Annotated in this window: 56 protein-coding genes, 2 tRNA genes and 2 pseudogenes (1 of these 60 cut by a window edge); 34 read left to right on the top strand and 26 right to left on the bottom strand. The window is 67.8% G+C overall.

Annotated elements, in window-relative coordinates:
* A protein-coding gene (locus tag ACK5M9_RS07025; RefSeq protein WP_416892485.1) for a MogA/MoaB family molybdenum cofactor biosynthesis protein crosses the window boundary here: on the top strand, positions 1 to 424 show its 3' portion. Its footprint begins 116 nt before the window's first position; the window shows 424 of its 540 coding nt (coding positions 117-540); the start codon falls outside the window, past its left edge; its stop codon occupies positions 422 to 424.
* A gap of 230 nt (positions 425 to 654) precedes the next feature.
* On the opposite strand, the gene mscL is transcribed toward ACK5M9_RS07025, so the two are convergent.
* The 4 genes from mscL to ACK5M9_RS07005 all read right to left on the bottom strand — a co-directional run bounded on the left by mscL (position 655) and on the right by ACK5M9_RS07005 (position 3025).
* A complete protein-coding gene (gene mscL, locus ACK5M9_RS07020) occupies positions 655 to 1044 on the bottom strand; it encodes a large-conductance mechanosensitive channel protein MscL (protein ID WP_416892452.1) in 390 nt (129 codons plus the stop codon).
* 150 nt (positions 1045 to 1194) lie between these two features.
* Positions 1195 to 1866 carry an SAF domain-containing protein gene (locus ACK5M9_RS07015; protein WP_416892451.1) on the bottom strand — a complete coding sequence of 224 codons (672 nt, stop codon included), beginning with the start codon at positions 1864 to 1866 and terminating at the stop codon, positions 1195 to 1197.
* Positions 1867 to 1990: 124 nt separating this feature from the next.
* On the bottom strand, positions 1991 to 2344 hold the full coding sequence (locus tag ACK5M9_RS07010; RefSeq protein WP_416892484.1) for an FmdB family zinc ribbon protein: 354 nt from the start codon (positions 2342 to 2344) through the stop codon (positions 1991 to 1993).
* A gap of 75 nt (positions 2345 to 2419) precedes the next feature.
* A complete protein-coding gene (locus ACK5M9_RS07005; RefSeq protein ID WP_416892450.1) occupies positions 2420 to 3025 on the bottom strand; it encodes a 5-formyltetrahydrofolate cyclo-ligase in 606 nt (201 codons plus the stop codon).
* Between the two features lie 113 nt (positions 3026 to 3138).
* Here ACK5M9_RS07005 and ACK5M9_RS07000 point away from each other — a divergent pair, with 113 nt between their 5' ends.
* The 5 genes from ACK5M9_RS07000 (at position 3139) to ACK5M9_RS06980 (ending at position 7478) form a co-directional block, all read left to right on the top strand.
* On the top strand, positions 3139 to 4050 hold the full coding sequence (locus tag ACK5M9_RS07000) for a UTP--glucose-1-phosphate uridylyltransferase (RefSeq protein WP_416892449.1): 912 nt from the start codon (positions 3139 to 3141) through the stop codon (positions 4048 to 4050).
* Between the two features lie 77 nt (positions 4051 to 4127).
* Complete coding sequence (gene glp, locus ACK5M9_RS06995) at positions 4128 to 5411, top strand: gephyrin-like molybdotransferase Glp (protein WP_416892448.1); 1284 nt, start codon at positions 4128 to 4130, stop codon at positions 5409 to 5411.
* Positions 5412 to 5423: 12 nt separating this feature from the next.
* The gene (locus ACK5M9_RS06990; protein ID WP_416892447.1) at positions 5424 to 6077 is read left to right on the top strand and encodes a GNAT family N-acetyltransferase; all 654 of its coding nucleotides are present in this window, start codon (positions 5424 to 5426) and stop codon (positions 6075 to 6077) included.
* Positions 6078 to 6271: 194 nt separating this feature from the next.
* Positions 6272 to 7351 (top strand): gephyrin-like molybdotransferase receptor GlpR, encoded by a 1080-nt coding sequence (gene glpR / locus ACK5M9_RS06985; protein WP_416892446.1) that lies wholly within the window; start codon positions 6272 to 6274, stop codon positions 7349 to 7351.
* 51 nt (positions 7352 to 7402) lie between these two features.
* A tRNA-Ala gene (locus tag ACK5M9_RS06980) sits at positions 7403 to 7478 on the top strand.
* Positions 7479 to 7620: 142 nt separating this feature from the next.
* On the opposite strand, the gene ACK5M9_RS06975 is transcribed toward ACK5M9_RS06980, so the two are convergent.
* The 3 genes from ACK5M9_RS06975 to ACK5M9_RS06965 all read right to left on the bottom strand — a co-directional run bounded on the left by ACK5M9_RS06975 (position 7621) and on the right by ACK5M9_RS06965 (position 9740).
* Positions 7621 to 8448 carry a PE family protein gene (locus tag ACK5M9_RS06975; protein WP_416892445.1) on the bottom strand — a complete coding sequence of 276 codons (828 nt, stop codon included), beginning with the start codon at positions 8446 to 8448 and terminating at the stop codon, positions 7621 to 7623.
* Positions 8449 to 8534: 86 nt separating this feature from the next.
* A complete protein-coding gene (locus ACK5M9_RS06970) occupies positions 8535 to 8894 on the bottom strand; it encodes a hypothetical protein (RefSeq protein ID WP_416892444.1) in 360 nt (119 codons plus the stop codon).
* Positions 8895 to 8981: 87 nt separating this feature from the next.
* Positions 8982 to 9740, bottom strand: a complete 759-nt coding sequence (locus ACK5M9_RS06965; protein ID WP_416892443.1) for a class I SAM-dependent methyltransferase — start codon at positions 9738 to 9740, stop codon at positions 8982 to 8984.
* A gap of 194 nt (positions 9741 to 9934) precedes the next feature.
* Between ACK5M9_RS06965 and ACK5M9_RS06960 the strand changes: the two genes are divergently transcribed.
* From ACK5M9_RS06960 to ACK5M9_RS06950, 3 genes are all read left to right on the top strand, one after another.
* On the top strand, positions 9935 to 10879 hold the full coding sequence (locus ACK5M9_RS06960; protein WP_416892483.1) for a GNAT family N-acetyltransferase: 945 nt from the start codon (positions 9935 to 9937) through the stop codon (positions 10877 to 10879).
* Between the two features lie 87 nt (positions 10880 to 10966).
* Positions 10967 to 11674: a DUF5642 family protein gene (locus ACK5M9_RS06955; protein ID WP_416892482.1), complete on the top strand. Its 708-nt coding sequence runs from the start codon at positions 10967 to 10969 to the stop codon at positions 11672 to 11674.
* Between the two features lie 21 nt (positions 11675 to 11695).
* Entirely contained in the window at positions 11696 to 12346 is a 651-nt protein-coding gene (locus tag ACK5M9_RS06950; RefSeq protein ID WP_416892442.1) for a DUF5642 family protein, read from the top strand.
* A 15-nt stretch (positions 12347 to 12361) separates the two neighbouring features.
* Here ACK5M9_RS06950 and ACK5M9_RS06945 read toward each other — a convergent pair whose 3' ends face one another.
* Together ACK5M9_RS06945 and ACK5M9_RS06940 are read right to left on the bottom strand one after the other, a co-directional pair.
* Positions 12362 to 12970: an alpha-ketoglutarate-dependent dioxygenase AlkB gene (locus ACK5M9_RS06945; protein WP_416892441.1), complete on the bottom strand. Its 609-nt coding sequence runs from the start codon at positions 12968 to 12970 to the stop codon at positions 12362 to 12364.
* Between the two features lie 61 nt (positions 12971 to 13031).
* Complete coding sequence (locus ACK5M9_RS06940; protein WP_416892440.1) at positions 13032 to 14609, bottom strand: dolichyl-phosphate-mannose--protein mannosyltransferase; 1578 nt, start codon at positions 14607 to 14609, stop codon at positions 13032 to 13034.
* A 25-nt stretch (positions 14610 to 14634) separates the two neighbouring features.
* On the opposite strand from ACK5M9_RS06940, the gene rsmI reads away from it, so the two are divergent.
* On the top strand, positions 14635 to 15501 hold the full coding sequence (gene rsmI, locus ACK5M9_RS06935; protein ID WP_416892439.1) for a 16S rRNA (cytidine(1402)-2'-O)-methyltransferase: 867 nt from the start codon (positions 14635 to 14637) through the stop codon (positions 15499 to 15501).
* A gap of 148 nt (positions 15502 to 15649) precedes the next feature.
* Here rsmI and ACK5M9_RS06930 read toward each other — a convergent pair whose 3' ends face one another.
* Together ACK5M9_RS06930 and ACK5M9_RS06925 are read right to left on the bottom strand one after the other, a co-directional pair.
* A complete protein-coding gene (locus tag ACK5M9_RS06930) occupies positions 15650 to 17293 on the bottom strand; it encodes a hypothetical protein (RefSeq protein ID WP_416892438.1) in 1644 nt (547 codons plus the stop codon).
* A 214-nt stretch (positions 17294 to 17507) separates the two neighbouring features.
* The gene (locus tag ACK5M9_RS06925; protein WP_416892437.1) at positions 17508 to 18800 is read right to left on the bottom strand and encodes an aminodeoxychorismate synthase component I; all 1293 of its coding nucleotides are present in this window, start codon (positions 18798 to 18800) and stop codon (positions 17508 to 17510) included.
* 655 nt (positions 18801 to 19455) lie between these two features.
* Here ACK5M9_RS06925 and ACK5M9_RS06920 point away from each other — a divergent pair.
* Together ACK5M9_RS06920 and ACK5M9_RS06915 are read left to right on the top strand one after the other, a co-directional pair.
* On the top strand, positions 19456 to 20136 hold the full coding sequence (locus tag ACK5M9_RS06920; protein WP_416892436.1) for a TetR family transcriptional regulator: 681 nt from the start codon (positions 19456 to 19458) through the stop codon (positions 20134 to 20136).
* A 55-nt stretch (positions 20137 to 20191) separates the two neighbouring features.
* The gene (locus ACK5M9_RS06915; protein WP_416892435.1) at positions 20192 to 20938 is read left to right on the top strand and encodes a TetR family transcriptional regulator; all 747 of its coding nucleotides are present in this window, start codon (positions 20192 to 20194) and stop codon (positions 20936 to 20938) included.
* Between the two features lie 24 nt (positions 20939 to 20962).
* Here ACK5M9_RS06915 and ACK5M9_RS06910 read toward each other — a convergent pair whose 3' ends face one another.
* Together ACK5M9_RS06910 and metG are read right to left on the bottom strand one after the other, a co-directional pair.
* On the bottom strand, positions 20963 to 21367 hold the full coding sequence (locus ACK5M9_RS06910) for a PAS domain-containing protein (RefSeq protein WP_416892434.1): 405 nt from the start codon (positions 21365 to 21367) through the stop codon (positions 20963 to 20965).
* Positions 21368 to 21485: 118 nt separating this feature from the next.
* Positions 21486 to 23051, bottom strand: coding sequence for a methionine--tRNA ligase (gene metG, locus ACK5M9_RS06905; RefSeq protein ID WP_416892433.1), 1566 nt, complete (start codon positions 23049 to 23051; stop codon positions 21486 to 21488).
* 59 nt (positions 23052 to 23110) lie between these two features.
* On the opposite strand from metG, the gene ACK5M9_RS06900 reads away from it, so the two are divergent.
* From ACK5M9_RS06900 to ACK5M9_RS06880, 5 genes are all read left to right on the top strand, one after another.
* Entirely contained in the window at positions 23111 to 23977 is an 867-nt protein-coding gene (locus ACK5M9_RS06900; RefSeq protein WP_416892432.1) for a TatD family hydrolase, read from the top strand.
* Positions 23978 to 24172: 195 nt separating this feature from the next.
* Positions 24173 to 25300, top strand: a complete 1128-nt coding sequence (locus ACK5M9_RS06895) for a transglycosylase family protein (RefSeq protein ID WP_416892431.1) — start codon at positions 24173 to 24175, stop codon at positions 25298 to 25300.
* Positions 25264 to 26226: a 16S rRNA (adenine(1518)-N(6)/adenine(1519)-N(6))-dimethyltransferase RsmA gene (gene rsmA, locus ACK5M9_RS06890; RefSeq protein WP_416892481.1), complete on the top strand. Its 963-nt coding sequence runs from the start codon at positions 25264 to 25266 to the stop codon at positions 26224 to 26226. The genes ACK5M9_RS06895 and rsmA overlap by 37 nt, the downstream gene beginning before the upstream one ends.
* Positions 26227 to 26260: 34 nt before the next feature.
* Positions 26261 to 27220: a 4-(cytidine 5'-diphospho)-2-C-methyl-D-erythritol kinase gene (locus ACK5M9_RS06885; protein WP_416892480.1), complete on the top strand. Its 960-nt coding sequence runs from the start codon at positions 26261 to 26263 to the stop codon at positions 27218 to 27220.
* Positions 27221 to 27531: 311 nt separating this feature from the next.
* Positions 27532 to 29166 carry a fatty acyl-AMP ligase gene (locus tag ACK5M9_RS06880; RefSeq protein ID WP_416892430.1) on the top strand — a complete coding sequence of 545 codons (1635 nt, stop codon included), beginning with the start codon at positions 27532 to 27534 and terminating at the stop codon, positions 29164 to 29166.
* 10 nt (positions 29167 to 29176) lie between these two features.
* Here the strand turns inward: ACK5M9_RS06880 and pth are convergent, their stop codons facing one another.
* The 7 genes from pth to ACK5M9_RS06845 form a co-directional block, all read right to left on the bottom strand.
* Complete coding sequence (gene pth, locus ACK5M9_RS06875; RefSeq protein ID WP_416892429.1) at positions 29177 to 29752, bottom strand: aminoacyl-tRNA hydrolase; 576 nt, start codon at positions 29750 to 29752, stop codon at positions 29177 to 29179.
* Positions 29753 to 29764: 12 nt separating this feature from the next.
* Positions 29765 to 30433 carry a 50S ribosomal protein L25/general stress protein Ctc gene (locus tag ACK5M9_RS06870; protein WP_416892428.1) on the bottom strand — a complete coding sequence of 223 codons (669 nt, stop codon included), beginning with the start codon at positions 30431 to 30433 and terminating at the stop codon, positions 29765 to 29767.
* A gap of 239 nt (positions 30434 to 30672) precedes the next feature.
* A complete protein-coding gene (locus ACK5M9_RS06865; RefSeq protein WP_416892427.1) occupies positions 30673 to 31335 on the bottom strand; it encodes an LpqN/LpqT family lipoprotein in 663 nt (220 codons plus the stop codon).
* Positions 31332 to 31682: an arsenate reductase (glutaredoxin) gene (gene arsC, locus ACK5M9_RS06860; protein WP_416892426.1), complete on the bottom strand. Its 351-nt coding sequence runs from the start codon at positions 31680 to 31682 to the stop codon at positions 31332 to 31334. The genes ACK5M9_RS06865 and arsC overlap by 4 nt, the downstream gene beginning before the upstream one ends.
* On the bottom strand, positions 31683 to 32663 hold the full coding sequence (locus ACK5M9_RS06855; RefSeq protein WP_416892425.1) for a ribose-phosphate diphosphokinase: 981 nt from the start codon (positions 32661 to 32663) through the stop codon (positions 31683 to 31685). It abuts the gene before it with no gap.
* 76 nt (positions 32664 to 32739) lie between these two features.
* Positions 32740 to 34230, bottom strand: coding sequence for a bifunctional UDP-N-acetylglucosamine diphosphorylase/glucosamine-1-phosphate N-acetyltransferase GlmU (glmU, locus tag ACK5M9_RS06850; protein WP_416892424.1), 1491 nt, complete (start codon positions 34228 to 34230; stop codon positions 32740 to 32742).
* 41 nt (positions 34231 to 34271) lie between these two features.
* Positions 34272 to 34343 (bottom strand) — tRNA-Gln (locus ACK5M9_RS06845).
* 157 nt (positions 34344 to 34500) lie between these two features.
* On the opposite strand from ACK5M9_RS06845, the gene ACK5M9_RS06840 reads away from it, so the two are divergent.
* The 8 genes from ACK5M9_RS06840 (at position 34501) to ACK5M9_RS06805 (ending at position 44102) form a co-directional block, all read left to right on the top strand.
* A complete protein-coding gene (locus ACK5M9_RS06840) occupies positions 34501 to 35094 on the top strand; it encodes a TetR/AcrR family transcriptional regulator (RefSeq protein WP_416892479.1) in 594 nt (197 codons plus the stop codon).
* Between the two features lie 78 nt (positions 35095 to 35172).
* Positions 35173 to 38673: a transcription-repair coupling factor gene (gene mfd, locus ACK5M9_RS06835; protein ID WP_416892423.1), complete on the top strand. Its 3501-nt coding sequence runs from the start codon at positions 35173 to 35175 to the stop codon at positions 38671 to 38673.
* Positions 38673 to 39656, top strand: a complete 984-nt coding sequence (locus ACK5M9_RS06830) for a nucleoside triphosphate pyrophosphohydrolase (RefSeq protein WP_416892422.1) — start codon at positions 38673 to 38675, stop codon at positions 39654 to 39656. The genes mfd and ACK5M9_RS06830 overlap by 1 nt, the downstream gene beginning before the upstream one ends.
* 218 nt (positions 39657 to 39874) lie before the next feature.
* Positions 39875 to 40606, top strand: coding sequence for a lytic transglycosylase domain-containing protein (locus ACK5M9_RS06825; RefSeq protein ID WP_416892421.1), 732 nt, complete (start codon positions 39875 to 39877; stop codon positions 40604 to 40606).
* 83 nt (positions 40607 to 40689) lie between these two features.
* Positions 40690 to 41979, top strand: a complete 1290-nt coding sequence (eno, locus tag ACK5M9_RS06820) for a phosphopyruvate hydratase (protein WP_416892420.1) — start codon at positions 40690 to 40692, stop codon at positions 41977 to 41979.
* A 2-nt stretch (positions 41980 to 41981) separates the two neighbouring features.
* Positions 41982 to 42674 carry an FtsB family cell division protein gene (locus tag ACK5M9_RS06815; RefSeq protein WP_416892419.1) on the top strand — a complete coding sequence of 231 codons (693 nt, stop codon included), beginning with the start codon at positions 41982 to 41984 and terminating at the stop codon, positions 42672 to 42674.
* On the top strand, positions 42667 to 43158 hold the full coding sequence (locus ACK5M9_RS06810; protein ID WP_416892418.1) for a DUF501 domain-containing protein: 492 nt from the start codon (positions 42667 to 42669) through the stop codon (positions 43156 to 43158). The genes ACK5M9_RS06815 and ACK5M9_RS06810 overlap by 8 nt, the downstream gene beginning before the upstream one ends.
* Positions 43149 to 44102, top strand: a complete 954-nt coding sequence (locus ACK5M9_RS06805; RefSeq protein ID WP_416892417.1) for an exopolyphosphatase — start codon at positions 43149 to 43151, stop codon at positions 44100 to 44102. Before ACK5M9_RS06810 ends, ACK5M9_RS06805 begins: the two co-directional genes overlap by 10 nt.
* A gap of 107 nt (positions 44103 to 44209) precedes the next feature.
* Here ACK5M9_RS06805 and ACK5M9_RS06800 read toward each other — a convergent pair whose 3' ends face one another.
* The 6 genes and pseudogenes from ACK5M9_RS06800 to ACK5M9_RS06775 all read right to left on the bottom strand — a co-directional run bounded on the left by ACK5M9_RS06800 (position 44210) and on the right by ACK5M9_RS06775 (position 51063).
* On the bottom strand, positions 44210 to 45772 hold the full coding sequence (locus ACK5M9_RS06800) for a sensor histidine kinase (protein WP_416892416.1): 1563 nt from the start codon (positions 45770 to 45772) through the stop codon (positions 44210 to 44212).
* A 7-nt stretch (positions 45773 to 45779) separates the two neighbouring features.
* Positions 45780 to 46550 (bottom strand): response regulator transcription factor, encoded by a 771-nt coding sequence (locus ACK5M9_RS06795; RefSeq protein ID WP_416892415.1) that lies wholly within the window; start codon positions 46548 to 46550, stop codon positions 45780 to 45782.
* A gap of 353 nt (positions 46551 to 46903) precedes the next feature.
* Positions 46904 to 48082, bottom strand: coding sequence for a PPE family protein (locus tag ACK5M9_RS06790; protein ID WP_416892414.1), 1179 nt, complete (start codon positions 48080 to 48082; stop codon positions 46904 to 46906).
* Positions 48083 to 48150: 68 nt separating this feature from the next.
* Positions 48151 to 49002 (bottom strand): PPE family protein, SVP subgroup, encoded by an 852-nt coding sequence (locus tag ACK5M9_RS06785; protein WP_416892413.1) that lies wholly within the window; start codon positions 49000 to 49002, stop codon positions 48151 to 48153.
* Between the two features lie 498 nt (positions 49003 to 49500).
* A complete protein-coding gene (locus tag ACK5M9_RS06780) occupies positions 49501 to 50751 on the bottom strand; it encodes a cytochrome P450 (RefSeq protein WP_416892412.1) in 1251 nt (416 codons plus the stop codon).
* 110 nt (positions 50752 to 50861) lie between these two features.
* Positions 50862 to 51063: pseudogene (locus ACK5M9_RS06775) on the bottom strand (hypothetical protein).
* A 151-nt stretch (positions 51064 to 51214) separates the two neighbouring features.
* Here ACK5M9_RS06775 and rpsJ point away from each other — a divergent pair.
* From rpsJ to ACK5M9_RS06730, 9 genes and pseudogenes are all read left to right on the top strand, one after another.
* Positions 51215 to 51520 carry a 30S ribosomal protein S10 gene (gene rpsJ / locus ACK5M9_RS06770; RefSeq protein ID WP_003403578.1) on the top strand — a complete coding sequence of 102 codons (306 nt, stop codon included), beginning with the start codon at positions 51215 to 51217 and terminating at the stop codon, positions 51518 to 51520.
* Between the two features lie 14 nt (positions 51521 to 51534).
* Positions 51535 to 52188 carry a 50S ribosomal protein L3 gene (rplC, locus tag ACK5M9_RS06765; RefSeq protein ID WP_416892411.1) on the top strand — a complete coding sequence of 218 codons (654 nt, stop codon included), beginning with the start codon at positions 51535 to 51537 and terminating at the stop codon, positions 52186 to 52188.
* Positions 52188 to 52880 carry a 50S ribosomal protein L4 gene (gene rplD / locus ACK5M9_RS06760; protein WP_416892410.1) on the top strand — a complete coding sequence of 231 codons (693 nt, stop codon included), beginning with the start codon at positions 52188 to 52190 and terminating at the stop codon, positions 52878 to 52880. The genes rplC and rplD overlap by 1 nt, the downstream gene beginning before the upstream one ends.
* The gene (rplW, locus tag ACK5M9_RS06755; protein WP_416892409.1) at positions 52880 to 53182 is read left to right on the top strand and encodes a 50S ribosomal protein L23; all 303 of its coding nucleotides are present in this window, start codon (positions 52880 to 52882) and stop codon (positions 53180 to 53182) included. The genes rplD and rplW overlap by 1 nt, the downstream gene beginning before the upstream one ends.
* A 29-nt stretch (positions 53183 to 53211) precedes the next feature.
* A complete protein-coding gene (gene rplB, locus ACK5M9_RS06750) occupies positions 53212 to 54054 on the top strand; it encodes a 50S ribosomal protein L2 (protein ID WP_416892408.1) in 843 nt (280 codons plus the stop codon).
* A gap of 69 nt (positions 54055 to 54123) precedes the next feature.
* Entirely contained in the window at positions 54124 to 54405 is a 282-nt protein-coding gene (gene rpsS / locus ACK5M9_RS06745) for a 30S ribosomal protein S19 (protein WP_011739061.1), read from the top strand.
* On the top strand, positions 54402 to 55040 hold the full coding sequence (gene rplV, locus ACK5M9_RS06740; RefSeq protein ID WP_416892407.1) for a 50S ribosomal protein L22: 639 nt from the start codon (positions 54402 to 54404) through the stop codon (positions 55038 to 55040). Before rpsS ends, rplV begins: the two co-directional genes overlap by 4 nt.
* Positions 55040 to 55834 (top strand): 30S ribosomal protein S3, encoded by a 795-nt coding sequence (gene rpsC, locus ACK5M9_RS06735; RefSeq protein ID WP_416892406.1) that lies wholly within the window; start codon positions 55040 to 55042, stop codon positions 55832 to 55834. The genes rplV and rpsC overlap by 1 nt, the downstream gene beginning before the upstream one ends.
* 3 nt (positions 55835 to 55837) lie before the next feature.
* Positions 55838 to 55942: pseudogene (locus ACK5M9_RS06730) on the top strand (50S ribosomal protein L16); the annotation flags it as partial.

Raw genomic sequence — 55942 nt, 5'->3', positions numbered from 1 at the left:
CGAGGACCACAGCGGACCGCTGGTCACCGAATTGCTCACCGAGGGAGGCTTCGTCGTCGACGCCGTCGTTGCCGTCGAGGCCGACGAGGTGGATATCCGAAATGCCTTGAACACCGCGGTGATCGGCGGGGTGGATCTGGTGGTTTCGGTCGGCGGGACCGGTGTCACGCCCCGCGATGTCGCACCCGAAGCTACCCGCGAGATCCTCGACCGGGAGATCCTGGGCATCGCCGAGGCGATCCGCGCGTCTGGTCTGGCAGCAGGGATTACCGACGCCGGCTTGTCGCGCGGTCTGGCCGGTGTCTCGGGCAGCACCCTGGTGGTGAATCTGGCCGGTTCCCGCTACGCCGTGCGTGACGGGATGGCGACGCTCAATCCGTTGGCGTCGGCCATCATCGGGCAGTTGTCCAGCTTGGAGATCTGAACACCCGAGTCGACAACACGGCTGGCGGGGTGCTCGGTTGATTGTCGGGTTTTCACGGAGAAGGAGCGCTCCTTGCCGGCAAGCCTTGCCCGTTGAGCCTGCGCTCACGGCGACGACACGCCGACGATCTGCGCCCTGGGCGCAGGATGAACTCAGCGGCTCCGCTGCTCCCCCGCGCCCCTCGCCCCTCGCCCCTCGCCCCTCGCCCAAAGCGTTACTGACCCACGCGTCTACGGTGTCCCGCTGGTCTTCGCGAGCAGGTCGCGGATCTCTTCGAGAACCGCAACCTGTGTCTCCGCGGCGTCGGCCGCGGCCTCTTCGGCATGGCGGAATTTGCTGTAGGGCAGTACCACCAGGAAGTAGACCACCGAGGCGATCAGGATGAAGTTGATTCCCGCCGACAGCAGGACGTTCAGGTCGATGGTCTCACCGCCGCCGATCCCGATCTTGAGGATGCCCATGTCGGACTGCTCGTTCACTCCGACCCGGTTGATCAGCGGCGTGATGATGCTGTCGGTGAACTTGGTGACCAGCGCCGTGAACGCGGTGCCGATGACGACCGCCACCGACAGGTCGACGATATTGCCTCGCGCGAGAAACTCCTTGAATCCCTTGAGCACGGGTACATCCTTTCTGCAGTGGGTCGGGTATGGCGTGCGGAACTTCGATCCTCATGTCGAATTTAGCCCAGTCGGTGCCGAATGCCACTACTGGTGACGCGCGAGCCCGGCGTGCAGTCGGTTCGGTGCCGTGTGGTGCCGCAGCGGAACTCAGTGCAACACCAGGGAGACGGTTTGCCCCAGCGCCGCACCGGCGAGTGCTGTCGCCAGCCCCGCCGGCACGGCCACCAGCACGACCTGACTGTCAGTACCGGCCGGTGTGCGGGGTCGGTTCGAGATCAGCACCACGGTGGCGCCGGTGGCGATCATCTTGCCGGTGGGCCGGGAACCCGGCGGCGAGTCCGAGGCCGGTCGCGCCAGCACGTCGACGACGTCGCCGACCCGGAGGAGTTCGGCCAGTGCGTTGTCGGCCAAGTGCAGCGGGACGAGCCGGGCCCCGGGACCGGCTGTCGATTCGGCGAGCCGGCTGCCGAGGAGTCGAACGTCGGTGAGGATCTCGCCGCGGCGCGCGGGACCTGCCAGCACGGAGCCGACGACGGCGTCGAGTTGCCGGTGCGCGCCGTTGGGAACCGTTGTGGCCAAACGTTTCTCGTATGCGACATCGGCGTCGGTCAATTCCGTTCCGGTACTCAGGTCGCGGATGGCCACCACGACGTCGACCTGGTCGCTCCGGGAGTTCGACCGCAAACCCGCGATGATGGCAAGGGCGACAAGCCCGCCCGCGGCGACCCTTCTGGCCAGTACGGTCCGAGCCCAGTCCGGCCGCAATGCGGTTGACACCCGGTCGAACAGTGTGGGATCGAGGGACGAGGATTCGCGCACCCGGCAAGGTTAGGGGCGGTTGGGATCTACCGCAGCCCACCCGCGCGACGGCTGTGGACAACTGCCGCCGGGAGTGTGCGATATCGGGTTGCGGTCGCCGCGGAGATCCGTTGCCCGCGATGTGTCAGCTGGTTGCCGTCGCCGGCGCGGGGGAACTGGCCGCCTTGTCGCCGGAGGCGGCGGGTTTGCTGTCCCCGGAAGTCGAGGGCTTGCTTTCGCTGGAACCCGAAGTGGATACCGCATCGGTGGAGGAGCCCGCCGAGGTGGAGCCGTTGGTGGAGCCTGCCTCTTTCCTGCCCGATTCGCGGCTGTCGGTGCGGTAGAAACCGCTGCCCTTGAAGACCACCCCCACCGAGTTGAAGAGTTTGCGCAGCCGGCCCGAGCACTGCTCACAGGTGGTCAACGTGTCGTCGGTGAAGGCCTGCACCTGGTCGAAGCGGTGGCCGCATTCGGTGCAGGCGTAGCTGTACGTGGGCACAAACACCTCCGGATGATCCTGAACCTGGCTTGGCACTCTACCGTTCCAAGTGCTAGAACCGCCATATGATGCCGATCATTCCCGGATCGGCAGGGAAGCCAGCCCCAAGGCCGGGGTGAGCACATGGGTCATCGGCACATCGTGGGGCTCCGACGGCAACTCGTCGACCAATTCCGCGTCGCGCACCACCGCGACCAAGCGGGTTCGGGTAGCGCGCAACGGCAGTGACCGGTCGTAGAAGCCGCGGCCGCGCCCCAGTCGCACGCCGTGCCGGTCGACCGCCAGCGCCGGCAGCAGCACAACGTCGGCTTCTGCCAGGGCAGTGGCGGGCAGCCAGGGAGCCGGTGGTTCCAGCAGGCCCCATCGCGCCGGCACCAGGCTGCCGGGACGGTATTCGCCCCACTGCAGGGCCACGGCGGTGTTCTCGGTGGACAACCGTGCCACCGGCAGCAGGACCCGGTGAGCGTGCCGCAACAACGCGTCGAGCATGCCCACCGATCCGGGCTCCGAGCCCACCGGGGCGTAGGCGCACACGGTCGCGGACCCGATCCCGATCCGCTCCAGGTGCCGTGTCAGCGCGGTGGCCTCGGCGGCGCGGACGTCGTCGGCCACGCGGGTTCTGTCAGCGGCCAGCCGGGCGCGCAACGCGGCCTTGCCCGCCCTGCCGGCACCGTTGGTCATGGCTTCAACCATGACAGACGAACCATGACAGATGCGCGGTGCTGCGCCGGCAGCCGTGGTCTTCCCGCCGCTATCCGGCGTTGATGCGGCAGATGGGGGATAGGGTGTGGACGATGCTGCGACCAGGAATTCCGATCCCCTACACGGCGATCGTCCCCGCGGCCGGCCTGGGAACGCGGTTCCTGCCGGCGACCAAGACGGTGCCCAAGGAGTTGCTGCCCGTCGTGGACACACCCGGTATCGAACTCGTCGCCGCCGAGGCCGCGGGAGCGGGGGCCGAACGCCTGGTGATCGTGACATCGGAAGGCAAGGACGGGGTCGTCGCGCACTTCGTGGAGGACCTGGTGCTGGAGGGCACCCTCGAGGCGCGGGGCAAGCAGGCCATGCTCGCCAAGGTTCGCCGGGCACCCGCACTGATCAAGGTGGAATCGGTGGTACAGGCCGAGCCGCTGGGCCTGGGACATGCGATCGGCTGCGTGGAGCCCACGTTGTCGCCGGACGAGGATGCCGTCATGGTGCTGCTGCCCGACGACCTGGTGCTGCCGTCGGGAGTCTTGGAAACGATGTCGCAGGTACGTGCGCGATACGGCGGCACGGTGTTGTGCGCCATCGAAGTGTCCCCCGCGGAGATCAGCGCCTACGGTGTTTTCGATGTCGCACCGGCCGCCGACGCGCAGCATCCCGACGTGCTGAAGGTCAACGGCATGGTCGAGAAGCCCAAAGCCAAGGATGCTCCGTCGCTGTATGCCGCAGCTGGCCGCTATGTGCTGGACCGTGCGATTTTCGACGCACTGCGCCGTATCGAGCGCGGCGCCGGCGGCGAAGTGCAATTGACCGATGCGGTCGCACTGTTGATCTCCGAGGGCCACCCGGTGCACGTGGTGGTGCACCGCGGATCCCGACACGACTTGGGAAATCCCGGCGGCTACCTCAAAGCTGCGGTTGACTTTGCATTGGATCGTGACGACTACGGCCCGGAATTGCGGCGGTGGTTGGTGGCGCGGCTGGGTTTGACCGAACGGTAGCCGACCAGCCGGCTACCGCCGGCCCAGTTCGCCGGAACGGCGCCCGGCCAGGACCGGAAGCGGCAGAGAGGCGCACTGTGCGTTCTGTGGAAGAGCAACAGGCACGGATTTCGGCGGCCGCGGTGGCCCCGAGGCCGATCCGGGTGGCCATCGCAGAGGCGCAGGGGTTGCTCTGCGCCGAAGAGGTGATCACCGAGCGCCCGCTGCCCGGCTTCGACCAGGCCGCCATCGACGGCTATGCGGTGCGCAGTGTCGACGTCAACGGCGTGGGTGAATCCGGTGGCGTCGCACGGCTGCGCGGGACGGGCGGTGGTGCGGATGACCGTAGAGCGGTGACGTTGCCGGTGATGGGCACCGTCGAGGCCGGTGCCCGGACACCCAGCCGGCTACAGCCCGGCCAGGCTCTCCGAGTGCAGACCGGCGCCCCGCTGCCGACAGTTGCCGACGCCGTCCTGCCGGTGCGGTGGACCGACGGCGGACTGGACCGGGTCCGGGTTCTGCGGGGTGCGCCGCCCGGCGCCTACGTGCGTCGCACCGGTGACGATGTCCAGCCGGGGGACGTGGCGGTGCGCGCCGGGGCCATCATCGGCGCCGCCCAGGTGGGCCTGCTGGCGGCGGTCGGCCGGGAACGGGTGCTGGTGCACCCGCGCCCGCGGGTGTCGGTGATGGCGGTGGGCGGTGAACTGGTCGACATTTCGCGCACGCCGGGCAATGGGCAGGTGTATGACGTCAACTCCTACGCACTGGCGGCGGCGGCGCGCGATGCCGGCGCGGAGGTCAATCGTGTCGGAATCGTCAGCAACGATCCCAAGCAGCTCGGCGAGATCGTACAGGGCCAGCTCAACCGGGCCGAAGTGCTGGTGATCGCCGGGGCAGTGGGCGGTGCCGCAGCCGAAGCGGTTCGGTCCGTGCTCTGCGAACTCGGCGATATGGAGGTGGCGCGCGTCGCGATGCACCCCGGTTCGGTCCAGGGATTCGGCCGGCTCGGCCGCGATGGCGTTCCGGTGTTTCTGCTACCGGCCAATCCGGTCAGTGCCCTGGTGGTCTTCGAGGTTATGGTGCGTCCGCTGATCCGGCTGTCGCTGGGCAAGCGCCACCCGATGCGACGGATCGTGCAGGCCCGCACGCTCTCCCCGATCACCTCGGTGGCCGGCCGCAAGGGTTTTCTGCGCGGTCAGCTGATGCGGGATCAGGACAGCGGCGAATACCTGGTGCAGGCGTTGGGTGGGGCGCCGGGGGCATCGTCGCACCTGCTCGCCACGCTGGCCGAGGCGAACTGTCTGGTGGTGGTTCCCAGCGGGGCGGAGCAGATCCGCACAGGTGAGATCGTCGACGTCGCCTTCCTGGCTCAGCGCGGCTGAGTACGGCCGCTGGTGAATCCGATGCGATCCAATGCCCGGCATCCGGGTTGGCCGATGAGCCCGGGTCCGCTGCTGGTTGCGGCCGGCGTGATCCGGCTGCGGGCGGTTCGTATGCGCGACGCCGCGCAGTGGAGTCGGATTCGGCTGGCCGACCGTGCGCAACTGGAGCCCTGGGAACCCAGTAACGACGCCGATTGGACGGTCCGCCACTCCGTTGCCGCGTGGCCGGGCTTGTGTTCGGGCCTGCGTGCCGAAGCCCGCCGGGGCCGGATGCTGCCGTATGTGATCGAGCTGAACGGAAAATTCTGCGGCCAATTGACCATCGGCAACGTCACCCACGGTGCCCTGCGGTCGGCGTGGATCGGCTACTGGGTGTCCAGCGAGGCGACCGGCGGCGGAGTGGCCACCGGGGCGGTGGCACTCGGGCTCGATCATTGTTTCGGTCCGGTGATGCTGCACCGGGTGGAGGCCACCGTGCGTCCGGAGAACGGGGCCAGTCGCGCCGTCCTGGCCAAGGCCGGATTCCGGGAGGAGGGCCTGCTGCGGCGTTACCTGGAGGTCGACCACGCCTGGCGTGATCATGTGTTGGTTGCGCTCACCGCCGAAGAGGTGCCGGGATCGGCGACTTCGCGTCTGGTCCGGGCAGGTCGTGCGGGCTGGGTGTGAGGCGGGGGCGCCCGACGGGGCGCCGAGACACGCCGTGACGAGGCGGCAACAATAATGTTGTCTATGTGACATATGTGGCGTGTGATGCTTGAAAGCGGCAAATTACAGGTGTGTAATTGCCCTGGTCACACTGACCCGGCCGCGCAGGCCAATGAGGTGTCCTGCGGAGCCGGAACCGGAGAGGGCAGGTCATCATGCCAAGCATCCCGCAATCGTTGCTGTGGATCTCGCTCGTGGTGCTTTGGTTGTTCGTCCTGGTGCCAATGCTGGTGAGCAAGCGCGACACCGTGCGGCGAACCAGCGATCTGGCGCTGGCCACTCGGGTGCTCAACGGGGGGGTGGCCACCCGCCTGCTCAGGCGGACGGGCCCGGCCGCCGGGCACCGCAGCGATCCCGATTGGCAGCCCGAAGAGGAATGCGACACCGACCAGATCGGTGGGGCTTTCGCCGAGGCCACCGCCGGCCACGGCGGCGACCTGGATGATCCCGACACCGACGTGTTGGTCTGGCGGCGCTCGGTTGTTACGACATTGGCCAAAACCGGCAACGGTGCCGCGACGGTCATCGAACCGGACTACCTCGACGTCGACGTTGTCGACGAGGATGCGGATGCCCTGCCGACGGGTCTCGGCGCGGTACCGCCGGCCGCCCGGGCCGATGACATCGATCCCGGCATCGAGGACGCGGCAGCAGTCACCGATTCCGGTGACGCCGCGGACCGGATGCTCGGCGACGACGAATTCGAATACGTCGATGACTCTTCGGGTTTGGAGCCCGAGGAAGAGGACGGCGACGAGGCCTACCCGGCCCCGCGGGCGTACACCTCGGGCGCATCGCGGCAGCGCCGGTTCGACAACGGGACGGCCGCCGCGGTCAGTGCCCGCAAATACGCCTTTCGCAAGCGCGCCCTGGTGACGATGACGTTGAGCCTGATCGCCTCGGCGATCGTTGCCTTCGAAGTGACGCCGCTGGCCTGGTGGGTCTGTGGTGCCGCCACCGTGATCACCCTGTTTTACCTGGCTTACCTGCGGCGGCAGACTCGCATCGAGGAGAAGGTGCGCCGCCGCCGGGCACAGCGCACGGCCCGTGCCCGCGCCGGGATCGACAACACCGAAGACCGCGAATATGACCTGGTGCCGTCGCGGCTGCGTCGCCCGGGCTCGGTCGTGCTCGAAATCGATGACGAAGACCCGATCTTCGAGCACCTTGACTACGGGGTGGCCGCGCGCCACCACGGCTGGCCGCGGGACCTGCCGCGGGCCGTCGGCCAGTAGTCCGCGCGGTTCTGCCCGTTGGGTTGTCGGCTGGTAGCCTGCTAGCGGTCAGGGGCTATGGCGCAGTTGGTAGCGCGACTCGTTCGCATCGAGTAGGTCAGGGGTTCGATTCCCCTTAGCTCCACCAGGGTTTGTACTGGAACCACAGATCAGTAGACGGACGCCTGGCAAGTCTGTATCGTCGCCGAACTCATTCACCCACCCCGCACCCGCGGATGGACCTCGGTGACACGGCCCGGGTGCCGCTCGGACTACGGCAGGTTTGGAACCTAACCGCTGTTGCCCTGTGCGCCGTCGGGTCCGAAGATCCCATGCAGCAGCCCGGGGATGCCGCCGCCGGTGCCGCCGAACCCGCCGGCACCCGGCGGTGCACCGGCGCCGCCGGTGCCGCCGTCACCACCGGCGCCGATCAGCACGGCGTTGCCGCCGAACCCGCCGATCCCGCCGGCGTGGACGCCGCCGTACCCGCCCGTGCCGCCGATACCGCCGTTGCCGATCAGCCAGCCGCCGGCGCCGCCGCTGCCGCCGGATCCGCCAGCGTAGGTCCGCAATTCAACCGTCCCCGCGGGTCCGCCGGTTCCCCCCGCGCCGCCGTTGCCGATCAGCCCGCCCGCACCGCCCGCGCCGCCGGAGGCATGGATGGCGGTGCCGTCACCGCCGCGCCCGCCGTTGCCCCACAGCAGGCCGCCGGCCTCGCCGTTGGTGCCGTAGCCGGCGCCGTCGGTGTAGCCGTTCGCGCCGTCGCCGATCAGATTCCGGCCGAGTATCAGCTGGGTTGGGGTGTTGATGATTTCCAGCAGGGTGTCCAGCGGAGACGCGCTTTCGGCCTCGGCCGCCGTGTACTGCGCCGCGCCGCCGCTCAGCAGGTTGACGAACTCGGCGTGGAACGCCGACGCCTGGGCACTGAGCTCCTGGAACGTCTGACCGTGCGCGCTGAACAGATTCGCGACCGCCGCCGACACCTCATCACCGGCCGCCGTGGCGATACCCGTCGTCGGTACGCCGGCAGCGGTCGCGGCTTGGTCGATCGCGTCTCGCAGACCGGCAAGTTGCGTTGCGGCCGCTCCCACGGATTGCGGCGCGATCATCAGTGACATCTACCAGCCCCCACATCGTTTCGGCTCGGCCGGCGGCGATTGGTTGATTTCCGATGGCCGAAATACCCGTCAAGGATACGGTGTCACTAACTGGTCTCACTGGCAATTGAAAATATCTCGGGCGGGATGGGGCCGGTGTCGTAGCGGTGATCGCCGGACACAACCGTCAACATGATGCGTGGCGGTTCGGTGTCCGTGCCCGCAGCGACCACCCGCACGCCGATGACCAAGGGGTCCTCGTCCGGCGGGCCGACCGCAATCAGTGCCGAGCCGTCACCGACGGTGCCGGTTTCGGTGGCCACCAGCTCCTGCGGGGCCTGCGTCGCGACACGGGGCGAAAGCGCCGGACTTGGCCGCCGGCGCCGTGTTGTGACCGCCTGCCAGCCCAGCGACACCAGCGCGAGCGCCGTGGCTGTCAGGCCGAGGACGAACGCGGCGACGGTCATCGCAGGCCCCTGGTGCCGATCGCGGCGCACATGACGTGCGGGCTGCCGTCGGCGTTCTCCGGCAGCCGCCGCCCGATGGCCGGTGCTTCAGGCCGGCGCGGCTGCGGGCTTGGTCGCAGCGACGAACTGCAGTGCCCGCTGGGTCTGTTGTTCGATGTCGACCAGGCCGGCCGACGAGAACAGATCGGTGAAGGCGTCACGATCAAACATGGTGACCCCAATCGCTCCCGCAGACAATGCCAGGGCGGCGCGGATGGCGGGCTGCTGGTCGGAGCAGCTGGTCAGGACGGCGATTCGTCCGCCCGGGCGCAGCACCCGCACCATCTCGCCGGCCACCCGGAACGGTTCGGGCACCAGGTACAGGGCGCCGAAGCAGCAGACCGCGTCAAAGGTGTCGTCGGGAAACGGCAGCTGCCCGGCGTCGCCGCGGACGTAACAGGTTCGGGGTCCGCTGTTGTCCGACACCGCACGGGCCAGCATCGGCTCGGAGATGTCCAGGCCGACCGCCAGGCTGCCGGTGGACAGCCGTTCCGCCAGCGGCGCGGTGAAGTTCCCCGGCCCGCAGGCAACATCGAGCAGCCTGGTTGCACTGCGTAGATGCAGCGCTGTTGCCGCACGGTACAGCTCCGCGGCGGGGGTGACACCGCTGGCGAGGTAGAAGGAGGCCGGTCGCCACAGCCGCTCGTACACGGTTGCCACCACGGGGCTGTTCATTGCGAGTTGAGCGAACGTCGGGACGGGGGAGGCCGTCGACTCGCCCAACACGTCCAGATAGCCGTTTCGCAGGGTGGCTTCTTTTGTGAGAAGTCGTCGAGTCGCCTCGATCCGGTCCTGATTGTCGATCATGGGAGTCCATTTCGAGGTCCGTGGGAGGACCGGGGCGCGGAATTGCGTTGCGAGCCGAGTCCTGATGGCGCCCCTCAGATTAGTGTCCGGTCCGTTCGGTTGAAGCGACTTCGGTCTCCGGCCTAGTGTTGGTCGCAGCAGACCGCGGAGGGAAGGCCGAATTGACCGGCGTGGGGGTCGAAGAACTCGCGGAGATGGACATCTTCGAGGGCTGCGCGGCCGAGGACTTGCGGCCGCTGGCGTCCTGCCTTGCTCCGCTGCGGGCTCCTGCCGGTCAGGTGCTGATGCGCCAGGGCGAGCAGGCGGGCTCGTTCCTGCTGATCGCATCGGGCAGTGCCGAGGTGATCCACGCCGGCGAGGACGATGCGGTCGTCGTCGAACAGGTGCTGCCCGGCATGCTCGTCGGCGAAATCGCCTTGCTGCGCGATGGTCCCCGAACGGCCACGATCACCACCCTCGAACCGCTGACCGGATGGACCGGCGACAAAGATGCGCTGACCCGGATGACCGACGTACCCGGGATCATGCAACGGCTGCTACGCACCGTGCGCCAGCGTCTGGTGGGCTACATCTCACCGGTTCCGGTGCGGCTGCGGGACGGAGCAGAGTTGACGCTTCGTCCGGTCCTGCCCGGTGATAGCGAGCGCACCGTGCACGGACATGTCCATTTCTCCTCCGAGACCATCTATCGGCGGTTCATGTCGGCGCGGACACCCAGTGAGGCGATGATGCGCTATCTCGCCGAGGTCGACTACATCGACCACTTCGTCTGGGTGATGGTCGACGACGGCGACCCCGTTGCCGACGCGCGATTCGTGCGCGACCAGGCGGACCCGACGGTTGCCGAGATCGCGTTCACCGTCGCCGACGCCTACCAGGGCCGTGGTATCGGGACCTTTCTGATCGGGGCACTGTCGGTGGCGGCCCGGGAGGACGGTGTCGAGAAGTTCTCCGCGCGACTGCTGGCCGACAATGTGCCGATGCGTGCCATCATGGACCGCCACGACGCCAACTGGGAGCGCGACGATGTCGGGGTGATCGCCACCGTCATCGATGTTCCCGGCGAGACCGGCCTCGACAGGGCGATGGTTGCGCGGATCGCGAAGGTAGCCCGCCAGGTCATCGATGCGGTCGGCTGATTCAGATCCTGCTTTGTCGCGCCGGCGGCGGCGCCGTTGGCGGCGGTGGCCGTGATGCGGCCGGCCGGAGGTGCTTTGTCGACGATCATGCGGCCGTTGCCGATGGGGCCGGTGGTGGCGCTGGCGGTGTTGCTGCCCGCGGTATTGATGCCCATGGTTGGATGCGTGCGTGAGCCCGCGCCTCGGCAGCCGGACGTGTCGTCGTCGACGTCGTCCACGGCCGATGCCGTGACCGTCGACCCGGGAAACATCAGACGGGTCGGCCGGGAGTTTCCGCCCGGCTACGAGGTGACCAACATCGCCCGCGCGGACTCGCCGGCAGCGCTGTGGGGCCTTGGTGCGGGTGCGGTGTCGAACCCGTCGCAGTGCATGACCCTGGCTGCGCCCGCAGCCGGAGATGACCGGTCTGCGCAAGGGGTGTCCGGGTCGGGTGCGGGCGGCATCCTCGACGCGGTGGTGGTGTCGTCGCCGGGGGGATCTCTGCGGTTGGACGGCGCCGCCGTCGTCGGCTGCCCGCACTGGGATCTGACTGCGGGTCGAACCGTGGTGGCCGTCGGTTTGACCGACGCTCCGCTCATCGACGGCGCGGACACGCTGGGCATGGTGGCCGACATCCGGGCCGCCGTCGAGGCCGGCAGTGAAATCGATTCGCGCGCGTACACGTTCGTGGCCTACTTGGGTGACCACTACGTGTTCACCATGTTGACCGTCGACCCGGGCTCGATCCTGCCGTCGTTGCCGCCGCGGTTCGCCGCCGACCTGCTGGTCGAAACGGTGTCGATGTTGCGTGGCTGAGTCTTGGGTAGATTGGCGACGATGTTGAAGCTGGTGGTCGTGGCCGCAACGTTGTTCATGCTCTCTGGCTGCTCCACGGGCGCCGGGTCCGCCCACGGTAATATCGCCGGGATCGTCGACCTCACGTCCGATTTCGGGCCGGAGTTCACGGTCACCGAGATCACGCCCCGGGCGATCGATCCGCAGTTCTTCGCCGCCCGCCAGCTGCCCGAGGGCCTGACGTTCGAGCCGCCGGACTGTGCGAAGACCGCGCTGGGGCCGGAGATGCCGCCCGGCGTCGAGGGCAACATGGCCGCGATCTCAGCGGAGGGCAACGGCAACCGGTTCGTGGCCATCGCGGTGGAGACCTCCAAGGAGTTGCCGCTGCACGATCCGGGGAAAGACTGCTCCAGGATCGGTTTCTCCGGCGCACAGTTGCGCGGTGCGGTGGAGGTGATCGATGCACCGCACATCAAGGCGGCGCATACCCAGGGTGTGCACCGGGTGATGCAGGCGCTCGTTGCCGGGGGCCCGCGTACCGGCGAACTCTATGACTACGCCGCTCAGTTCGGGGATTACCAGGTGATTGTGATCGCCAACCCGCTGGTGATACCGGGGCAGCCGCTGGTCAAGGTCGACACGCAACGTGCCCGCGACCTGCTGGTCAAAGCGGTGGACGCGGTCCGAGACTGAGCCGGGGCAACCGGCTCAGCGCACGTCGCGCGGGCGGAACTGGATGCTGACTCGTGGGCCGGCCGGCGTGGTGGTTTTGGGAACCGCGTGCTCCCAGGTGCGCTGGCACGATCCGCCCATCACCAATAGATCCCCGTGCGCCAACGGCAATCGCAATGACGGGCCCCCGCCCCGCCGCCGCATGGCGAAGGTCCGGGTGGCACCCAAACTGAGGATGGCGACCATGGTGTCCTCGGAACTGCCGCGGCCAATCGTGTCGCCATGCCAGGCCACACTGTCTGAGCCGTCACGGTAGCAACACAATCCGACAGTGGTGAAGGGCTCACCCAGTTCGCCGCCGTAGATGTCGTTGAGCCGACGGCGCAGCCACGCCAGTTGGGGATGTGGTGGCGTGTCGACGGTCAGATCGTGAAAGCTCACCAGGCGCGGCACGTCGACCACCCGGTCGTACATTTGCCGGCGCTCGGCCCGCCAGGGCACCGCGGCCAGCAGCACATTGAGCAGGTCCAGGCTGTCGGGCAGGCTGCCGTCCAGCCAATTCGCGCGAATGTCGACGAATGCGCCATCTCCGAGTTGCCTGCGCTCGGTGTGCTCGAAGAGCGAGCCCTGAACCGCGATCGCCACAATCGCAATCCTATCGCACGTGTGTTCGAGTTCTTGGCGGTGACGCGTCGGTGGCGGGCAACTACTGCCAGCTGGGCAGCCAGATCTGCATCCGCCAGATCTGTGGGGAAATGGGAAGACCGGTGAGTACCGGGAACAACCACGCGAAGTTCGTCGCCACCAGTGCCACATAGCAGCACACCAGGATCATCCCCAGGGTGCGGCGCTCGCTGTTCTGACCCGGTTGGTGCAGGATGTCGCCCAGGATCAGTGCGATCGCCATCACCAGGAACGGGCCCATGGTCGCCGCGTAGAAGAAGTACATCTGCCGGTCGATGTCGGCGAACCACGGCAGCCAGCCCGCGCAGTAGCCGACCCAGACCACCGCGTAGCGCCAGTCGCGGCGCACCAACATCCGCCAGGTGGTGTAGAGCAGGACCGGCACCGCCAGCCACCACATCGCCGGGGTGCCCACCAGCATCACGGCCTTGACGCACGATTGCGCGCCGCAACCGGGCACGTCGTTCTGGTCGATGGCGTACAGCACCGGCCGCAACGACATCGGCCAGGCCCACGGCTTGGATTCCCATGGGTGGTGGTTGCCCGCGGCATTGGTGAGGGTCGCGTGGAAGTGGAACGCCTTGGCGGTGTAGTACCACAGCGAACGGATTGCGTCGGGCAGACCGACGACGCTCTCGGTGCCGATGGTCTGGCCGACCTGATGGCGGTCGATCGCGGTTTCGGATGCGAACCAACCCGCATAGCTGGCGAGATAGACCGTGAACGGGATGATCGCCAGCGCATAGGCGGTGGGGATCGCGTCGCGGCGCGCAGTTCCCAGCCACGGCCTGGACACCTGGTACTGCCGCCGCGCCGCTACGTCGAAGGCCAGCGACATGGCCCCGAAGAACACGATGAAGTACAGGCCGGACCACTTTGTGCCCAAGGCCAGACCGAGCAGCACGCCGGCGCCGAAACGCCACCAGCGGACTCCCAGCCGCGGGCCCCACCGGGTTTCGACACAGCGGCCTTCGGTCAGCGCGACGCGCAGACGTTGCCGCACCTGATCGCGGTCGACGATGAGCGCGCCGAACGCGGCGACTACGAAAAAGGTGAGGAACCCGTCCAGCATCGCCGTGCGGGCGGTGACGAAGCTGACGCCGTCGCAGATCAGCAACAGCCCGGCGACCGCGCCCACCGCAGTCGAGCGGGCGAGCCGCCGCACGATCCGCATCACCAGCGCCACCAGGATCACCCCGAGTAGGGCGCCGGTGAACCGCCACCCGAACCCGTTGTAACCGAACAGCGCCTCGCCGATCGCGATCATCTGCTTGCCCACCGGCGGATGCACGACCAGGCCGAACCCGGGATTGTCCTCGACGCCGTGGTTGTTCAGCAGCTGCCAGGCCTGGGGTACGTAGTGCTTCTCATCGAAAATGGGTGTGCCCGCATCGGTCGGCGAACCGAGGTTCCAGAACCGGGTGAATGCTGCGAGCGCGGTGACGGCGGCCGTCGCAATCCAACCGCGGAGGCGGTCCGACGGGACGAAATCGTCCACCGGGAGCAGAGGCGCCGGGCTGAGGACGGGAACCGCCGGCGCTCGGCTGATCTCGACGCTGTCCCCGCCGAAGACGGACGGTTCTCGGGCCGGGGCAGTCATCGGTGTCGATCGTAGGCTGTCGGTCATGACCACCGGACGCCTGTTGATCGCCGCGACCCCGTTGGGGCAGCCGAAGGACGCCTCGGCCCGCCTGGCCGAGGCGTTGGTGGAGGCCGACGTGGTAGCCGCCGAGGACACCCGTCGGGCACGCAACCTTGCCAGGGCGCTTGACGTGCGGATAGGCGGTCGGCTGGTGAGCCTCTTCGATCAGATTGAGGACTCCCGGGTTGCCTCGCTGATCGGGGCGATCGGGTCCGGGGCGACGGTGCTGATGGTCAGCGACGCGGGAATGCCCGTCATAAGCGACCCGGGCTATCGGCTCGCCGGAGCGTGCATCGATGCCGGCCTGGCCGTGCATTGCCTGCCGGGCCCGTCGGCGGTGACGACGGCGCTGGTGGTCTCGGGGTTGCCGGCCGAGAAGTTCTGCTTCGAGGGATTCGCGCCCCGCAAGGGATCGGCTCGCCGCACCTGGCTGGCCTCATTGCGCGACGAGCTGCGTACCTGTGTGTTCTTCGAATCCCCTCGCCGGTTGGGCGCCTGCCTGAACGACGCGGTTGAGCAACTCGGGGGCGCACGATTGGCCGTGGTCTGCCGGGAATTGACCAAGCTGCACGAGGAAGTCGTGCGTGGCTCCCTGGACGAGTTGGCGGCCTGGGCCGCCGACGGTGTCCTCGGCGAGATCACCGTGGTGCTCGCCGGCGCCGCCCCGCGGGCCGACCTGGCCGTATTGACGACTGGCCTGGTCGGCGAGGTGGAGGGCCTTGTTGCCGACGGCGTCCGGATCAAGGATGCCTGCCGCCAAGTGGCGACCGGATACCCCGGAGTGCGGCCCCGCCAGCTCTACGAAGCGGTGCTCACCTCACGCCGGGAACCCCGGTCGGACGAAACCTAGACGGTACGGAGGGCTGGGGGCTGGGGGCTGGGGGCTGGGGGCTGGCGCAGTCGAGTTCATTCTGCGCTCAGGGCGCTGAGCATCGGCGTGTCGCCGCCATGAGCGCAGAATCATTGGGCAGGGCTCGCGAACGACATCCGAACTCGGGTCAGATGCAGGGGCCGCCCGGTATGCACACCGGCGGGTGGGGCGGCAGCGGCGGGGCGGGCGGTAGTGGCGGCAACGGCGGGAGGCCCTGCGGGAGGCTCGTTGGGACCCCCGCAGCGGCTGCCATGGCCGGTAGCGCGGCAGCCACAGCCGCCGGGTCCACGCCCGGCAGGCCGCCGCCGGCCAGCGCGGGCAGCGCCGCGGCCAGCAGCGCCGGGTTCACTCCCGCGGCGCCGCCGCCCAGGGCGGGCAGTACCGCGGCCAGCATCGCGGGGTCCACGCCCGGCAGGCCGCCGCCGGCCAGGGCGGGCAGTACCGCGGCCAGCATCGCCGGGTCGATTCCGGGCAACCCTGGTGCGCCGCCTATCAGTGCGGGCAGTACCGCAGCCATCATTGCAGGATCCATACCCGGAATGGCGCCACCGGCCAGTGCTGGAAGTGCCTGGGCCAGGATCGTCGGGCTAACGGCGGGAAGTGCCGCGGCCAGCGCGGGCAGCGCGGTGGCCAGCATTGCCGGATCCAAGCCGGGGATCGGAGGCAGGCCCGGACCCCCCGCGGCCAGTGCCGGTAGAGCGACGGCCAGGATGGCCGGGTCGATCCCGCCCAGTGCCGGTATTCCGGGGACACCGCCGGCAGCGGCCAGGGCCAGCATGTCGGTGGGCGACACACCCGGCAGCCCGGGCAGGCCGTTGGCCGCCAGCGCCATCAGCGCGGCCGGCGCCAACCCCGGCAGCCCGGGAAGGTTCAGGCCGGGTATTCCGCCGGCGGCGGCGAGGCCGATCAGACCGGCCGGCGACATACCCGGCAGCCCCGGGAGATCCAGGTTCGGCATCCCGGGCAGGCTCAGCGCAGGCAGGGCGGCAGCCGGAAGCAGGGCCGCCCCGGGTAGCAGCAGGTTGCTGAGGCTGGGCGAGGCGGCGGCCGCGGAAGCCGTCTGCGGCAGCAGGCCGGCGTCCTTCAGTGAGTTGTAGGCCAAGACGACATAGGTGACGGCCATGGCGCCGGTCGTAATCGCTGCGGACAGGCTGTTCGTCACGCTGAACAAACCGTTGATGATAGATACGCCGGCGTCCACACCCAGGGGCACGCCCAACAGGCCGGCGTAGCTGCCCGCCGCGCCGCCGAGATAGGGCATGCCCAGGATGTCCATACCCGGGATGGCGCCGATGCCGGGAAGGTCCGCGTAACCGGGCGGAATCGCGGCCTCGGGTAGCGGGGCGGCCGGAGCCGCGTCGGCCGCAGCCGGCGCCGGTGGGGGCGGCGCGGGTTGGGCCGCCGCGGGCGCTGCCCCGGCGGGGTTGCCGGGGTTGGTGTAGGCGGCCGGCGCCGGAGCGGCGGGCCTCGGGACGGGTTGTCCGGAGGCGGCGGGTTGCGGTGCCGCGGGTTGCACGTCTTCAGGTGGTGGCGCGACCTCCTGCGGCGGTTCCGGCGGGGGTGCGTTCAGAGCCGGCACCGCGTCGGTGTCCACAGCCCCTGGGCCGCCGGCCTCGGGCATCAGGACAGAGGCGAGCTTGTCGCATTGCGCACCCGCGGTGCACGTCCCGCCCGACACCACGGTGCCCTGTTTGGAGATCGTCAGCGGCGCAATCATCAGCGCTCCGCCCAAGACGGCGGCAGCCGCCGCACCGGCGATGGCAACCCTCATGACTTCTCCTCTCGGACCCCTTCTTAAGCCCCGATTCTGAGATCTAGCTGAGATCTTCTTCGGATTTCACCGACCCTGTCGAATCTTCGGCGTGTGCATGATGTCGACACACGTCGATGGCCGCAGTTTATTCGCCCGTTTCCGCTCCTGCGGGCGTTCGGCGAAATTGCCCGGGAGGATCTGCGGTGACCAGACTCACTGGGAATTTGCGGGATCAGCTGACGAATCTAGCCGCGGAGGTGCTCCGCAGGTCCACGATCGGGCCTGCCTTGTGCAGACACTCCGCCCATTCGGCGTCCGGATCGGAGTCGGCGGTGATGCCTCCGCCCACGCCAAGCACGGCGTTACCCGCCGAGTCGAACTCGACGGTGCGAATTGCCACGTTGAGCTCGCAACCGGCGATGGGAGATGTCAACCCGAGGGTGCCGCAGTAGATTCCCCGCCGGTACTGTTCCCACTGTGAAATTAGTTGCCGGGCGCGTATTTTCGGTGTCCCGGTCACCGATGCGGGCGGGAAGGCCGCATCCAGCAGCGCCGATGCCGGTAACTCGGACGGTACCCGGGCCGACACCGTCGACACCAGGTGCCAGACGCCGGGCGCCCGTTGGACCACCAGCAGTTCGGGCACGGTCACCGTACCGGTAATCGCCACTCGGCCAAGATCGTTGCGGACGAGGTCGACGATCATGATGTTCTCTGCGACCTCTTTGGGTGAAGCGCGCAGCGCCGACGGCCACTCGTTCAGCGGCAGCGTTCCCTTGATGGGGCTGGAGGTGACTGTGTTGCCGTGGCGCCGCAGGAAGAGTTCGGGGGACAGTGACGCCACTGCACCCCACCGGCCCGCGATGTAGGCCGCCCGAGCGGGCGCGGTGCGTGTGACGCGGTCGACGAAGAAGTCCAGCGATGACCCGGTGGCCGAGCCGGTGAACCGGGTGCACACGCATGCCTGGTACACCTCGCCGGCGGCAATCGATTCCAGACAGGCGAGTACTCCGCTGCGGTGGGCCGAGCGATCTGCGATCTTCCATTCGATGGGTCCTGCCGGCGTCGTCCCGGTGCCGGGTGCGGCCGGCGAGCCGGCGAGCGAACCGGCCAGCCAGTCCGGCATGCGGGCGCCGGAAAGACTCTCATACCACCATCGGCCGCCACGGTCGCGGCGCAGCACACAGTCGGTCCAGCCGCCGGCGGCCTCCGGAATACGGTGGGGCTGCCCGTCGGCGCCTGGATCGGGGTAGGACAGGTAGCCGATCCAGCCTCCGCCGACCGGGCCGCCGCATGGCGAACCGTCACCGATCCGTTCGCCGTAGCCGACGCCGACCGGTCCCGGGAAAACGTCGCTGACCTCGATCTGCCGTATCTCCACACTCGGTGCGATCACGGCCAGCGCATCGAACCATTGGCCGGTCAGCGCGGCGGGCGGCGGCAGGCCGAGCCTGGTGGTCGTGCGGCCGACTGCGCGCAGCACCTGCGGTGCTCCGCCCAGGTCGCCGAGCCGCTCGATACGCACCGCCCCAGCTTGACAGAACATGCGGATTCTCTCGACGCGCGGTGGTGGTCTGGCGGATCGAGCCGGGGCCGGGGCCGGGGCCGGGGGCCGGGGGCCGGGGGCCGGGGGCCGGGGGCCGGGGGGGCGGGCGCCGGGGCAGGGGCGCTCCCGGGCAACAAGGCGAAATCGTCGCCAGATTTCTTTGCCGATGAGGTGAATCGATGAGACCGGGAGCTGTGCCGAACCTGGTGACACCGGAATGCTGGGTTCAAAGGAGCGTTTCTCTACGCGGATGCGAATGTGTCCACTCGGTTTATACGCACAGCCGGGTTTGCCAGCCCAGCTTTTTGGAGTTCCAAATTTTCACCGGCGAGTTTTCCCGGAGGAATCGTCGAGTCCACCCACAATCGTGGAGTCACGGGTGGGGATGCCGCGATCCGTTGTCGAGGCGACGCGGTTGGTTGGCGTTCTGGCTGATAATCTTCAGACGGCACACCCGCACTGGGTGCCTTGATATATACCGGTATGTATACCGGCGGACCGGGAAGACGAAGATCGGAGCGAGGAGGTATCGCGATGCTGCCAGCGACGGTCGGCGGAGCTGATCGCGACCTGCGCGACCGCACAATCCGGCCGCACGGCTGTGCCTGGGGCACACCCTGTTCCTCGAGTTCAGATGCCGACCACTGACCTGCCGGATGGCAGGTCCGACAGCAGCCGCGCGCAAATTCTGCGCGCAGCCGCTCGCCAATTCGCCGATCGTCCCTACTACGATGTAGGCCTCGACGACATCCTGAACGAGGCCGGTCTTTCCAAAGGCGCGATGTATTGCCACTTCCGTTCCAAATTTGAACTGGCCATAACCATCATCGACCAGCATATGGCGAATGCGCGCGTCGCCAGCGAGCAACTGCTGGCTCGACAGCTGTCCGGTCTGGAGACCCTGATCGACTTCTCTTTTCTCTCGGCGATGCAGCATATGACCGACGACTCGGCCAGGGCCGCTTCCCGACTGGTCCAGTCGGTCGGATGGAGCGGCGGGGCGCGGGAGCGGTTGGTGGACGGATGGATCGACATGCTGGCTGCGGCTGCGGCGCGGGCGATCGGCGAGGGCGACCTCGACCCGCGATGGGACTCCCGAGACGTTGCCCTGCTGGCTGCGTCGATGACTATCGGGTTGTGCTCTACCAGCGATCCCGACGACCCGCAGCGATTCCTTAACGATGTGGAGAAAAGTTGCGAACTAATGTTGGCCGGGCTTCTGGTACCCGGCCGGCTCGAGTACTTTCAGCAATTCCTCCGGAGGCGCACCGCGCTTGCGGTCTCGGCCCGCTTGTCGCAGGCGAGTGGCAGTTGATTCGTCCTCGGCTGGATTCCAGACCTGACCGAATCGTCACAGAGAAGGCGGGATGATGGCGCGCCAGGTTCGAGCAGAGGTGACCCGACGAAAGATCCTGGACTCGGCGATTGTCGTTTTCGGCGAGGTCGGGTACGCGGCTGCGGGTTGGGGCGCCATAGTCGATCGAACGGGCATGACCAAGGGTGCGCTGTACCACCACTTCGATTCCAAGGAGGCGCTGGCCTCGGAGATCATCGATGAGGGCACCGAAGTTCTAGTCAGCGCGTTCCACGATGCGTGCGGGCCGGGAATGCCCGGGCTGGAGAACATCATCCACGGCACCTTCGTGATGGCCCGGGTGCTTGCCTCTGACCGGACAGCCTGCGCCGCCGACCAGCTGGCAGCCGCACTCAGCGGGTACAACGACGCGGCGGCACGCCGCTGCGCCGGGTGGGCGGCAAACTTGAGCGCCCAGCTCGAGAGGGCAGTGGCCGAGGGCGACCTGCGTGCGGACATCGATGTGGAAGCGTTCAGCGTGTCGATCGTCGGAGCGTTGATCGGGGCCCGGGTGGTCACCACCGCGGTATCGAAAGATCGCAACGGCGGGAATCCAACCGTTGATTTCAGCTGGCGGTTGGGGCAGATGTGGGCGTTGCTGCTACCCGGTGCCGTCGCCGAGAAGTCGCTGCCCTACTTCCAGCAGTTCCTCGCGCGCGAGACGTTGCGGCACACTCCGCTTGAATCAGCTGATAACAGTGCAGATGGTGGCGGCGAAGACGCTGTCGGGGCCGGGACGGGCCAGGGGCGCGAGGGCGTTTAGCGGGCCGGGCGCCGGGCAACCGCCTCAGTGCTCTTCTTTCCACAATTGTTCGGTCAGATCCTGAAACGCCGCCAAGGCGAACTTGTCTTCGGCGCGCATCACCGCGGATCTGCTTATCAGCGCCCGGACGATCGAGCCGTCGGCGTGGGCCAGTTTGACCACCATGTTGGCCAAAGACTGGACGAAGGACAGGATCGACGACTCCGGGTCCGGAGCCTCGTGGAAGATCGCCTTGAAGCCCAGCGCCAGCACCTCGCCGGGCTCCCGACCCACCATATCGGCGAACGCCGTATTGGCGAACAGGATGGTGCCGTCGTCTTCGACAGCCAGCACCGGGACAGGGAATCTCTCCAGCACGACCGACGCCGGCATTTCCCGCAGCGTGGTGGCCGGTGACTCGCCTGCCAGCCGACTTCGTCTGCGATCCATACGACGATTATGGCAAATGTCATCCCTGGAAGCGATGCGTCGGTGTGTGGACACCCCTCAAGTCCCACCGAACTCGATGCGGCGGCGGTGCTTCGATCCGGGCGCCGCGGCGTTCGGCCTACTCCGGCGGCTGGTAGCGCGGGAACACCCCGGTCGGCGGCGGCAGTGCGGTGCCCGGTTCCAGGCGCTCCCCGATGGCGGCGAACGTGCGCCTGTCCTGACGCTGGCCGAGCAGCTCGAGAATCGTGGCGGCGGATTCGGGCATGACCGGTGTGACCAGCAATGCCGCAATGCGGACCACCTCGCAGGTGACGTAGAGCGCCGTGCGGAATCGGGTCTGGTCCGCCTCGGACTCGCTTTTGCGCAGAACCCAGGGCTGCTCGGCTGAGAAGTATTTGTTCGCGTCGCCGAGCATCAACCAGATCGCCTCGATGCCCAGATGCATGGCCTGTGCCTCGAAATGCGCACGCACCCGTTCCAGCAGGCCGTCGGCGGTGGCCAGCAACTCGGTGTCGGCTTCGTCGAACTCCCCGGGCTCGGGCACCGTCGCGCCCAGGTTCTTGGCCACCATCGACAACGACCGCTGGGCCAGGTTTCCCAGTTCGTTGGCCAGGTCGGTGTTGATCCGGGTGATGATCGCCTCGTCGCTGTAGTTGCCGTCCTGGCCGAACGGGATCTCGCGCATCAGGAAGTAGCGCACCTGGTCCACGCCGAAGGTGTCGACCAGTGCAACCGGATCGACGATGTTGCCCACGGATTTACTCATCTTCTCGCCCCGGTTGTGCACGAAACCGTGAGCGAAAATCCTTCGGGGCAAATCGATTCCGGCCGACATCAGGAAGGCGGGCCAGTAGACGGCGTGGAATCTGATGATGTCCTTGCCGATCATGTGCAAATCGGCAGGCCAGTAGTCGCGGAACAACTCCGAGCCGATGTCGGGGAACCCGGCCCCGGTCAGGTAGTTGGTCAACGCGTCGACCCAGACGTACATGACATGGTCGGGATGGCCCGGCACCGCAACTCCCCAGTCGAACGAGGTCCGCGATATCGACAGATCCTCCAAGCCGCCGGCGACGAAGCTCATCACCTCGTTGCGGCGAGTCGCCGGTGCGATGAAGTCCGGGTTGGCCCGGTAGTGGGCCAGCAACTTCTCGGAATAGGCCGACAGCCGGAAGAAGTAGGTCTGTTCCTCGGTCCAGCTGACGGGCGTCTGGGTCTCGACCGCGATCCGGCTGCCGTCGTCGAGGAGCCGGGTCTCCGATTCTACGAAGAATCGCTCGTCCCGCACCGAGTACCAACCGGCGTAGTTGTCCAGGTAGATGTCGCCGGCCGCTTCCATCCGGCGCCAGATTTCCTGGGATGCCTCGTGGTGGTCGGCGTCGGTGGTGCGGATGAACCGGTCGAAGTCGATATTGAGTTTTTCCTGCATGCGCTCGAAGACATCGGAATTGTTCCGGGCCAGCTGCGCGGTCGGAACGCCGGCGGCCGCGGCAGCTTGTGCCACTTTCAGGCCGTGCTCGTCGGTACCGGTCAGGAAGCGCACATCGAACCCGTCGAGCCGCTTGAATCGGACGATCGCATCGGTGGCGATGTACTCGTAGGCGTGACCCATGTGCGGGGTGCCGTTGGGGTAGGCGATCGCGGTGGTGACGTAGAACCGCGGCGGCCGCTGCAAACTGTTCATCGGGGTTCCACCCTAGTTGGGCTCGGCGGCGGCCAGGCGGTGGACATATCGTGTGCGTCGTGTGTTCCAACCGGTCCGCCAGGCGTGAGCCACCGCCCCTGCCGCCGCCGCTGGCGCCCTTGATCGACGCCCACACCCACCTGGACGCGTGTGGCTCGGCGGGAATCGGCGGCGACGGTGCCGGAGTGCGCGCCATCCTCGACCGCGCGGCATCGGTCGGGGTGACCGCGGTGGTGACGGTCGCCGACGATATGGAATCGGCGCGCTGGGTGGCTCGGGCAACGGGGCGCCACCCGCGGGTGTACGGCGCGGTGGCCCTGCATCCGACCCGCGCCGACGCTCTCGACGACGCCGCTCGCGACGAGATCGAACACCTGGCGAGGTGTCCGCGGGTGGTGGCGGTGGGCGAGACCGGGATGGATCTGTACTGGCCGGGCCGGCTCGACGGCTGCGCACAACCGCACGTGCAGCGCGAAGCGTTCGCCTGGCACATCGACCTGGCCAAGCGCCTGGGTAAACCGTTGATGATCCACAACCGGGGCGCCGACAGTGAAGTGCTCGACGTGCTGCGCGCCGAAGGTGCTCCCGAAACCGTCATCTTCCACTGCTTTTCGTCGGACAGTGCGATGGCACGCTTGTGCGTGGCGGCCGGATGGCTGCTCAGCCTGTCGGGCACGGTGAGTTTCCGCAATGCGCGTGACCTGAGGGAGGCCGTCGCACTGATACCCGCGGCCCAGCTTTTGGTGGAAACCGACGCACCCTTCCTGACCCCCCACCCCTACCGCGGTGCAGCAAATGAGCCGTACTGCCTGCCCTACACCGTTCGTGCCCTTGCTGAGCTGGTTGATCGTTCGCCAGAGGATTTGGCCGCGATTACGACCAGCAATGCCATCCGGGTGTACGGGCTGGATCCGGCCGTCGAATGACGGCTACGTGACCGGTGCAATGTTTCGGCTCGGGAGTTGCTCTGCCACCGCGCGTTCGTTACCGTCTTGTTATCGAACGAGTGGGCCGCCCGGCCTGTTTTGTCATTCCAGCTGAACATGGTCCTGGACTCGTCGTCGAGTTGTTCGTGCAGGTTGCATTTGGGTCGGGCAGACCGCGATAGACCGGAATGGACAATGAATCTACTTTCCAAAGTTCATCAGACCGAATCGCCGGTGTTGCGCCTGCTGGTCGGCGCGCTGCTCCTGACGCTCGTGTTCGCCGGAGGCTTGGCTGTCCGCGCTGCCAAGACCGTGACGCTGACCGTCGACGGAACGTCCGAGCAGGTCACCACGATGCGGTCGCGGGTGGTCGACATTCTCGCGGAGAGCGGGTTCGCGGTCACCGACCGGGACGATGTCTACCCGGCCGGTGACGCCACTGTCGCCGACGCCGCCACCATTGTGCTTCGCCGCGGGCGCCCGTTGCGGATCAGCCTGGACGGCGGCGATCCTCGGGAAATGTGGACCACGGCAGTCACCGTCGATGAGGCGTTGGCGCAATTGGCGATGGCCGACACCGCCCCCGCCGCCGCTTCCCGGGGCAGTCGCGTCCCGCTGGCGGGAATGGCGCTGCCGGTGGTGAGCGCCAAGACCGTCGAGATCGACGACGGCGGCGTGGTCCGCACGGTGCACCTGCCGGCCCCGAACGTGGCGGACATGTTGACCACCGCCGGAATCCCATTGCTGGGCAGCGACCAGGTCGTCCCCGCCTCCGATGCTCCGATCGTCGACGGTATGCGGATCCAGGTCACCCGCAACCGCATTGAGCGGGTCACCGAGCGGGTTCCGCTGCCTCCCCCGGCGCGGCGCATCGAGGATCCCGAGTTGAACATGAGCCGCCAGATCGTCGAGGATCCGGGCAGCCCGGGCACCCAGGATGTGACCTTTGCGGTGGCCGTCGTCAACGGTGTCGAGACCGGGCGGATGCCGATCGCCAACGTCGTGATCACCCCGGCACGCGAATCGGTGCTTCGGGTCGGCACCAAACCGGGCACCGAGGTTCCGGAGGTGAGCAACGGAAGCATCTGGGATGCGCTGGCGGGTTGCGAGTCCAGCGGGAATTGGGCCATCAACACCGGAAACGGCTTTTACGGCGGCGTGCAGTTCGACCAGGGCACCTGGGAGGCTCACGGCGGGCTGCGCTATGCGCCGCGCGCCGACCTGGCCACCCGCGAGGAGCAGATCGCGATTGCGACAGTCACCCAGGCAGTCCAGGGGTGGGGTGCCTGGCCGGTGTGCAGCGGGCGAGTCGGTGCCCGCTGACGATCCGGCTGCTCGGGCGTACCGAGATCAGGCGGTTGGCCGGGGAACTCGATCTCCGGCCGCGGAAATCCTTCGGGCAGAACTTCGTCCATGACGCCAATACGGTGCGGCGGGTGGTTTCGGCGTCGGGTATCGGCGAATCCGACACCGTGCTGGAGGTCGGTCCGGGCCTTGGATCGCTGACGCTGGCGCTGCTCGACCGCGGCGCAGCGGTCAGCACCGTGGAGATCGATCCGGTATTGGCCGGTCGGCTGCCGCGGACCATCGCCGAGCGTTCCGACGGCTCACCGCTGGCCGCCCAGCGGTTCAGCGTGGTCAATCGCGATGTGCTTGCGCTGCGCCGCGATGATCTGGCTGCCGAACCGACGGCGGTGGTGGCCAATCTGCCGTACAACATTGCTGTTCCGGCACTGTTGCATCTGCTGGCCGAATTTCCATCGGTCCGGGTCGTCACGGTGATGGTGCAGGCCGAGGTCGCCGAGCGATTGGCCGCCGAACCAGGCGGCAAGGATTACGGTGTGCCCAGCGTCAAGGCGCGCTTCTTCGGGCGGACGCGCCGTTGTGGCACGGTGTCGCCAACGGTGTTCTGGCCCGTTCCGCGTGTCGACTCCGGCCTGGTCCGGATCGACCGCTACGCGGCGCCGCCCTGGCCCACCGACGATGTGTTCCGGGAACGCGTCTTCGAATTGGTTGATATCGCCTTCGCCCAGCGACGGAAGACCTCCCGCAACGCCTTCCTGGACTGGGCGGGTTCGGGTGAGGAGTCCGCCAGGCGGCTGCTGGCAGCCGGCATCGATCCGGCCCGCCGCGGCGAGACGCTGGCCGTGGACGACTTCGTGCGGCTGTTGCGGCACTCCGGCAGCGCGGGCGGCGCACCGGGTGACGCCCCCGCCAGCGGGGACCCGCTGCCGGGCGTGGGCCGGTAGCAGCGATAGTCTGCTGCGGTGGCTGGCAGGGTGGCTGACGATGACTGACGGAAATGCAGCCGAGTTGTGGGTGCCTACCGGATCGGTCACCGTGCAGGTTCCCGGCAAGGTCAACCTGTACCTGGCCGTGGGTGACCCTCGCGCCGACGGCTACCACGAGCTGACGACCGTCTTTCAGGCGGTTTCGCTGTTCGACGAGGTGACGGTGCGCAATGCCGACGTGCTGTCACTTGAGCAGGTGGGGGAGGGCGCCGACACGGTGCCCACCGATGAACGCAACCTTGCCTGGCGGGCGGCCGAGCTGATGGCCGAGCATGTGGGCCGTGCACCGGATGTGGCTCTGCTGATCGACAAGTCGATTCCGGTGGCCGGGGGCATGGCCGGGGGCAGTGCGGATGCGGCGGCGGTGCTGGTGGCGATGGATTCGCTGTGGGAACTCAACCTCCCTCGTCGTGATCTGCGCGTGCTGGCCGCTCAGCTGGGCAGCGATGTTCCATTCGCACTGCACGGCGGCACCGCCCTGGGAACCGGTCGTGGTGAGGAGTTGGCCACGGTGCTTTCGCGCGACTCGTTTCACTGGGTGCTGGCATTCGCCGACGGTGGGCTGTCGACACCGGGGGTGTATGCCGAACTCGACCGGCTCCGCGACGTCGGTGAACCGCCCCGGCTGGACGAGCCTGGCCCGGTCCTGGCGGCACTGGCCGCCGGAGACCCGCATCGGCTGGCGCCGCTGCTCGGACACGAAATGCAGGCCGCAGCGGTCAGTCTGGACCCGAGGCTGCGACGGGCGCTGCGAGCCGGAGCGGAGGCCGGCGCCCTTGCCGGCATTGTCTCGGGCTCGGGTCCGACGTGTGCTTTCCTGTGCGATTCCGCGGAGGCAGCGGTCGACGTGGGCGCCCAGCTCTCCGGAGCCGGGGTGTGCCGCACCATCCGGGTGGCCGCCGGCCCCGTCCCGGGCGCCCGGGTGGTGCCGGGGCCGGCGAGTGACAGGTGACCGACGACCGGTGACCGGCGGGCGCACCTGTGATATCGGCCTCAAAATGCTGCATAGCTTGGCAGTTCCTTAAGGTTTGCTTAAGATAACGTGCGGTGACGAGGCCCGAGAAGCCGAACTGTCGTGCTGGAGGCGGGGACGTTCTCGCCAGGGCCCACAGGGTCGGCAGGGTCGGCAGGGTCGTGGTCTCATCGCCGAATCGAGACCTAAACGCTCCCTGGTTTCTACGTGTGTCTCCGCCGAAGTGAGATGTCGCGGGTGGAACATGAGTTCCGGACCTTGGGGCAGGCGGTGGAACCGAGGAGGTTTGCGTGAGCAGGTTTACCGACAAGATGTACCGAAATGCCCGCGCTGCCACGACGGGCATGGTCACCGGTGAACCCCACGAACCCGTCCGCCACACCTGGGGCGAGGTCCACGAGCGTGCGCGCCGCATCGCGGGCGGTCTCGCCGCCGCGGGTATCGGCCGCGGCGATGCGGTCGGAGTGCTCGCCGGCTACCCCGTCGAGATCGCCCCTACCGCGCAGGGCCTGTGGATGCGCGGTGCCAGCCTGACCATGCTGCACCAGCCCACCCCACGCACCGATCTGGCCGTGTGGGCCGAGGACACGATGACCGTCATCGGCATGATCGAGGCGAAAGCCGTCATCGTGTCGGAGCCGTTCACCGTTGCCGGCCCGGTGCTGGAGGAGAAGGGCATCAAGGTCCTCACGGCCGCCGACCTGCTCGCCTCCGACCCGGTCGACCCGATCGAGGTGGGCGAGGACGACCTGGCGTTGATGCAGCTCACATCCGGATCGACCGGGTCTCCGAAGGCGGTTCGGATCACCCATCGCAACATCTATTCCAACGCCGAGGCGATGTTCATCGGTGCCGAGTACGACGTCGACAAAGATGTGATGGTCAGCTGGCTGCCGTGTTTCCACGACATGGGGATGGTCGGATTCCTCACCATCCCGATGTTCTTCGGCGCCGAGCTGGTCAAGGTCACCCCGATGGACTTCCTGCGGGACACCCTGCTGTGGGCGAAGCTGATCGACAAGTACCGGGGCACCATGACCGCAGCCCCGAACTTCGCCTACGCGCTACTGGCCAAGCGGCTGCGCCGGCAGGCCAAGCCCGGGCAATTCGACCTGTCGACCTTGCGTTTCGCGCTTTCGGGCGCCGAACCGGTCGAACCCGCAGACGTCGAGGACCTGCTCGACGCGGGCAAGCCGTTCGGTCTGCGGCCGTCGGCGATCCTGCCCGCCTATGGGATGGCCGAGACCACGCTGGCGGTGTCGTTCTCCGAGTGCAATGCCGGCCTCGTGGTCGACGAGGTCGATGCGGACCTGCTGACCGCGCTGCGCAGGGCCGTTCCGGCGACCAAGGGCAACACCCGCAGACTTGCTACGTTGGGGCCGCTGCTGCAGGATCTCGAGGCGCGCATCATCGACGAGAACGGCGCCGTGATGCCCGCCCGCGGCGTCGGCGTCATCGAGTTGCGGGGCGAGTCGCTCACACCTGGCTACACCACCATGGGCGGATTCGTTCCGGCCCAGGATGACCATGGTTGGTACGACACCGGCGACCTCGGCTACCTGACCGAGAGCGGGCACGTGGTGGTGTGCGGCCGCGTCAAGGACGTCATCATCATGGCCGGCCGCAACATCTACCCGACCGACATCGAACGCGCGGCCGGTCGCGTCGACGGAGTACGGCCCGGTTGCGCGGTGGCGGTTCGCCTGGATGCCGGGCATTCGCGTGAGTCGTTCGCGGTCGCGGTCGAGTCGAACGGGTTCGAGGACACCGACGAGGTACGCCGCATCGAACACCAGGTGGCCCACGAGGTCGTCAAGGAAGTAGACGTGCGACCGCGCAACGTGGTCGTCTTGGGGCCGGGGACGATACCGAAGACACCGTCGGGCAAGCTGCGGCGGGCGAACTCGGTCACCCTGGTCAGCTGACCGCGCAGCGCTACCAGGCGTGCACCTGGTTCTGCGCGGGCTCCATTCCCAACTCGATCAGCAATTCGGTGGCGTCGGCGGCCTGCTCGCAGACGGTCGGGATCGCGGCCCGCTCCGGTGAGCTGAACCGTTCGAGGACGAACGCCGCCGGATCCTTCCGCCCGGGCGGCCGGCCGATGCCGATGCGTACCCGGGCAAAGTCCTTGGTGCCCAACGATGCCGCTACCGAACGCAGTCCGTTGTGGCCGCCTTCGCCACCGCCGAACTTGAGCCGGAGGCGACCGAACTCAAGGTCGAGATCGTCGTGGATGACAACGACGTCGGCCGGCGGTATCGAGTAGAACTTCGCCAGCGGCGCCACCTGGCGGCCCGACTCGTTCATGTAGCAGCGCGGTTTGGCCAGCACCACCGCGCGGCCCGCCAGCCGGCCGGTCACGGCTTCGGCACCGGATCGTTTGTGCGCGGTGAACCTGGCGCCCAGTCTGGCCGCCAGCAGGTCCGCGACGGCGAACCCGACGTTGTGCCGGGTGCGCGCGTATTTCTCGCCGGGGTTGCCCAGGCCGACCACCAAGAGGGCTTCGGCCATCGCGGGGGCCGCCTACTCGGCCTCGGCGGACTCGGCGTCGGATTCGCCGGCTTCCGCCTCGGCGTCGGAGCCGTCGCCTTCCGCTTCGGCGTCGGATTCGTCCGCTCCGCCCTCGTCGAGGTCCTCGGCGGTCGGAGCCGGCACCACGTTGACCACCAGCATGTCCGGGTCGGAGACCAGGTCTACGCCGGTCGGCAGGGTGATCTGGCCGGCGGTGATCTGGGTTCCGACTTCCGCGCCCTCGACCGACACCGTGAGGTTTTCCGGGATCGACAGGGCCTCGGCCTGGATCTCGATGCTGTTGGTGTCCTGGGTGACCAGGGTGTCGGGTCCGGCTTCGCCCTCGACGATGACGTTGACCTCGACGGTGACCTTCTCGCCGCGCCGCACGACCAGCAGGTCGGCGTGCTGGATGGTGCGCTTGATCGGGTGGATCTCCAGCGTCTTGGTCAGGGCCAGCTGTTCTTTGCCGGCGATGTCCAGGGTGAGCACCGCATTGGTGCCCGAGTGCCGCAACACGGCCGCGAAGTCGTGGGCGGGCAGCTCCAAATGCTGCGGATCGCTGCCGTGGCCGTACAGAACCGCGGGAATGTTGCCGTTGCGCCGCGCCCGGCGTGAGGCGCCCTTGCCGGTCTCGGTACGCACCGAGACGGTCAATTGATTGACTGCTGACTTGGACATCGTGTCGCTCCTGTACAGGTTCCGGGGTAGCTGTTCCGGGCACGGCAGGGATCGCGACTGAGTGTCGGTCTCCGTCGATAACGGTGTGGGCTGAGCCCGTGCACCCTCGCCGTGACGCTCGGCCAGGCTAGCGCAAAGGCGGGATGGGACGGAAATCGGCGGGTTTGCGCCGGTCGGCTTCTCGGGACGGATCCGGTGGCGTGGTTGGCGCAGGCTCGCGCGCCGGGGTTTGGCCCGGGCTACTTCCTGGCGACGGTGAATCCGCTGATGATCGCCTCGACGTCGTTGCTCTCGGCGACCGCCTGATCGGCCAGGCTGGTGATCATCAGCTCCACCAGGTACCGCTGGTTGGCCGGCGGCGCGGTCGCGGGTAGCACGACGCGTCGCCAGCTGTGCATCCGCGCGCCCTTGAGTTCGTAGGTGCCCTGGGTCATCGCCGAGGGGAAGCCCTGGTAATCCTCGGTGGACGCGTCGAGTTGGCGGAAGTCCGGCGGCAGATCGAAGTTGGCGTGCTTGACCGCTTCGGCAAGGTCGAAGTCTCCGTGCAGCTTGAAGACCACCAGCATGGCCGCCGGATAGTTGTCGCCCTTGGAGATCATCACCGCGTTCGGGGTGTCCTGCGGGTCGACGCGTGACTCCCAGCCCGCCGGGGTGGGTATCGACACCGTGAGGTCGGTCAGAGTGTCCGGGCGGACCACATCCCCGATAACGCCTTCGCCCTCCAGGTACTCCGATAGCGGGACACCGGATTGGGTGGGTACCGGTGTGCCGCCGGTGGTGGTATTCGTCGTCCAGAGCGACTGGTAGTCAGGCGTTTCGGGCCCGCCGCAGGCGATCGACGACCACCCGAGGCAGGTTGTGAGCACTGCCGCCGCGAATACCCGAACGACCCGCCCCGTCACAGAATCTCGCGGACGGTGTCGATCGGCCGGGCCAGTCGGGTGCCCTTCGGCGTGACGACGAATGGCCGCTCGATGAGGATCGGGTGCTCGGCCATGGCGTCGAGCAATTCATCGTCACCGGCGTCGGCCAGTCCGAGCTCGGCGTAGAGCGACTCGCGGGCGCGCACCGCCGCGCGCACCTCGATGCCCGCCGCGCGGATCATCGCCGCCAGCTCCTCGCGGGTGGGCGGGGTCTTGAGGTAGTGGACTACCTGGGGATCGAAACCGCTGTCCCGCAGCAGGTCCAACGTCTTGCGGGAGGTACTGCACTTGGGGTTGTGGTAGATGACGGCGCGGGCGGACTTCATCTACGCGTCTCCGTCGAACAGGCCGGTGACCGAGCCGTTCTCGAATACCGCCCGGATGGTGCTGGCCAGCAGCGGTGCGATGGACAGGACGGTGAGCTGGGGGAAACGCTTCTCTTCGCCGATCGGCAGTGTGTTGGTGACGATCACCTCGCGGGCGCCGCAGTCGGCCAGCCGCTGGGCTGCCGGATCGGACAGCACCCCGTGGGTGGCCGCAATGATCACGTCCTCGGCGCCGTCGTCGCGCAGCAGGCTGACGGCGCCGGCGATGGTTCCGCCGGTGTCGATCATGTCGTCGATCAACACGCAAGTGCGCCCGGCCACCTCACCGACCACCCGGTTCGACACCACCTGGTTGGGCACCCGCGGGTCGCGGGTCTTGTGGATGAATGCCAGCGGCACACCGCCCAGCGCGTCGGCCCACTTTTCGGCGACGCGCACCCGGCCGGAGTCCGGCGAGACCACGACGATATTGCCGTCGGCGTAGTTGTCGCGGATGTAGCCGGTCAGCAGGTTCTGTCCGCGCATGTGGTCGACGGGTCCGTCGAAGAAACCCTGGATCTGGTCGGTGTGCAGGTCGACGGTCACGATCCGGTCGGCGCCCGCGGTCTTGAGCAGGTCGGCCACCAGCCGCGCGGAAATGGGTTCGCGGCCACGGTGTTTCTTGTCCTGGCGCGCGTAGGGATAGAACGGCAGAACGGCGGTGATCCGCTTGGCGCTGCCCCGTTTGAGTGCGTCGATCATGATCAGCTGTTCCATCAGCCAGGTGTTGACCGGTGCCGGGTTGGACTGCAGGACGAAGGCGTCGCAACCGCGCACCGATTCGTGGAACCGCACGAAGATCTCGCCGTTGGCGAATTCGCGCGCCGTCTGTTCGGTGACGTGGACGTCGAGTTCCTTGGCCACCTGTTCGGCCAGCTCCGGGTGAGCCCGGCCGCTGAACACCATCAGATTCTTGCGATTATCTGTCCAGTCGTGGCTCACCGGGCTGCCCTCGCCGTTTCGGATCGAGATGGTTGAACGGAACGCCCCATGGTAGCCGGGCGGCCGACAGGCGACCTCACGGTGTCTGGCCGGCATCGCCGTCGCCGGCGGCCGGTCCGGCGGCCTCGGCGGCTTGGTCGGCGGCCTGCGCGGCGGCGGTGCCCGGCCTCATGCGCTGCACCCAGTTTTCGATGTTGCGCTGCGGGCCCGCCGAGACTGCCAGCGCTCCCGGCGGGACGTCCTCGCGCACTACCGTGCCGGCCCCGGTGTAGGCGCCGTCGCCGACGGTCACCGGTGCCACGAACATGGTGTCCGAACCGGTCCGGACATGCGATCCGACGGTGGTGCGATATTTCGCGGTGCCGTCGTAGTTGACGAATACGCTGGATGCGCCGATGTTGCTGTGGTCGCCGATATCGGCATCGCCGACGTAGGTCAGGTGCGGCACCTTGGTCCCGGTGCCGATTACCGAGTTCTTCGTTTCGACGAACGCACCCAGTTTTCCGTCGGCGCCCAGTACGGTTCCGGGGCGCAGATACGTGAACGGGCCGACGGTGGCTCCGTCACCGATGGTCGATGAGGTGCCGTGGGTGCGAACCACCGTGGCGCCGTCGCCGACGCCGACGTCGGTCAGCGTTGTGTCCGGTCCGATCGCGCAGCGGCCGCCGATCCGGGTGCCGCCGAGCAGCTGGGTGCCGGGGTGGATGACGGTGTCGCGGCCGATACTGACGTCGACGTCGATCCAGGTGGTGGCGGGATCGATCACGGTGACACCGGCGATCTGGTGGCCGGCGACAATCCGGCGGTTGAGTTCGGCGGCCAGCTCGGCCAGCTGGACGCGGTTGTTGACCCCCGCCACGGCGGCGCTGTCATGGATGTGGCGGGCGCTGACCTTGTGGCCGTCGCGGCGCAGGATCGCGACCACGTCGGTCAGGTAGAGCTCCTGTTGGGCGTTGTCGGAGCTCAACTGGCTCAGGGCCCGGCGCAGCGCGGTGATGTCGAACGCGTAGACGCCGGCATTGACCTCACGGATATCGCGCTGCGATGGTGTGGCGTCGGCCTGCTCGACGATTGCCGTCACTTCGTCGTCCTGGGTGCGCAGGATGCGGCCGTAGCCGGTCGGGTCGTCCAGCGTCGTGGTGAGCACGGTGACCGCCGGCTTGCCGTTGGGATGGCCGGTGCGGTGGGCGGCGATCAGATCGGCCAGCGTGTCGGCGTCCAGCAATGGGGTGTCACCCGCGGTGACCACGACGGTGCCGGCGTATCCGGCGGGAAGTGCGGACAGGCCGCACACCACGGCGTGTCCGGTCCCCAGCGGCTTTTCCTGCAGGGCGATGTCGATGGTGCAGCCCAGGCCGACCGCCAGGTCACCGACCAGCTGCGAGATGCGCCGGTGATCGCCGCCCAGCACCACGACCAGGTGCCGAGGAGCGAGCGCGGCCATGGTGTGCAGGGAGTGCGACAGCATGCTGCGGCCCCCGATGCGGTGGAGCACCTTGGGGATGTCCGAACGCATCCGGGTACCCGAACCGGCTGCCAGAACGAGGATCGCGGTGTCACCCGTCATCGGCTCTTCCTCCTGCCGCGTTGTGAAGGCAAAGCGGTGGGCTCCGTCGCCAGGACTCGAACCTGAACTATCTGAACCAAAATCAGAGGTGCTGCCGATTACACCACGACGGACAGCGCGGACCGCTCCTGAGATCCTAGTCGGAGCCGCGCCAGTGTAACCCCAATGCGATGCGGCCCGGGTTTTTTCGCAGCCCGGCTACGCTCGCGGTGCCGATACGCTGACGGTGTGGTTGACATGGACCGGGACGGGCGGACTCAGCGCGCCCGGATGACCGGCAGCGAGCGTCGCCGTCAACTGATCGGCGTCGCCCGGTCGTTGTTCGCCGAACGCGGCTACGAAGGAACGTCGATAGAAGAGATCGCCCAGCGCGCCAACGTGTCCAAGCCGGTCGTCTACGAGCATTTCGGCGGCAAGGAGGGCTTGTATGCCGTGGTGGTCGACCGTGAGATGTCGGCGCTGCTCGACGGCATCACCTCGTCGCTGACCGACAACAGGTCCCGGGTACGTGTCGAACGGGTTGCGCTGGCACTGCTCACCTACGTCGAGGAACGCACCGACGGCTTCCGGATCCTGATCCGCGACTCGCCTGCTTCGATCAGCTCGGGAACCTATTCCAGCCTGCTCAACGACGCGGTGAGCCAGGTCAGTTCGATTCTCGCCGGGGACTTCGCCCGACGCGGTCTGGACCCGGATCTGGCGCCGCTGTATGCCCAGGCGCTGGTGGGTTCGGTGTCCATGACCGCGCAGTGGTGGCTGGACACCCGCGAACCCCGCAAAGAAGTGGTCGCCGCGCATCTGGTCAACATGATGTGGAACGGCCTGACTCATTTGGAAGCCGATCCGCAGTTGCAGGACGAATAGCTCCCGCACGGCCCCGGCAGACATCCGGGGTCGGGCGCAGTCCCGAGGTCTCCGAACCGTCTTTAGAATGAGCGCACCATGACCGACCCGGGGACCGTGTGCGCTGCCCCGCCGCTCGCCGGGCTCGCCGAACTGGCGCTGACCGCACCGACGTTCCAGCAGCTTGTCGAGCTTGCGTCGGATCGGCCCGACGAGTTGCGGCTCACCGGTCCGGCCAGTGCGCGGGTGTTCGTGGCCGCTGCGCTGGTTATGCGCGGGCCGCTGCTGGTGGTTACCGCCACCGGTCGCGAGACCGAAGATCTGACCGCGGAGTTGCGCGGGGTGCTCGGCGCCGCGGTCACTGCCTTCCCGTCGTGGGAGACACTGCCGCATGAGCGGCTCTCGCCGGGGGTCGACACCGTCGGCACCCGGATGATGGTGCTGCGCCGGCTGGCCCACCCCGACGATTCCCGGCTCGGCCCGCCGCTGCGGGTGGTGGTCACGGCGGTGCGCTCGCTGCTGCAGCCGATGACGCCCGGGCTGGGGCTGCGCGAACCGTTGACGCTGACCGTCGGCGGCGAGATCTCGTTCGAGGAGGTGGCCACCCGGCTCGTCGAGCTGGCCTACAGCCGGGTGGACATGGTCGCTCGCCGCGGTGAGTTCGCCGTGCGCGGCGGGATCCTGGATGTTTTCGCCCCGACCGCCGAGCACCCGGTGCGCGTCGAGTTCTGGGGTGACGAGATCTCCGAGATGCGCATGTTCTCGGTAGCCGACCAGCGCTCGATCCCGGAGATCGAAGTCGACACGCTGGTTGCGGTCGCCTGCCGGGAGCTGCTGCCCACCGGGGGGGAGGACGGTGGGCTGCTCACCGACCAATTGCCCGACGGGACGCCGGTGCTGGTGTGCGATCCGGAAAAGGTGCGCACCCGGGCCGCGGACCTGATCCGGACCGGTCGGGAGTTCCTGGAGGCGTCGTGGTCGGTGGCGGCGCAGGGCGCCGACGCCCCTGTCGACGTGGAGCGGGCCGGCGGATCCGGATTCGCCGAGTTGGACGAGGTGCGGGCCGCTGCCACCGGCGCGGGCCATCCGTGGTGGACGTTGGGCCAACTGCCCGACGAGTCGGCGATCGACCTGGACATCCGGCCGGTGCCCGCGGTGTGGGGGCAGCGGGGCCAGCAGGGGAGTCAGCGGGACGTCGACGCCATTTTCGCGATGCTGCGGGCGCAGGTGGCCACCGGCGGGTACGCCGCCATGGTGGCCCCCGGGAGCGGCACCGCCCACCGCATGGTGGAGCGCCTGGCCGACGCCGATGTTCCGGCGGCCGTCCTGGATCCCGGTGGTCAACCCAAAGCCGGGCTCGTCGGGGTGCTCCAGGGGACGCTGCGCCAGGGCGTCGTCGTCGCGGGCGCGAATCTGGTCGTCGTAACCGAAACCGACCTCACCGGCAGCCGGATCTCCGCCGTCGAGGGCAAGCGGCTGGCGGCCAAACGACGAAACACCGTCGACCCGCTGGCGCTGACGGCCGGCGACCTGGTGGTGCACGATCAGCATGGCATCGGCCGGTTCGTGGAGATGGTGGAACGTACCGTCGGCGGCGCCCGTCGCGAATACCTGGTGCTGGAATACGCGTCCGCCAAACGCGGCGGTGGTTCGGACAAGCTGTACGTTCCGATGGATTCGCTGGATCTGCTGTCCCGGTATGTCGGCGGCCAGGCTCCGGCGCTGAGCCGCCTCGGCGGCAGCGACTGGGCCAACACCAAGACCAAGGCCCGCCGTGCGGTGCGCGAGATTGCCGGCGAACTCGTCTCGCTGTACGCCAAACGCCAGGCCAGCCCCGGGCACGCGTTCGCCCCGGACACCCCGTGGCAGGCCGAGATGGAGGACGCGTTCGGCTTCACCGAGACCGTCGACCAGCTCACCGCGATCACCGAGGTCAAGGCCGATATGGAGAAGCCGGTCCCGATGGACCGGGTGATCTGCGGCGATGTCGGCTACGGCAAGACCGAGATCGCCGTGCGGGCCGCCTTCAAGGCGGTGCAGGACGGCAAGCAGGTTGCCGTGCTGGTGCCCACCACGCTGCTGGCCGACCAGCACCTGCAGACCTTCACCGACCGGATGGCCGAGTTCCCGGTGACCGTCAAGGGTCTGTCCCGATTCACCGACCCCGTAGAGTCCCGGGCGGTGACCGAGGGTATGGCCGACGGATCGGTCGACGTGGTGATCGGCACGCATCGGCTACTGCAGACCGGAGTGCGCTGGAAGGACCTCGGACTGGTGGTCGTCGACGAGGAGCAGCGGTTCGGCGTCGAGCACAAGGAACACATCAAGTCGCTGCGCACCCACGTCGACGTGCTGACCATGAGTGCGACGCCGATTCCGCGGACCCTGGAGATGAGCCTGGCCGGGATCCGCGAGATGTCGACGATCCTGACCCCGCCCGAAGAGCGCTACCCCGTGCTGACCTATGTCGGTCCGCATGACGACAAGCAGATTGCCGCAGCGCTGCGCCGCGAGTTGATGCGCGACGGGCAGGCGTTCTACGTGCACAACCGGGTCTCCTCCATCGACTCGGCCGCCGGGCGGGTGCGGGATCTGGTGCCCGAAGCGAGGGTGGTGGTGGCCCACGGGCAGATGCCCGAGGAAATGCTGGAAACCACCGTGCAGGGTTTCTGGAACCGTGAGTTCGACATCCTGGTGTGCACCACGATCGTGGAGACCGGACTGGACATCTCCAACGCCAACACGCTGATCGTCGAGCGCGCGGACACCTTCGGGATGTCCCAGCTGCACCAGCTGCGCGGCCGGGTCGGCCGCAGCCGGGAACGCGGCTACGCCTACTTCCTGTATCCGCCGGATACGCCGCTGACCGAGACCGCCCACGCCAGGTTGGCTACGATCGCGCAGAACAACGAGTTGGGGGCGGGGATGGCGGTGGCACTGAAGGATCTGGAGATCCGCGGGGCCGGCAATGTACTGGGCGCCGAACAGTCCGGCCACGTCGCCGGGGTGGGGTTCGACCTGTACGTGCGATTGGTGGGGGAGGCGGTGGAGGCATACCGGGCCGCCTCCGACGGCAAGGAGATCACCACCGCCTCCGAACCCAAGGACGTGCGCATCGACCTGCCCGTCGATGCCCACCTGCCGACCGACTACATCGCCGGCGACCGGCTGCGGCTGGAGGGCTACCGCCGGTTGGCCTCGGCCCAGGACGGCGCCGGCATCGACGCGGTCGTCGAGGAGCTGATCGATCGTTACGGGCCGCTGCCCGAACCGGCGCTTCGGCTGGTGGCCGTGGCCCGGCTGCGTCTGCTGTGCCGCGCCGCCGGTATCACCGAGGTCGGTGTCTCGTCGGCGGCAACGGTGCGGCTATCGCCGCTGGTGCTGCCCGATTCTGCTCAGGTCCGGTTGGCGCGGATGTATCCGGGCGGCCGCTACCGCCCTACCGTCGGCGCCGTGCAGGTTCCCAGTCCCCGAGCGGGCGGTGTCGGCGCCGGCCATCTCCGAGATGTCGAATTGGTGCAGATGGTGGCCGACTTGGTGACGGCGTTGGCGGGGAAACCGCAGCGGGACATCGGGGCCGGTAAGGAGTCGTCGGCCTAATGATCGTCGTTCTGGTCGACCCGCGACAACCGGCGATGATCCCGGTGGAGGCCGTCGAATTGCTTTGCGGCCGAGTGCAATACACCGAGGAAATACCGATCGCGGTACCCTGGTCGCTGCCGGATGCCCATCCGGTGCATACCGGGGACCAGGCGCCGGTTCTGCTGTCCTCGGACCCCGAGCATCCGGCCGTCACGGCGCGCCTGGCCGCGGGGGCCAAGCTGATTTCGGCACCCGGCCGCCGGCTCGGCGAACGGCTCATCGACGCCGTCGCCATGATGGACCGGCTGCGCGTGGCCGGACCGTGGGAAAGTGAGCAGACGCACGACTCGCTGCGCAGGTACCTGTTGGAGGAGACCTACGAGCTACTGGACGCGGTGAACAGCGGGGATGTCGACCAAGTTCGCGAAGAACTGGGCGATCTGCTGTTGCAGGTGCTGTTCCACGCCCGCATCGCCGAGGATGCCGTCCTACTGCCGTTCACCATCGATGACGTCGCAGACACCCTGATGCGCAAACTCGGCAAGCGTGTCCCGGAAGTGCTTGCCGGTGAACCGATCTCGCTGGAGCAACAACTGGCCCAGTGGGAAGCGGCCAAGACCCTGGAAAGGTCGCGGAAGTCGCGCAACTCGGCTGTCGACGACCTCCACACCGGCCAACCGGCACTGGCGTTGGCCCAGAAGGTCATTCAACGCGTGACGCAGGCCGGGCTGCCGGCCGATCTCATCCCCGCGGAACTCACGACGATCACGCTGTCGGCCGGTGTCGACGCGGAGAACACGCTTAGGGCCGCGGTGCTGGACTTCCTCGAGACGGTGCGCAGGGTTGAGGTGGCGATCAGGGTCTCCCGTCGCGGTGACGGCGTTGCCGAGGAGCTCGAGGGGGCATCGATCGGCGCGGTGGCCGCCGGCCAGTGGCGAGGCCACTGGCCGACTGCGGGCGAGGGTGATGTTTGCGACAATTCAGGGGAATTCCACATTTAGCAATGTAAATATACTTTGCTATAAATCGCGAACCAAATGATTATCCGTCGGTATCAAGTTGCGCCAAATATTGTAGCTAACTCATCGAAGGTAACGATTCGTTGAATTTCTGTGACCTGATGTGTTCACGACAGCTTCGGGCAACCCGATGCGTGGGACGATGAACATGGCTGAGCCGGCCCAATGCGCTGCCGGGGAGATCGCGATAGGGAGGGTATGTGTCGCCGAGACGCTGGTTGCGCATAGTCGCCGTGATCGGGGCGACCGCGATGCTGCTGGCGTCCAGCTGCACCTGGCAACTCAGCTTTTTCATCCCCAGCGGTGTGCCGCCGCCACCCGGGGATCCGGTGCCCCCGGTGGATACCCATGCCCCCGGCAGGCCCGCTGATCAGTTGCGGCACTGGGCTCAGCGGCGGGCGCCGGCGCTGGACATGCCGACCGCGGCTCTGGAGGCCTACGCCTATGCCGCCCGGGTCGCAGAGGTGGAGAACCCGACGTGCCACATCGCCTGGACCACGTTGGCCGGCATCGGCCGGGTGGAAAGCCACAACGGTACCTATCGGGGTGCCACGGTCAGCCCCAGCGGGGAGGTCACCCCGCCCATCCGCGGCGTGCGACTCGATGGAACCGGCGGCACCGAGCTGATCTCCGACGCCGACGGCGGTGAGTTGGACGGTGACGACGGCATCGAGCGTGCGGTGGGCCCTATGCAGTTCATCTCCGAGACGTGGCGTCTCTACGGCGTCGATGCCAACAATGACGGCATCGCCGATCCGGACAACATCGACGATGCCGCGCTCTCGGCCGCGGGGTATCTGTGCTGGCGCGGCAAGGATCTTGCGACACCCGAGGGATGGGTCATGGCGTTGCGCGCCTACAACAATTCCTGGGTCTACGCGCGCGCGGTCCGGGACTGGGCGACCGCCTATGCGGCGGGCCATCCGCTGTAGAAGGATGGTCTCGGGTTCTGCGGGCTTTAGGCTGGAGGTCTGTCGGGGCCAGTCAGGGATCCAGCACGCAAAGGAGAGCCCAAGTGCCGATTATTGAGCAGGTTGGCGCCCGTGAAATCCTCGATTCGCGTGGCAACCCGACCGTCGAGGTCGAAGTTGCGCTGGCCGACGGAACATTCGCCCGCGCGGCGGTGCCCTCAGGCGCGTCGACCGGCGAACACGAAGCCGTCGAGTTGCGTGACGGCGGCAAACGGTACGGCGGCAAGGGCGTGAAAAAGGCCGTCGAGTCCGTGCTCGACGAGATCGGTCCGGCAATCCTCGGGATCAATGCCGACGACCAGCGCCTGGTGGACCAGGCCCTGGTGGACCTCGACGGCACCTCCGACAAATCCCGGCTGGGCGGCAACGCCATCCTCGGCGTCTCGCTGGCCGTGGCCAAGGCGGCCGCGGACTCAGTGGCACTGCCGCTGTTCCGCTACCTGGGTGGGCCCAATGCGCACGTTCTTCCGGTGCCGATGATGAACATCCTCAACGGTGGAGCGCACGCGGACTCCGCCGTCGACATCCAGGAGTTCATGGTGGCGCCTATCGGCGCACCCAACTTCGCCGAGTCGCTGCGCTGGGGTGCCGAGGTGTATCACGCGCTCATGGCGGTGCTGAAGACGGAGGGCCTGTCCACCGGTCTGGGAGACGAGGGCGGCTTTGCCCCATCGGTTGCCGGCACCACCGCCGCACTGGATCTGATCTGCCGTGCCGTCGAATCGGCGGGGTTCAAGCCCGGCGCCGACATCGCCCTGGCGCTCGACGCGGCGGCCACCGAGTTCTACCCCGATGGAACCGGCTACCGGTTCGAGGGTGCGACCCGAACCGCCGAGGAAATGACCGATTTCTATGCGGGTCTGCTCGGCGCATATCCACTTGTCTCGATCGAGGACCCGCTTGCCGAAGACGATTGGGACGGTTGGGCGGCGCTGACGACAGCCATCGGCGACCGTGTGCAGATCGTCGGCGACGACATCTTCGTCACCAATCCCGAGCGCCTGGAGGACGGTATCGACCGCGGCGTGGCAAATGCGTTGCTGGTCAAGGTGAATCAGATCGGGACGCTGACCGAGACGCTGGACGCGGTCGCCTTGGCCCACAACAGCGGATACCGCACGATGATGAGCCACCGCAGCGGTGAAACCGAGGACACCACGATCGCCGATCTGGCGGTGGCCGTCGGAAGCGGTCAGATCAAGACGGGGGCGCCGGCGCGCAGTGAGCGCGTCGCCAAATACAACCAATTGCTGCGCATCGAAGAGGCGCTGGGCGATGCAGCACGCTACGCCGGCGATCTGGCCTTCCCGCGATTCGCTGTGGACCCGGGATAAGTTTGGCCGCCAAGTCCGATCCGAAACGGCGCGCCCCGGCATCGCGGCCGGGGAAGCCCGGTGAATCGCGCCGGCGCTCGGCGACTTCCCCGTCCAGGCCCGCTGCCAAGCCGGCCCGGCGGCCGGCGCCGGATCCAGCGCAGGAACCCGAAGACAGCACAGGTCGCGGCTCGACGCGGCCCTCCCAGGAACACCTCGTCGACCCCATCAAGCGGTCCTTCGCCGAGTCGGTCGAGCAGCGCTCCGACCAGCGGCTGGGTTTCACGGCGCGCCGCGCTGCGATCCTGGCGGTGGTGATGTGTGTGCTGACACTGACCATCGCCGGGCCGGTGCGCACGTATTTCTCCCAGCACACGGAGATGGCACAGCTGGCGGCATCCGAGGCCGCGCTGCATCGTCAGATCGGCGAGCTGGAACAACGCAAGGGCCAGCTCGCCGACCCGGCCTACATCGCCGCGCAAGCCCGCGAACGCCTCGGGTTCGTCAAACCCGGGGATATCCCGTTCCAGGTCCAGTTGCCGCCGACGGCGGTGCTGGAACCGAAGCGGGAACCGACGGTAGGCCGCCACGTCGCGAACGAGCCGTGGTACACCTCGCTGTGGCACACCATCGCCGACGCGCCGCACCTTCGGCCGGACGCCCCGGTTGCCGAACCGGTCCCGGCACCGCCGAACCCCGCGCCGCCCAGTGGTTGATCGAGCCGACCTGGAGGTGGTCGCCCGCCAGCTCGGCCGCGAGCCCCGCGGGGTGCTGGAAATCGCCTACCGGTGCCCGGACGGGACCCCCGGCGTCATCAAAACCGCGCCCAGACTGGCTGACGGAACACCCTTTCCCACGCTGTACTACCTGACGCACCCGGTGCTGACGGCGGCTGCGAGCAGAATGGAGACCACCGGCCTGATGCGCCAGATGACCGCGCGGCTGTGCGATGACGACGTGCTGGCGGCCGCGTACCGGCGGGCGCACCAGGCCTACCTGGCCGAGCGGAACGCGATCGAGCCGCTGGGCACCACGTTTTCCGGTGGGGGTATGCCCGACCGCGTCAAGTGCCTGCACGTGCTGATCGCGCATTCGCTGGCCAAGGGGCCCGGGGTGAATCCTTTCGGCGACGAGGCGCTGGTGTTGCTGGCCGGCGAGTCGGGTCCGGCCGCCGCCCTACTCGGTGGGCGGTGGCGATGAGCCGGTTCGCCGGAATCGACTGCGGTACCAACTCGATCCGGCTGTTGATCGCCGACGTGGCCGACGGGCGGATCAGTGATATTCATCGCGAGATGCGGATCGTGCGGCTGGGCCAGGGGGTGGACGCCACCGGAGAATTTGCGCCGGAAGCCCTGGTCCGGACCCGGGCAGCCCTCGTCGACTACGCCGGTCTACTGCGGGTGCACCGGGCGCAGCGGGTCCGGATGGTTGCCACCTCGGCCACGCGGGACGCGGGCAATCGGGATGCCTTCTTCGCGATGACGGCCGAGGTGCTCGGTGCGGTGTTGCCCGGCTCGGTAGCCGAGGTGATCGCCGGAACCGAGGAAGCCGACCTCTCGTTTCGCGGGGCCGTCACCGAATTAGGCGGTGCTGGCGCCCCTTTCGTGGTGACAGACCTGGGTGGCGGTTCGACGGAGATTGTGCTCGGGACCGGCCCCGGCGACGTCTCTGCGAGCTATTCGGCGGACATCGGTTGTGTACGGCTGACCGAGCGTTTTCTGCACACCGACCCTCCGACGGCGCCCGAGGTGGCAGCGGCCCGGGAAGCGGTGCGTGAGCAGTTGGCTGCGGCATTGTCCGCGGTGCCCGTCGGCGGGGCCCGGACCTGGGTGGGGTTGGCCGGCACCATGACCACGTTGTCGGCGCTGGCGCACAACATGTCGGCCTATGACGCCGCGGCCATTCACCTTTCCCGGGTGCGGCTGGGCGAGTTGATCGAGGTATGTGAACGTCTCATCGCGATGACCCGGGCGCAGCGCGCAGCCCTGGGGCCCATGCACGCCGGACGTGTCGATGTGATCGGCGGGGGTGCGATCGTGGTGGGCGAGTTGGCACGTGAGCTGCACCGCCGGGCGGGCATCGCCGAGTTGATCGTCAGCGAACACGACATCCTCGACGGGATCGTGCTGTCGATGTGCGGGTGAGGATGGGCCGGCCCGAGTTCGGACAATTTACTTGGCGCCCAGGCGGCAGAGAGTCGTTCGCGAGCGTAACGTGGCTGCGATTTCGCACCCCGGATTTCGCCGTGGCGTTACGCTCGCGGGCCGGCCGGGCGAACCGGGTTCGCGGCCGGTTGGACCATCGGTAGCCGGACCCGGAATACGGTGAGGCCGCGGGCGGATTCGGCCGACACGGTGCCGTCGTGTGCCTTGACGATCGAGTTGACGATCGCCAGCCCCAGCCCATGGCCGGATCGGGTGGAGCGTGCCTTGTCGGCGCGGACGAATCGTTCGAACAGGTGGGGTAGGACGTCGGGGTCGATATCGGGTCCGTTGTTGGTGACGGTCAGGTCGACATAGGGGCCGCGGAGTCCCTCGGAGCCGTCGCCGCGGTGGGCGCTGCCGGCTGGATGGGCGGTGATCTCCGTGGTCACCGTGACGTTCGGGGGAGTGTGCACGCGGGCGTTGGTCAGTAGATTGCTGACGAGTTGGTGCAGTCGGGCGCGGTCGCCGCTGACCAGCACAGGTTCATCGGGCAGGTTCCTGACCCAGCGGTGCGTGGGGGCGGCGACGGCCGCGTCGTTGACCGCGTTGAGCACCAACTCGGCGAAGTCGAGTTGCTCGGTCTGCAGATCCTGTCCTTCGCCCAGGCGGGAGAGCAGCAGCAGTTCATCCACCAGCGATGCCATCCGCTGCGCTTCGGACTCGATGCGGGCCAAGGCGTACTCGGTGGTCGGCGGCAGGTCTGAGCTGTCCTGGCGGGTCAGCTCCGCATAACCCTGGATTGCCGCCAGCGGGGTGCGCAACTCGTGACTGGCGTCGGTGAGGAACTGGCGCATCCGCACGTCGGATTCCACCCGGTAGGCCAGGGCGCCCTCGACGTTGTCGAGCAGGGTGTTCAGTGTGTGCCCGACGATCCCCACCTCGTTGTCCGGGTCGGTGTCCTCGGGCCGCACCCGCACGCGGATCCGGTGGTCCTCGTCGGCCAGCGGCATGGCGGCGACCTCGGCGGCGGTTGCGGCGACTCGGCGCAGCGGGCGCAACGCGTAGCCCACCACCCAGGTTGTCAGTCCGGCCGTGATCACCATCGCGGTAGCGATGAGTACCGCCGACGCCAGTTGCTTGCGCGCGATGATCCGATCGGCGATATTCAGCGACACGCCCACAACCAGGCGGTCGGGTCCGGCCATCCGGCTGTTCACCTGGTGCGGGCCGAGACCGCCCAGCTTCTCTATTCGCGATGGGGTTTCGGTCCACGACCTCGCTTCGATGGCGCGCACGACATCCTCGGGGGCAGGCTGCGGGTCGTCCTCGGAAAAGACGGCCGACGCCACCACCTTGCCGTCGCGGAGCACCGCGATCAGATTTCCCGGTGTCTGTCCGGTGAACTCCAGCAGCGCCGCGGACACCGGTTCCGTGCCGGTGTGTCCCGGTGTGCGTTGGTTGTTGAGATACCTGGCGTAGGCATGGTTGAACGCATGCATGGATTCGGCGACTTCGGCGTCGCTCATCGCGGTGACGTAGCCGCGCAGGGTGAACACCGAGATGAAACCCACCGCGACCAATACGGTGGTCACGACGGTCAGCACGCCCAGCAGCAGTTGCCGGCGCAGGGTGCGGGGAAACCACCGCGGGGTGTGACGATGCGCCGTCATGGCGAGTTCATTCGGGTGGTCGCAGCATGTATCCAATTCCGCGGACGGTGTGGATCATCGGTTCGCGGTCGGCGTCGATCTTCTTTCTCAGGTAGGAGATGTAGAGGTCGACGATGCTGGTGCGGCCGGCGAAATCGTAGTTCCAGACGCGATCGAGGATCTCGGTGCGGCTCAGGGCCCGCCGTGGATTGCGCATCAGGAACCGGAGCAGTTCGAATTCGGTTGCCGACAGCGAGATCGGTGTGTCGCCGCGGTTCACCTCCCGGCTGGCCGCGTCCAGTTTGAGGTCGCCGACGGTCAGGGATTCGTCGGCGGGCGGCGCCATGTTGCCGGAACGGCGCAGCAGCCCGCGCAGCCGGGCGACCAACTCTTCGAGGCTGAAGGGCTTGGTCATGTAGTCGTCGGCGCCGGCGGTCAGGCCCGTCACCCGGTCCATCACCGAGTCGCGTGCGGTGAGGAAAAGCGTGGGTGTGTATGTCTCGGAGTCGCGGACCTGCTGCAGAATCCGCAGGCCGTCCACGTCGGGAAGCATGATGTCGAGGACCAGTACGTCGGGGCCGATGCTGTCGAATTTGGCGATGGCCTCGCGCCCGTTGTGGGCGATCTCGACATCCCAGCCCTCGTAGTGCAATGCCATTTTGACCAAGTTGGTCAACGCCGGTTCGTCGTCGACGAGCAACACTCGGATGGGTGAGCCGTCGGCACGGTGAATTCGCGGCAGTTGCCCCAGAATCGCCTGCCGCGGACGTTGGCTGCGCCCGGGAGTCATGGCTGGCATAGTTCAGCATTCTGGTGAAGCGCACAGCTATTTGTCATGCAAGTCATAGATCGTACACATGTTACCGGGGGGGGCTGGGGCTGGGCGGCTGGGGCTGGGGGGCTGCGGGTGGGCGAGTCCTGCCTGCACGGCCCCGGGAAATCGGTTCGCTCCCTCGCCGCCGGCATGTGACGCCCTGGCCAGGGCTTCGACTGTGAAGCCAGGGCTTCGACTGTGAAGCCAGGGCGGGAATCTCGTCCGGAATCCCGCCCTAGCCTCACAGTGAACGCCGACGCTTCACAGTGAACGCCGTGGGCTCACGGTGAACGCCGACGTTTCGATGTCACGCCCCTGCGGCATAGCAGGCCTCTGCGTCAGACCACGACCTGCTTGGGCATGACGATCGGCTTGAAGCCGTAACGCGGGCCGGCATAGGCGCCGGCCCCCTTGGTTGCCGCGGCCATACCGGGCATTCCCGCCATGACTCCGGGCGCCGCGCCTTCCTCGGGGACGACCCAGCCGCTGCCCGCCAGGGCCGTACCGGCATCCTCGGCAACCGGAGCGGCGCCGGCCCAACCGGCGGGCACCGACAGCTTGCCCACCAGTGACGCCTCACCGAGGCTGGCGCCGATGCCGGCGGGGGCGACTTCGTCGGCCAGCCCAGCGGCGGCGATGCCGGGAGCGGTGGCCGCGACTGCCTCCGCCGCGGCGGCAATGTTGCCGTCGATGACGTGCGCGGCGAAGATCGCGTTGGGGATTGCGGCGAAGACGTACCACGATGCCGTGACACCGACCTGCTGGATGCCGTTGAAGATCAGCGGCGTGCCGAGGAAGCCGTCCAGGGCGTTGAGCATTTCCTGCGTCTGCACCGGCAGTGCGTCGAACAGGCCGGTGCCGATCGAGGAAGCGTTGGAGGCCATGGTGCTCAACTGGGTCTGCAAACCGGTGACGATGTCGCCCAGTGACGCGGCTGGGGATTCCGCGGCTGCCGCGGCGACGGCGGCGGATTGGATGCCCGCGGCCGCCGGGTTGGTGGTCGGTGCGGCCGGCGCCAGCGGATCAAGCATCGCCGCGGCCGCCGCGGCCGCCTGGTAGGTGAACATCGCGGTGGCGTCCTGCACCCACATTTCCATGTAGAGGGCTTCGGTGGCCATGATCGCCGGGGTGTTGATGCCCAGGAAGTTCGTCGCGACCAGCGCGGCCAACTGAGCTCTGTTGGCGGCGATCGCCGGCGGCGGCACGGTTGCGGCGAATGCCGCCTCGTAGGCCGCCACCGACGCCGACGCCTGAATGGCGGCCTGCTCGGCGGCGGCCGCGGTATTGGTCAACCAGGACATGTAGGGCTGCGCGGCGGCCGCGGCGGCCGCGGACGCCCCGCCGGTCCACTGCTCGGTGGTCAGCTGCGTGATGATCGACTCGTGCTGGGCCGCGGTGGTGGCAAGTTCGGCGGCCAGGTTGTTCCAGGCGGCCGCGGCTGCCATGAGCGGCCCGGCACCAGCACCGCTGTACATGAGTCCGGAGTTGAGTTCTGGCGGAAATGCTGCGAAAGACATGGTTGCGTCCTGTTTCTTCGTTGGCCGGTTTCGGTTTCCAAGAGGGGCTGGGGACTCGGCGGCGGGAGCTAGGCGCCCACCGGCTTGGGCATGACGATCGGTTTGACGCCGTAGCGCGGTGCGCCGAAGCCGGCACTGTTGCGGCCGGCCGAGGCGACGCCCGGCACCCCGGGATAGAGCGCACTGTGCCCTGCGGCCGGCGCCGCGGTGGTCCAGCCCGCACCGGACAGGGTGCCGGTGGTGGTGCTCGACGCCAGGGCGGCGGGCGTGGCCCAGCCCGGTGGCACGGCCAACCCGCCCACCATGCCCGCCTCGCCCAGTCCGGCGGCCACCGGCCCGGCCATGGCGGCACCACCGGCCGCACTGGCCGTCGATACTTCGGCCGTGGTGGCCGCGGCCGCGGCGGCGGCGAGATCTTCGGGAACTCCGTAGCCCTCCGGCATGAGACCGCCGCCGGTCAGGCCGAGCAGACCCGAGGTGGCCGAAGCCCAGTTGCCTATCTCGTAGCTGGCGAAGTTCGCCGTGTTGCCCGACAGGCTGAACGGCTGGCCGCCGGTGCTTTCGACCGGACCGCCGAGCAGCGTGCTGATCGTGTTGATCACGTCCCCGGGCTCGGATGCCAAGGTCGCCGCGGCCGCGTTGGAGGTCTCGGACCATTCGTAGGTTCCGCTGCTCAGCCCGAGGGTCTGTACGTACTGCTCCTGCATCGCCTGGGCCTCGGCCGCCATCTGCTGGTACAGCGCCCCGTAGGCGGCGAAGATGCCGGACTGCAGGATCGAGACCTGGTCGGCTGCCGCCGGGGCGATGGCGGTCGTCGGCGCCGCCGCACCGGCGTTCTGCGCTGCAAGCGCACTACCGATGGCTCCCAGCTGGGCCGCCGCGGCTGCCAGCTCTTCGGGCACTGCGGTCAGAAATGACATTTTTTGCTCCTCGTATGTGACATATCGGCTCCCAATCCCCCGGGTAGACCCTGTGTGCTCGCGTAGCGACTCCTGTGCGTTGGCCTAACGCTAGCCAGTCGGGGGCCCGGAATTCCTGCCGAGAAGTAGTGGCTCCGCCGACGTTAACGGTGTCTTAACGGTGGTGTACATGGTGTTAACAAGTTCCCGACGGCCGAAATTTTAGTGTCATGTGGCCTGCGGCCGGCTGATTCGCCTCGGCGTGCTCTGGTTTCCAGGTGGGCGGGGGGAGCAGCGGAGCAGTCGAGTTCATCCTGCGCCCAGGGCGCTGATCGTCGGCGTGTCGCCGCCGTGAGCGCAGAATCAATATCACTGCCTAGCGCCTTGAGTGTTCACTCTGTGCCGGTGGCGCAAAAGTGCGAGTGGATGGCGCCCTCAGCGCAGGGTCGGCGGGGGTGGTTGCGGGCAAACCCGACAACCAACCGAGCACCCCGCCGGGCGTGTTTTTGCCCTACGCTCCTACCGCAGCGAGTACCGGATCCGCAGGTGCTTGAGCCCGCCCACGAAGGTGGTGGAGGTGAGTTTCGGCTCCCCGTTGAGCTCGATGGATTCCAGGCGCGGCAGCAACTCGGAAAAGAAGCTGCTGATCTCCATGCGGGCCAGGGCGGCGCCGAGGCAGAAGTGAATGCCGTGGCCGAACGCCAGATGCCTGTTCGGATCCCGCCCCACATCGAAGCGGAACGGTTCGTCGAACACGTCTTCGTCGCGGTTGGCCGAAACGTAGGAAAGGTATACCGACTCGCCCTCGGCGATCCGAACCCCGCGGATGCTGGTGTCCGCGGTGGCGGTGCGCATGAACTCCTTGACCGGCGTCACCCATCGGACCATTTCCTCGGTGGCCAGCGGCATCAGGGCCGGGTTGGCGGTCAGCCGCTCCCGTTCGCCGGGGTTTTCGATCAGCGCCTGCAGTCCACCGGAGATGGTGGCGCTGGTGGTGTCGTGACCTGCGGTGGCGACGATGACGTAGTAGGACACCGTGTCGATGTCCGACATCGGTTCGCCGTTGATGCGGGCATTGGCGATCGCCGAGGCGAGGTCTTCGGTCGGGTTCGCCCGCCGGGCAGCGGTGAGTTCGTTGAAATAGGCGAAGAAGTCGAGCAGGACCTGAAGCTGCTCTTCGGGGGTGGTGCCGCGCTGGAATTCGGTGTCGTCGCCGCCGAAGAGTTCCTGAGTCAGCCGCAGCATCCGGGGAAAGTCCGATTCCGGCAGGCCCAGCAGCGACAGGATGACATACAGCGGGTAATTCGTGGCCACCTCGGTGACGAAGTCGCATTCAGGGCCCACTGCGGCGAGTTTGTCGACGTAGGACTTGGCAAGTTCGTCGATCCTGACCTTCAGGGCCCGCATCGCCTTGGGGCGGAACCAGTCGGCCCCGATGGCCCGCGCCAGCCGGTGCTGCGGGTCGTCCATGTGCACCAGTGTTCGCAATCCCATCCCGGCGTCCAGCAGCGACTGTGACAAGTCGTCGGCCTCGGCGGTCGCCAGCAGCGGCCGGGGCCCGCTGATGAACAACTCGTTGGCCCGCTCGATCTCCATCACGTCGGCATGCTTGGTGATCGCCCAGAACGGCCGGAACGGCGGACGGTCGACCAGCGCCACCGGTGCGTGTGCCCGCAGGTGGGTCATTGCCGCGTGCAGGCGCGCATCGTCGGCATATGCGCTGGGGTCGGCGAAAATCTCGGCGGCGGCGTCGGTGATCGGTGTGTCCATGCCTCATCCTCGTGAGTTTCCCGGCACCCGGGCTGAATCCCAGTGTCGGTGATCGGTGGCCACGAAGCCAGCATCCAGCCGAATATCGGGAAAGCGCAACGTCGCGCCGACTATGGCGGAAGGTGCGTTCGCCCTCGGTGGCCGATGGCCCGGGATTTGGCCGAGGCGGTGTTCTGAGGCATACTGTTCGGGTTGTCTTGCGCCAGGTTCGCGCCTGGCCGGACATACGACCAGCGTCCACACGGGCGCGTCCGGTCCCAACCTTGGAGCGCGATCATCTCGGCCGCCTACAAGGCTGCGTGCGGGTGACACTCGCGAGCGCGGGGCCGGTTGACCTACGACAGGTAAACAGCGGCGCAGGTTCCGGCGCAACGTTGGATGCCCCTTGACCGGGGGATCTCGCGCGCCGGAAGGCACCAGGTCAGGGCCCGGACTCGGGTGTGGGAGATGAGGTAGGAGCAGCGTGGCGGGACAGAAGATCCGCATCAGGCTTAAGGCCTACGACCATGAGGCTATTGATGCATCGGCGCGCAAGATCGTCGAGACCGTCGTGCGCACGGGCGCCAGTGTCGTGGGGCCGGTGCCGCTGCCGACTGAAAAGAACGTGTACTGCGTCATTCGCTCTCCGCACAAGTACAAGGACTCGCGGGAGCACTTCGAGATGCGTACGCACAAGCGACTGATCGACATCATCGACCCAACGCCGAAGACCGTCGACGCACTCATGCGCATCGACCTTCCGGCCAGCGTCGACGTCAATATCCAGTAGGAGCTTCCACGGCAATGGCGAGAAAAGGCATTCTGGGTACCAAGCTGGGCATGACGCAGGTATTCGACGAGAACAACAGGGTCGTGCCGGTGACCGTGGTCAAGGCCGGCCCGAACGTGGTGACCCGCATCCGTACCCCCGAACGTGACGGATACAGCGCGGTGCAGCTGGCCTACGGCGAGATCAATCCGCGCAAGGTGAACAAGCCGGTGACCGGCCAGTACAAGGAAGCGGGTGTGAACCCGCGCCGCCACCTGGCCGAGTTGCGGCTGGACAGCGCGGATGCGGCCGCCGGCTACGAGGTCGGCCAGGAACTCACCGCGGACATCTTCGCCGACGGCGTGTACGTCGACGTGACGGGCACCTCCAAGGGCAAGGGTTACGCCGGCACCATGAAGCGCCATGGCTTCCGCGGCCAGGGCGCCAGCCACGGCGCCCAGGCCGTGCACCGTCGCCCGGGATCGATCGGCGGCTGCTCCACGCCCGGACGGGTGTTCAAGGGCACCCGGATGTCGGGCCGGATGGGCAGCGACCGGGTAACCGCGCAGAACCTGCGGGTCCACAAGGTCGACGCCGAGAACGGGGTGCTGTTGATCAAGGGTGCCGTTCCCGGCCGCACCGGTGGACTCGTCATGGTCCGCAGCGCGATCAAACGAGGTGAGAAGTGATGGCTGCCAAGTCGCAGAAAGCCAAGGGTTCGGGCGCGCTGAAGATCGACGTGAAAACGCCGGCGGGCAAGGTCGACGGTGTCATCGAGTTGCCGGCCGAGCTCTTCGACGCTCCGGCGAACATCGCGCTGATGCACCAGGTGGTCACCGCCCAGCGTGCGGCGGCGCGGCAGGGCACGCACGCCACCAAGACCCGCGGCGATGTCCGCGGCGGTGGCCGCAAGCCCTACCGGCAGAAGGGGACCGGCCGCGCCCGGCAGGGTTCGACGCGGGCGCCGCAGTTCACCGGCGGCGGTGTGGTGCACGGCCCGCAACCCCGGGATTACAGCCAGCGCACGCCCAAGAAGATGATCGCCGCGGCGTTGCGCGGGGCACTGTCGGACCGGGCGCGCAACGGACGCATCCACGCGGTAACCGAGTTGGTCGCCGGTCAAACCCCTTCCACGAAGAGTGCGGCGGCCTTCCTGGCAACGCTGACCGAGCACAAGCGGGTGCTGGTGGTCATCGGGCGCAGCGACGAGGCCGGAGCCAAGAGTGTGCGCAACCTGCCTGGTGTGCACGCCCTGCCGCCGGACCAGCTCAACACCTACGACGTGTTGCGCGCCGACGACATCGTGTTCAGCGTCGAGGCGCTCAACGGCTACATCGCAGCCCATGCGGGCACCGCCGACACCGAGGAGGTTCCGGCCTGATGGCGACCATCGCTGACCCCCGCGACATAATCCTGGCTCCGGTCATCTCCGAGAAGTCCTACGGGTTGCTGGACAACAACGTCTACACCTTCGTGGTGCACCCCGATTCGAACAAGACGCAGATCAAGATCGCCGTCGAGAAGATCTTCGCCGTCAAGGTCGCATCGGTGAACACCGCCAATCGGCAGGGCAAGCGCAAGCGCACCCGGACCGGGTTCGGCAAGCGCAAGAGCACCAAGCGCGCCATCGTGACGCTGGCCCCGGGCAGCAAGCCGATCGACCTGTTCGGAGCCCCGGCCTAGCCGGGTGCGAGAGAAAGATCTGATTAGACATGGCAATTCGCAAGTACAAGCCCACGACCCCGGGTCGTCGCGGCGCGAGCGTGTCGGACTTCGCTGAGATCACTCGCTCGAAGCCGGAGAAGTCGCTGGTTCGTCCGCTGCACGGCCGCGGTGGCCGCAACGCTCACGGTCGTATCACCACCCGCCACAAGGGCGGCGGCCACAAACGCGCCTACCGGGTCATCGACTTCCGCCGCAACGACAAGGACGGGGTCAACGCGAAGGTCGCGCACATCGAATACGATCCGAACCGCACCGCCCGCATCGCGCTGCTGCACTTCCTGGACGGGGAGAAGCGCTACATCATTGCGCCGAACGGCCTTTCCCAGGGCGACATCGTCGAGTCGGGCGCCAACGCCGACATCAAGCCCGGCAACAACCTGCCGCTGCGCAACATCCCGGCCGGCACGTTGGTCCATGCGGTGGAACTACGGCCCGGCGGCGGAGCCAAGCTCGCGCGGTCGGCGGGTGCGAGTATCCAGTTGCTCGGCAAGGAAGCCAGCTACGCGTCGTTGCGGATGCCCAGCGGTGAGATCCGCCGGGTGGACGTGCGGTGTCGTGCCACCGTCGGAGAGGTCGGCAACGCCGAGCAGGCCAACATCAACTGGGGCAAGGCCGGTCGCATGCGCTGGAAGGGCAAGCGTCCGTCGGTGCGTGGTGTGGTGATGAACCCGGTGGACCACCCGCACGGCGGTGGCGAGGGCAAGACCTCCGGCGGCCGGCACCCGGTCAGCCCGTGGGGCAAACCCGAGGGCCGCACCCGCAAGCCGAACAAAGCGAGCAACAAGCTCATCGTCCGCCGCCGGCGCACCGGCAAGAAGCACGGACGGTAGCCGCCGGTGAGGAAACACAGCGCGACGCGGTCGAGCCGGTCAATGAGTGAAGTCGAGGAGTAGCGAACCATGCCACGCAGCCTGAAGAAGGGCCCGTTCGTCGACGACCACCTGCTCAAGAAGGTCGACGTCCAGAATGAGAAGAACACCAAGCAGGTGATCAAGACCTGGTCGCGGCGTTCCACCATCATTCCGGACTTCATCGGCCACACCTTCGCGGTGCACGACGGGCGCAAGCATGTCCCGGTGTTCGTCACCGAGTCGATGGTCGGTCACAAGCTGGGCGAGTTCGCTCCCACCCGCACGTTCAAGGGACATATCAAGGACGACCGAAAGAGCAAACGGCGATGAGTACCACCACCACTGAATTCCCGTCGGCGACCGCCCAGGCGCGGTTCGTCCGGGTTTCGCCGATGAAGGCACGCCGGGTGATCGACCTGGTGCGTGGCCGCTCGGTGGCCGACGCGCTGGACATTCTTCGGTGGGCGCCGCAGGCCGCGAGCGAACCGGTGTCCAAGGTCATCGCCAGTGCCGCGGCCAACGCGCAGAACAACAAGGGCCTCGACCCGGACAGCCTGGTGGTGGCCACGGTGTATGCCGACGAGGGCCCCACCGCCAAGCGCATCCGTCCGCGTGCCCAGGGCCGTGCGTTCCGGATTCGTCGGCGAACCAGCCACATCACCGTGATCGTGGAGAGCCGGCCCGGGAAGGACCAGCGGGCGAAGTCCTCGCGGACCCGCCGCGCCGAGGGCAGCAAGGCCGCCGCCAAGGCTGGAGCCGGCTCGGGCGCCACCAAGGCTGAAACTGTTTCGGGGGCCAAGAAGGCCGCGGCGAAGGCACCGGCCAAGAAGGCACCAGCCAAGAAGGCCGCCGCCAAGGCTGAAACTGTTTCGGGGGCCAAGAAGGAGGCCAAGAAGGCCGTGTCCAAGGCCAAGTCCAAGGCCAAGTCCGCCGAGGCATCTGAAGCGAAGGGAGGCTCAGACTAGTGGGCCAGAAGATCAATCCGCACGGCTTCCGCCTTGGTATCACCACCGACTGGAAATCGCGCTGGTACGCCGACAAGCAGTACGCCGACTACGTCAAGGAGGACGTCGCGATCCGGCGGTTGCTGTCCACCGGTCTGGAGCGGGCGGGCATCGCCGACGTCGAGATCGAGCGCACGCGTGACCGGGTCCGGGTGGACATCCACACCGCGCGTCCGGGCATCGTCATCGGCCGCCGCGGCACCGAGGCCGACCGTATCCGCGGCGACCTGGAGAAGTTGACCGGCAAGCAGGTGCAGCTCAACATCCTCGAGGTGAAGAGCCCCGAGGCGCGGGCGCAACTGGTGGCCCAGGGGGTTGCCGAGCAGCTGAGCAACCGGGTCGCGTTCCGGCGGGCGATGCGCAAAGCGATCCAGTCGGCCATGCGTTCGCCCAACGTCAAGGGCATCCGGGTGCAGTGCTCGGGCCGGCTCGGCGGCGCCGAGATGAGCCGTTCGGAGTTCTACCGCGAAGGCCGGGTTCCGCTGCACACCCTGCGTGCCGACATCGACTACGGCCTGTACGAGGCCAAGACCACCTTCGGGCGGATCGGCGTCAAGGTGTGGATCTACAAGGGTGATCTCACCGAGAAGGAATACGCACGTGAGCAGGCCAGCCAGGCTCCCCGGCAGCGCCGCGGAGACCGCGGCGACCGTGGCGAGCGAGGTGGCCGTGGCCGCCGCGGCGGCTCCGAGGCTCCCGCCTCTGCCCCTGAAACCACCGCCGCGCCACAGGCCGCGGCCGAGACGGAGGCCTGAGCCATGCTCATCCCCCGGCGGACCAAGCACCGCAAGCAGCACCACCCCAAGCGCTCCGGCGTGGCCAAGGGCGGCACCTCGATCACATTCGGTGACTACGGCATTCAG

This window comes from Mycobacterium sp., from assembly GCF_047975165.1.
Lineage (GTDB): Bacteria > Actinomycetota > Actinomycetes > Mycobacteriales > Mycobacteriaceae > Mycobacterium.
This window is presented reverse-complemented; position numbering and strand designations above follow the sequence as displayed.

Excerpts from the sequence above, each read along its gene's own strand:
- pth (WP_416892429.1), bottom strand. The coding sequence starts at position 29,752 with ATGGCCGAAGCCCTCTTGGTGGTCGGCCTGGGCAACCCCGGCGAGAAA.
- rpsS (WP_011739061.1), top strand. The coding sequence starts at position 54,124 with ATGCCACGCAGCCTGAAGAAGGGCCCGTTCGTCGACGACCACCTGCTC.
- ACK5M9_RS06955 (WP_416892482.1), top strand. The coding sequence starts at position 10,967 with ATGCGGCCGTTGCCGATGGGGCCGGTGGTGGCGCTGGCGGTGTTGCTG.
- rplC (WP_416892411.1), top strand. The coding sequence starts at position 51,535 with ATGGCGAGAAAAGGCATTCTGGGTACCAAGCTGGGCATGACGCAGGTA.
- ACK5M9_RS06830 (WP_416892422.1), top strand. The coding sequence starts at position 38,673 with ATGATCGTCGTTCTGGTCGACCCGCGACAACCGGCGATGATCCCGGTG.
- glmU (WP_416892424.1), bottom strand. The coding sequence starts at position 34,230 with ATGACGGGTGACACCGCGATCCTCGTTCTGGCAGCCGGTTCGGGTACC.
- ACK5M9_RS06790 (WP_416892414.1), bottom strand. The coding sequence starts at position 48,082 with ATGTCTTTCGCAGCATTTCCGCCAGAACTCAACTCCGGACTCATGTAC.
- ACK5M9_RS06785 (WP_416892413.1), bottom strand. The coding sequence starts at position 49,002 with ATGTCATTTCTGACCGCAGTGCCCGAAGAGCTGGCAGCCGCGGCGGCC.
- arsC (WP_416892426.1), bottom strand. The coding sequence starts at position 31,682 with ATGAAGTCCGCCCGCGCCGTCATCTACCACAACCCCAAGTGCAGTACC.
- rsmI (WP_416892439.1), top strand. The coding sequence starts at position 14,635 with ATGACCACCGGACGCCTGTTGATCGCCGCGACCCCGTTGGGGCAGCCG.
- ACK5M9_RS06920 (WP_416892436.1), top strand. The coding sequence starts at position 19,456 with ATGCCGACCACTGACCTGCCGGATGGCAGGTCCGACAGCAGCCGCGCG.
- ACK5M9_RS06800 (WP_416892416.1), bottom strand. The coding sequence starts at position 45,772 with ATGACGGCGCATCGTCACACCCCGCGGTGGTTTCCCCGCACCCTGCGC.
- rplD (WP_416892410.1), top strand. The coding sequence starts at position 52,188 with ATGGCTGCCAAGTCGCAGAAAGCCAAGGGTTCGGGCGCGCTGAAGATC.
- ACK5M9_RS07005 (WP_416892450.1), bottom strand. The coding sequence starts at position 3,025 with ATGACCAACGGTGCCGGCAGGGCGGGCAAGGCCGCGTTGCGCGCCCGG.
- metG (WP_416892433.1), bottom strand. The coding sequence starts at position 23,051 with ATGAACAGTTTGCAGCGGCCGCCGCGGTTCTACGTCACCACCGCGATC.
- ACK5M9_RS06795 (WP_416892415.1), bottom strand. The coding sequence starts at position 46,550 with ATGCCAGCCATGACTCCCGGGCGCAGCCAACGTCCGCGGCAGGCGATT.
- rplV (WP_416892407.1), top strand. The coding sequence starts at position 54,402 with ATGAGTACCACCACCACTGAATTCCCGTCGGCGACCGCCCAGGCGCGG.
- ACK5M9_RS06970 (WP_416892444.1), bottom strand. The coding sequence starts at position 8,894 with ATGACCGTCGCCGCGTTCGTCCTCGGCCTGACAGCCACGGCGCTCGCG.
- ACK5M9_RS06840 (WP_416892479.1), top strand. The coding sequence starts at position 34,501 with ATGACCGGCAGCGAGCGTCGCCGTCAACTGATCGGCGTCGCCCGGTCG.
- ACK5M9_RS06965 (WP_416892443.1), bottom strand. The coding sequence starts at position 9,740 with ATGATCGACAATCAGGACCGGATCGAGGCGACTCGACGACTTCTCACA.
- rplB (WP_416892408.1), top strand. The coding sequence starts at position 53,212 with ATGGCAATTCGCAAGTACAAGCCCACGACCCCGGGTCGTCGCGGCGCG.
- ACK5M9_RS06780 (WP_416892412.1), bottom strand. The coding sequence starts at position 50,751 with ATGGACACACCGATCACCGACGCCGCCGCCGAGATTTTCGCCGACCCC.
- ACK5M9_RS06870 (WP_416892428.1), bottom strand. The coding sequence starts at position 30,433 with ATGTCCAAGTCAGCAGTCAATCAATTGACCGTCTCGGTGCGTACCGAG.
- ACK5M9_RS06940 (WP_416892440.1), bottom strand. The coding sequence starts at position 14,609 with ATGACTGCCCCGGCCCGAGAACCGTCCGTCTTCGGCGGGGACAGCGTC.
- ACK5M9_RS07000 (WP_416892449.1), top strand. The coding sequence starts at position 3,139 with ATGCTGCGACCAGGAATTCCGATCCCCTACACGGCGATCGTCCCCGCG.
- ACK5M9_RS06930 (WP_416892438.1), bottom strand. The coding sequence starts at position 17,293 with ATGAGGGTTGCCATCGCCGGTGCGGCGGCTGCCGCCGTCTTGGGCGGA.
- ACK5M9_RS06910 (WP_416892434.1), bottom strand. The coding sequence starts at position 21,367 with ATGGATCGCAGACGAAGTCGGCTGGCAGGCGAGTCACCGGCCACCACG.
- rplW (WP_416892409.1), top strand. The coding sequence starts at position 52,880 with ATGGCGACCATCGCTGACCCCCGCGACATAATCCTGGCTCCGGTCATC.
- ACK5M9_RS06950 (WP_416892442.1), top strand. The coding sequence starts at position 11,696 with ATGTTGAAGCTGGTGGTCGTGGCCGCAACGTTGTTCATGCTCTCTGGC.
- ACK5M9_RS06915 (WP_416892435.1), top strand. The coding sequence starts at position 20,192 with ATGGCGCGCCAGGTTCGAGCAGAGGTGACCCGACGAAAGATCCTGGAC.
- mfd (WP_416892423.1), top strand. The coding sequence starts at position 35,173 with ATGACCGACCCGGGGACCGTGTGCGCTGCCCCGCCGCTCGCCGGGCTC.
- ACK5M9_RS06975 (WP_416892445.1), bottom strand. The coding sequence starts at position 8,448 with ATGTCACTGATGATCGCGCCGCAATCCGTGGGAGCGGCCGCAACGCAA.
- ACK5M9_RS06895 (WP_416892431.1), top strand. The coding sequence starts at position 24,173 with ATGAATCTACTTTCCAAAGTTCATCAGACCGAATCGCCGGTGTTGCGC.
- ACK5M9_RS06960 (WP_416892483.1), top strand. The coding sequence starts at position 9,935 with ATGGACATCTTCGAGGGCTGCGCGGCCGAGGACTTGCGGCCGCTGGCG.
- glpR (WP_416892446.1), top strand. The coding sequence starts at position 6,272 with ATGCCAAGCATCCCGCAATCGTTGCTGTGGATCTCGCTCGTGGTGCTT.